Here is a 57,671-nt window from a genome sequence, read left to right on the forward strand (position 1 = left end):
CTCATCGTCACCATGCTTCTGACGATCGGCAGCGTGGCGGCCAGCACGGCGGGGCCATGGCAGCTCGGCAAGGCAACGGACCTTCTGGTCAGCGACGGCTTCAGCAACGCCGCGCTTGTCCGCCAGCTTCTGATCGTCGCGGTGATCTATCTGGTCGCCTCCTTGCTCAATCTGGTGCAGGCTTGGCTGATCAACGAGCTGGTGCAGAATCTGGGCCGCAACTTGCGTTACCGGGCGCAGGCGAAGCTTTCGCGTGTACCGTTGAGCTGGTTCGACGCGCAGTCCCGTGGCGAGGTATTGTCGCGGTTCACCAACGATATCGACAATGTGATCCAGAACCTGCAGCAGGTCGCCAGTCAAGCCCTTCAGATGCTGCTGACGATTCTTGGTGTTCTGATATTCATGGTCCTGCTCTCCATGCCGCTGGCTGTCGTTGCGGTCGCGGCGATTGGTGTCTCTCTGGCATTGACGCGGCTTCTTACACACGCGTCCGGCCCGCAATTTGCTGCCCAATGGCGCGAAACGGGGAATTTGAACTCGACGGTGGAAGAAAGCTTCACCGGCCAGACCCTGATCCGGGTGTTTGGCGCGCGCGACCGGATCGAGGCGCGCTTTAGCGATCAGAATACGGCGCTGACGAAGGCCAGCAAGAACGCGCAGGTCCTGGCCAGCCTGATTCAGCCCGTGACCATGTTCGTGACCAACCTCGCCTATGTCGCGGTGGTCGTTGCGGGCGCCTTCCGCGTGCTTACCGGCGGGCTATCTCTGGGCGAATTGCAGGCATTTGTCCAATATATCAGACAAATTGGGCAGCCAGTCTCCCAATTGGGGAGCATGGTGGCGCAGGTCCAATCGGCGCTGGCTTCGGCGGAGCGGGTCTTCGAGCTGCTCGACGCACCGGAAATGCAGTCGGACGAAACCGAAGGGCGGCTAAGACGCCCAGTCTCCGGCCATGTATCCTTCGATCACGTCCAGTTCCGCTATCAACCCGATCAGCCGCTGTTCGAGGACGTAAGCCTGGAAGCACAACCCGGCCAGATGATTGCCATCGTCGGGCCAACCGGGGCCGGAAAAACCACGCTGGTCAATCTGCTGATGCGGTTTTATGAAATCGATCAGGGCACGATCCGTCTCGACGGCACCGACATCCGGGATTTTTCCCGCGAGGAGCTGCGCGGCGTTATCGCCATGGTGCTGCAGGACACCTGGCTTTTCACCGGCACGATCCACGACAACATTGCCTATGGTCGCCCGAAAAGCAGCCGTCAAGATGTGGTGGCCGCGGCAAAACGCTGCCACGTGGATGATTTTGTACGGACCTTACCCGAGGGCTACGATACGGTGCTGGAGAATGCTGGCGCGTCGCTGTCACAGGGCCAGCGCCAGCTCATGACCATCGCCCGCGCTTTCCTGCTGGACACGCCCATTCTCATTCTCGACGAGGCGACGAGTTCGGTCGACACGCGCACCGAGATGCTGATTCAAAAAGCGATGTCCGAGTTGCGTCAGGGCCGGACGAGTTTTGTGATCGCACACAGGCTCTCAACCATCCGCGATGCGAACCTCATCGTCTATATGGAGGCGGGCAACGTGCGTGAGACAGGCACCCATGACCATTTAATGGCGATCAAGGGGGCGTATTGGGCCTTGCAGCACGGTGGAACGCTGGGAAAGTAGTCGGGAACGCCAGAAAATGCGGGCAGGCTGATGAGGGGGCATTGCTCATTGCCGCAATTGCCTCAAGGGTCATGTAACGGGATCGCCGGACGGCCCATTCGTCGTTCTGTTCTACTTGAGCAACAAAGCATCGACGATGGCGTTCGAGCGGCAATCGATTCACTGGATCGATTGCTTTTCGCTCTTACCATTTCGGAAGATGCCCACGGCCAGGCACTTCATGATCGGCGGCCAGTTCATCGCGGCGGGCTCATCCACCACTCCGACCGCGACGTCCAAGGCAGATTCAACCGATCGTCGCAACACCTCATAGCAGGAGGTGCTTATGGCCACAGGAAGACGGAAATCAGAACGCTCAACACGGCGCAAATTGTCCTCGCCAGGTCATCCATCGGCGAGGACCGTTGCGCAACTTCGAAGCCGTGGAGTTCGCCACGCTGGAATGGGTCGACTGGTTCAACAACCACCGCCTTCTGGAACCCATCGGAAATATTTCTCCAGCCGAGGCCGCAGAACGATATTACGCCATGCGCGACGCACCAGCATTGGCCGCGTAACTTAGACTAAACAGGTCTCCGGCAAAGCCGGGGCGGTTCACATCGCACAGGGATGCCTGCATGACGCATAGGCGGCATCGATCTGCTCTTCCGGCGTCGTCCGGGGAGACGTGACACCGGAAGGCTTGGCTGGGCTGTCGTTCTCTTCTGCTACCGCGCCTTCGTTCCGGTAGAACTCGCGGAACTCAGGCTCCTACATGAGCACAGCCACGTCGATGCGTTCCGGGGACGTCGTCAGCAGTGCCCTGCCCTTCTCCGTCGCCACAAAGCGACCGCGCGCCGGCGAAGCGATCAGCCCGGCTTTGCTCATGTGGAATTTCGCCCAGTGTATGCGATTGTGCAGCAAACGCTGGCGGCCGCTTGGCAGAAGCTCGTCCCGCTCTGCCTGGGTCAATCCAAGATCATTGGCGACGCGTTCCGAAACATCAGCCACGCGGGTCTCCCCTCCGCGGCAAGCCGAAGAACCGGAAGCATGAGGGTCTGGTAGTCAGGTATCATCAATTGCCCTCCCGAAACTATCGCCTTCCTTGTATCAAGCGGCCTTGATCAGGAAATTATGCATTCGATCTGCGCGTGCTGGATCATTAAGTTCAGCCTCGATGAGATCAAAGAAGCTCGTTTTCAGCCGGCCAATCGTGGGGAAGGTTTCAAACGCACAGGTGCTTTTGAATCTTCCCACGGCCTCGATCACACCATCGATGGTCGAAACGTCTATATTATTGGCTCTTGCATATGTGATGCAGTGTTCGAGCCACTTCTTGTATTGCTTCTCCAGCACGCTTGACTTCAACCGCGCCTCAAGCTGAAAAATCCGCCGCCAGTTTCGCGACTTGTTATCTGGATTGAAGGTGATCACCCAGGTGGGTCCTTCTCCACCACCAGAAAGTACTGTGGTACCCTCAAGCGATAGAGTGACCTGCTCGTTCCCATAAGGATCAAGACAGTCCACTCTCTCATCGTGCTCGTTCAGCAATATGTTTTGGGCGCCTTTATAGGAACGATTACAGTTCGCTCCCATAGCGGTGAGATTGCGCAAGTTGACTCCGGCGAACGGGTACACCGATACAGCAAGGTAATGATCCAAATCTGGATTGACTAGGTCGGGGTCTGCGGCCTCTATCGGCTCATAACCGCAAAAAGGACAAGTGCCATGCGACAGGTGCGCATCCACTACCTGGTGGCACGTTGCTCGTATTGTGAGTTCCGAACCAGGAGTTTTCCAAGCTGAAAGCTTTTCGAACGCATGCTTAAACAGTTCCTTGGCTGCCTCATGCACCTCAGGGAAATCGTCTTTGATGCTGCAGCATGGCGTGGTGGACGTGAACACTGCCGGCAGGTTGTTTTGCTGGATCAGGGCTGTAGACACCTGCGATTGCTGATCCGGCGTGAGAAAGCCGCATTTGGCAACGAACGCGTTATACAGTTCCTGGAACTTCGGACCTCGCATGAAGACTGCCCGATGCTCCTCAGAAATTGCGGCATCGAATTCAGGTGGAGCATTCCCTTGTTGCAGGGTTTCTAGCACCAGGCGAAGCGCGCTAAGAAGCGTTTCACTAATCCAGTTTTGTTCCGTAGCGGCGATAGGATAGGTAGCTAACACGTTACTTCTGTTTCTTTAGCTCAAAGAGTCGATCTGCAAGCAACGCCTTCTCTACCGACGACCCCAGCCGCGGCATTTCGCGCTCTATGTCCTCGATGGATCCAGTCTCTTTTAGTTCGTGGATCTTCTCCTGCGCCAGTTCCGAAATCGGAGGATCCACGTCGAAGCAGTGACTCAGAATGGTGTCGTAAGTCGCGCCGAAGGTCTCAATCTCTGGTTTACGAGCTGAAAGCGTGTCTTCCACCTTGGAGAATATTCGTACCTGATCGCGATGCATGTCCGAGGGAACGAACGGGGCGTGGGTGGTTAGAATAAATTCCTGACTTCCTAGACCTTGAACTGGAAGAGACATGATTCGTGTGACCAGCTTCGCGCGCCACTGGGGATTGAAGTGAGATTCAGGCTCATCCAGTAGAAACAACGTGTTCGGATCGCGGAACATGGCGACTATGCCGAAAAGCTGTGCCTGTTGGTGCTCACCATCAGAGAGCGATACGTAGTCAACGTCCGACGTCTGCCCGGAAGGCCCAGTCTTCGTAAACCGCACTTCCTCGATCTTAAAGACCTTCATTTCGTCCTGAGGCTCGGGAAGCTTCGAGGCAAACTTCCGGGTCTTGAGGTTCTTCTTCAAGCGCACCCGCGCCGGTTTCGGAATCATCAGATCATTGAGCATCGCAAGCTTGTGAAGCGATCGATAGAGCTCAATTGCGCTGGACCAAAATGTCGCGAACGCCTTGCGGCTTTCGCCGTCTACCAGATAATCGAGTGTGTAGAGTTCCCGTTTGATATCGTAGTCCCAGCAGGTCGCGGCGCCGCAAAGTTGGCGCACGTAACGCTCCAACTCATCCGTAAGCTGTATACCCTTTCGCGCAGGGTTCTTTCCCTTAACCTTAGGAGCCTGCGGATGGTTGAATTGGATCACAAGACGGAAAGAGCGCAAGGAGGAGAGATTTGCATGTCTGACCAGCTCAGTTTGCACAGTTGCTGGTGCGACCATCAAGTTGGCGACCAGGACCTCAAGGTGAGTTGAATAGTCGAGGAGCACCAAGCGGTTGTCTGGAACGACCGCATCAGCCTGATTCTTTGCGGCATTTGCGACCGACGCGGCATAGCCTGAACGACTGATGTAAAAGGGGAGGCTCAAAGTCTCATTATCGCCAGATGTATAGGCGACGACAAGAGTAGGAAGATGTCGACCGAACTCAGGATGATGATTGTCGGCCAAAGATTCGTACCCGTCCTCTCCCCTGATCTCCATTTGCATCTTGCCGATACGCCCAGACGGGTCTCTCGCTCTGCTGAGTTTTACACGTCTAGTCCCGGCAGCGTCGCCTTCAACCTTCACCTCATAAATGATTTCAAAAAGCAGGCTTGGATTGGCAACCGTGGCCTCCTCCTCAGGCCGATGCTCGTGCCATGCAGATTGGAAAATCTCTGAAATGATCTGAAGAAACTGAGATTTTCCGGTTCCATTTCTGCCAAGAAGGCACATAGGCAAGAAGTCAGCATTGTCACGCTCTGCGCGAGGGCGGAACAAGTCGATATCCAAGCTGTCGAGTAACCCCCCGCAACTGGCCGCCTCGAAGATTTTGACTCGAACGATCTTCATTGCTCTCGCCTTCTGAGCGACATCGTTGACTGCTGTTCGTCAAAGACCTGCCGCAACGGTGCGTTTTCATCAGAAAGCAAGGCGAACACCGCGTCCTTCAGGTCATCATAGCTTCCGCTAAACTCGCTCCTCAGGTCTTGGAAACTGATACCGTCGTGGGGCCAATCCGGAAGTTTCGCGTTCAGGAAATCTCTCGCTGTCAACATCGCGCTCGTCCGCTTCACTGCTCTCTTCTTTACTTTCGGTGCCGCCTCGTGCTCGGCGCGGATGCGGGCGAGCAGGAGTTCGGCGGGTTCGTCGTTTTCGTCCTGGGGGACCAGTTCGCCGCGGAAGGCTTTGGCCAGGATCGCCTCGTCCAGCCGGCCCACCAGCTCCAGCGCGCGCTTTGCCTCTTTCGCCAGCCGGTCGATCTTGGCGAAGGCGGATTCGATGCGGCGGACGATTTCGTGTTGTTCTTCGAGGGGAGCGAGACAAATCTGCATCGCGCGGACTTCGGGAAAATAGATGGTTGTGTGAGTGGTCCCCTTGCCGAACTCTCGGATGTCGTCGCCCTCTGCCATCAAGGCATACATGAGAAATTTCGGCACCAAGGCTTCTGTGCATGTCCAGGTGACGAAATCCTGACTGGTTGCCATGGGTTTGCCCATGATTGTCACATATCCAACGGAGGCAGTTCGGGACAGGCAAACAGTTCCGGCCGGCAAGAGTCGCGCCGCGGAGTTGGCAAGACCTTCTTCGTTCGTGGTCTGGATCGTCTCTTCGATAATCCTTCCATGATTTGCACCTGCGTCCTTGATGCCGATCCATGGGATTTCACCGTCCCACCACTCTGGATGCGACCGGCTTGGAGTGTGCCCCGTTTCCTGTCGAGAGATACGGCTCAGCGGTACCCATTGCCATTTTGGAGGTGCCCCGCGAGCCGGAGAATTAATAGCCAATGCCGCCTTCCCCTGAATCACTCTGTCAGTCGCCTCCCTGCCACCTTTCGGCTGAGGCGGCGTCGGGGTGCGATCGATCAAATCGGACGCGGTTTGAAGGTCAGCTCTTTTGGTACGCCAAGCGGATGTCATCGCTCCTTGAAAGGCAGACCTGAGCACGGCCTGCTTGTAGCGGGAGACGAGGGTTTCGATGCGGGCGAGTTCGGTACGGGCACGGGCGGATTTCAAGTTCAGCGCATCCAGCTTGGCCACGATACGCTTTTGCTCGACCAGGGGTGGAAGGGAAAGTGATATTGAGGCCAGAGCGGATTGAGGAAGGTGCTTTATTGTTGTCCCAGTGAAGTGGCGCTGAAGGTCGCCGTTCTGCGCCATCAACCGTAACGCCTTCGCCAGCAGGGTTGCATCGACGCCCCCGTATGGACGTAGACGCATTAGGGCTTTCTGGAACTTTATGTCCGTCGGCCCATACTGCCATACGGTACAGCGGCCTGGTTCTCCGCCTTCGCACACCAACAAGTCACCATCGCGAATTCCGAATGGCTCAAGCTCGTCGTCAGTAAAGCGCATCTCCAGAATATCGTCCAAGGCGACACGGTCCCATCGCACATTCACATTCCGGAGGTAGGGGCGATGCTGCCCCTTGTTTTTCTCTTTGTCGAGCATCTTGCCCAACTTGATTTCAGAGATGTCAGCGAACGTCGCCTCAACCCACCCCTTCGGCAACTCGCTCATTCCGCCGCCTCCGGCAGATCATCGCTGAGCTCCGCCATCAGCGCCTCGATCTCCAGCGTCGCGGCCTGCAAATGGCCGAGAATGGCGGCGGCGATGTCGTCGGGTTCGATGAGGCCTTCTTCCGCTTCTTCCTCCGCCTCGCGCAACCAGGCGATATCGAGATTGTCGCCGCGGGCGGCGATGGCCTCGCGGCTGAACTGGCGCCAACGGCCGGTCTCGCCTTCATCCGGGCCGCGTTCCCTGCCATAAGGGTCCTTGCCGAAAGCCTGTTCGAAGCCTTCGAAATGGCTTTCCGTCAGCGGCGTCGTCTTGCCGAATTTCGGCATCTGGGCGCGCAGGTCATAGATCCAGACGGCTTTGGTGTTGGCGCTCTCGGTCTTGGCCCTCGTCAGGAAGATGACATTGGTCTTGACGCCTTGCGCATAAAAAATGCCGGTCGGCAGGCGCAGGATGGTGTGCAGATCGCACCAATCCATCATCATCCGGCGCAGTTCGCGCCCACGGCCGTCTTCGAAGAGGACGTTATCGGGCACGACGATCGCCGCGCGGCCACCGGGTTGAAGCGCGCGGATGCAGTGTTCGACAAAGGGGAGCTGGTAGGAGGAGACGTTTGCGGTGACGGAGAGGTCATCGCGGGTCGGGGCGCCGCCTGCCGGGCCAAAGGGCGGGTTGGTGAGGATAAGATTGGCGCGGCCGAGGGTCTTGCCCTTGTCGGAGAGCGTGTCGCCGAGATCGACATGGTCGCCGTCGATGTCGTGCAAATAAAGGTTCATCAAAAGCAGGCGCAGCGTGCCCGGCACGTTTTCCATGCCGTGGATGGCGCGGCGCTTCTGGAACTCCTGTTCCTTTTCGCCGAGATCCAGATAGTCGTCGGTGCGCGCCTTCATGTACCGATCGGCGGCGATCAGGAAGCCGCCCGTGCCGGCGGCGGGATCCTGGATCACTTCGCCGGGCTGTGGCTGCATGAGGCGGACCAGAAGCTCGATCAGCACGCGGGGGGTAAAATACTGGCCTGCGCCACGCTTGGTTTCTTCCGCGTTCTTCTGCAGCAGGCCTTCATAGAGATCGCCGAACTGGTCGCGCTCTTCGGAGAACCAGTCGAGCTCATCGATGGCGGTGACCAGCGTCGTCAGGTTCTGCGGCTCACGCAGGAAGGTGGAGGCGTTGTCGAAGATCTTTTGCACCATGTCCGGCAGCGGACGGGCATCGGCATAACGCTTTCGCTCTTCCGGGCTGGCGTTTTCGCCGGGTGGCGAAAGGAGAACATCGTCTTCGCCAAGCCGTGTGCTGGCGGCGCCGAGGGTGACAAGGACCTTGCGGTAATGCTCGAGCTTCGCCAGACCGTTGGCCGCGACCAGATCCGTCCAGCGCATGCTCTTCGGCAGGCTGCCTGTCTCGCGGTTGCGCTCGGCCATCATCTTCAGAAACAGCAGATAGGTCAGCTCGGTGACATATTGCTGATAGGTGATGCCGTCCTTGCGCAGGACCGTGCAGAGGCGCCAGAGTTTCTGGACGATGGCATTGGCATTCATGGCGTGATTCTCATCTGATCCGGGATCGTGATTGCGGTTGTAGCGATCGGCCGTCGATGGTCAACGACGGCCTCAACGTTCAGGCGGCGGGCGGTGCCCAGATCGCCTCGTTGAAAGCGTGCAGCACCTCGTCGAGCTCGCCGTCGAACTCCTGCGCGATGCGCTTGAAGCCGCCCTTGTCGGCAAAGGCGCCCTGGTCGAGCAGGGTCGGATCCGCCACCGGCTTGTCCTTTAGGGCGCGACCGATGCGGCGCAGCCATTCCTTCTGCTTCTGCGTCCAGGGCCTCGAGGCCTCGATCTTGACGATCGCGTTGTCAACGCGGGTGGCATAGGGGATCAGCGGATCGCCAAGGGCCGCCTGGCGGACGAAGCCGATGATATGGGCGGCGATATCGGCATTGCGGGCGCGGCCGTAAGCGGCGCGCAGCATGGCTTCGGAATAGTTCTTCTCGTCGAGCAGGCCGGCGAGCTCGGAGAGTTCCTTGCGGGTTAGGTCGCGCGGGCGCTGGGTGACGGCGATCAGCGCCGGGACCTGGTTCATGTTCTCGCGCACGAAGCGTTCGAAGCCGGTGATGTAATCCTCCGGCGTCGTGTTCTTGCCAAAAATCTCCTCGATGCGCAGCAGCTCGTCCTCATGGGTGGAGATGACGACGCCATCGTTCTTACCCGTGGTGAGCGGGCGGCGTTCGAGCAGCTCAACGGAGCGAGGATGGGCGGCCAGCCAGTCCTGCAACTCGGCACCGGAGCGGGTGGAAAGCCGCTGCAGTGCCGTGTCGGGGCTTTCGCCCACGTGGCGCTCTAAGCTTTCGCGGGTCTCGGCATCCATGCGCTTGATCAGGCTGCGCATGCGCACGATGACCTGGGCTGCGACCCAGCTCTTGTCCTCTTGCGTTTCCGCATTTTGCAGATCCGTCACGAGCTGGCCGAGGGCTATATCCGGCTTGACCACGACCGGGCGCATGTCGCTCATCTCCTGCAGCTCGGCATAGAGATCGACGGCGTCGAAGATGCGGAAATGCTCCTTGCCGATGTCGGGGCAAAGGCGCGTGGCGCGGCCAATCATCTGGTCATAGAGGATTCGGCTCTTGACCCTGCGGACGAAGACGAGATTGCAGATCGAGGGCACGTCGACGCCGGTGGTGAGTAGGTCGACGGTGACGACATATTTGGGGTAGGGGTCGTTCTTGAACTTCAGGATCAGATCGTCGGTCTTGTCGACAGTCCCGGTGATCTTCATCACCATGCCGTGCGGCACGTTTTCCTTGCCGTATTCCTCCTGCAGCTCCTCGACCAGCAGGCGCACGATGTCGTCGGCATGGGTATCGCGGGCGGCGAAGATCAGCGTCTTGCCGGGCTTCGACGGCGGAATTTCGGTGGCGATGGCGCGGCAGACGATGCGGTTGAAGGCTTCGGAATAGACGCGCCTGTTGAAGTCGGCGAGGTCGTAATCGAGCGAGACTTCGTCCGGCAGTTCGAAGAGATCGATCTGGCCTGTCTTGCGGTCGATGATCTCGACCTCCTCGCCACCCTCGAAATGAATGCCGGCCTCCGACAGCGCCGTGGTGATGCGCTTCGGCGGCAGGTGATCATTGAGGTAACCTTCGACGACGGCCTGGCGATAGCCGTAGTGGAAGACCGGGTGGCCGAAGATCTCGCGGGTGTGGAGCGCGGGTGTGGCCGTCAGCGCCACCTTCACGGCGTCGAAGTAATCGAGGATCTGGCGATAGGCCGACTGGTAATCGTCGATGTTGCGAAAGCCGATATCGCTTTCGCGGAGCTCCGCATCCAGCGTGTAGCCGCGATGGGCTTCGTCCACGATGATGCAGTCGAAGGTACCGGGTGAGGGGCGCTTGGCCGGGTCCGGCTCGTTCAGGATGCGGGCGATCAGCGACTGGACGGTCGCGACCTGCACCTGGTCCTCATCCTGCGGCAGCTTCTGCTCGAGCCCGGCGACCTTGTAGATCTGGGCGAAGTTCAGCATGCCCTCGATCTCGGTGGTTTCCAGGGCGTCGCTTGTCTGCCGGCCCAGCGCCTTGCGGTCAACGAGGAAGAGGATGCGGCGGAAGCGCTTGTGCTTCAGTAGGCGATACATCAGCGCAATCGCCGTGCGCGTCTTGCCGGTGCCGGTCGCCATGGAGACGAGAATGTCGCGCCGGCCAGTCACCACGGCATTCTCGATCGCGGCAATCGCCTCTTCCTGGTAGGGGCGCATGCGGCCCTTGCCGAAGCTCTCTTCGGCGAGGCCCTGCGCGGCGGCGTCGAGATCCGTCTCAAGGATATCGACGAGGTCCTTGGGCGAGAACCAGGTTGTCAGCGGCCGCGGATGGTTCGTGTCGCGCCGCAGGTCGCGGAACCAGATGCCGGATTTGGTCTGCCATTGGCGCACGTATGGCCGGGCATTGGTGGCAAAAACGAAGGGCACACGGAAGGGCTCATTAAGCCCGTGTTTCCAGGGGCCATGCGGATGGCGATGTTCCGGCGGCAACTCGATGGTCCGAGCATAGCGCTCGGCCTGATGCAGGGTTGACGGCACGTCGACACTCTCGCGCTTCGCCTCGATCACAGCGACACAGGTGGTGCCAACGAAGAGGGCATAGTCTGCGCGGCCACCGTCCGATGGCCACTCGGCGATCGCGAGGTTGCGGCCATCCTCAGGCCGTGCGCCCGCCTGATAGGTTAGACGGTCGCTGTCCGCCTCCCAGCCAGCATCGGCAAGCTGGACGTCGATCAAGCGACGCGTCTGGCGCTCGTCGAGTTCCAGGCGGCTCGCGGCCTGAAGACCGGCCTGCTTGAACTCCATCTGCAATTGCTGCGGCTGGGCCTCGGCCGCCTTCTGCAGCTCGCCGAGCTTTCGGGAAAGTTCGGCCTGGTTGGCCTCCATCTCGATAGCCGTCTGTTCCCAGACAGCACTATCGGCCGAGGCCTGTCGGGCCAGCTCCTCGGCTGCGGCACGGGCCTTCGCGAGTTCTTCGGCAGAAGCATGGGCGGCGGCCAGATTCTCCTCAGCTTCCCGGACTTGCGCACGCAGGGCCACAAGCTCCAACTGCGTCGCCTGATCGACATTCGCGGAGGCTCTGGGCGGGACGAAGGGACCCGGCTTGAAATTGGGATCGCGTCCATAGGTTCGGCGATACCAGACGCCGAGCGCGCGGCAGAATTTGAGCGCCGCGAGCGCCTCGGCGGGTGAGCCAGCCAGATTGTGGGTCGCATCGTTGCCGCTCTTGCGGACCGCATGGAAGATGTCAGCCACCTCGCGCGGCAAGACCTGCTGCGTCGCGAGCCGCCGAAGGAGGTCGTTCGTTGTCTCGCGCGCGGTAGCGTCATAGACGCCGGAGAGGGCTGCGATCTCCTTGACCATGTGTTCGCCGAACTGGCGGCTCTTGATCAAGGAAGTATTGGCGTCATCGGCAAAGAAGCGCTCGGCCAGCGTGCCGAGGCGATGCAGCTCCGGGCTGATCTCCTGCAGATGGTCGAAATTCAATGACGTCATCAGTCTCGGTCAATGTGCAAACTCGGTTGGCGCGAGATTAGGATGCACAACCCAGACAAGCAATGCACCTGGACGTAAAATGTCCAAGGAGATGCGTGGCCACCAACGTCGGCTACGGTTGTTTCCCGCAGTTAGGTTTGCGTCTTTAGGCTGCGCCACCAATCCAGCTCTGCGGCCTGCCCCGGGGCGACTTATGTCATCCAGCTAGGGTACTGCTTTTGAGGGAAGGAATGAACAACCAGTGGCAGATATCAGGATCAGCCGTAGCTGAGGTTCTCCTGAGTTGGAAATCATAAGGCGAATAGTTTTGACGACTGCGCAGAATTGTCCCCATGTCAGTGTTCGCGCTCTCAACGATTAAGCGGGCGTTGATTTCTTCCGCGCGAGCTTCAAGGTTCTCCAGCGTGCGCCTGCAGTAGCCTTTTCCCCTGTAGCGTTTCACAATACACATTCTAGCTAAAACAAGATTGAGTTGGTGGTCCATAGAATCGCGGGGACGGTACAGCCGCAGCATCAGGTCCTCGAAAAGGCCATCCTCGTAGAACAGACGGTAACCATATTGCTCTGCGGAGGTGGATAAGCTGATTTCACCGCGCACCGATCCGATCCAATCGCCGATCACATGAAGCGCTTGAACGGGGTCGATACCGTATTTTCGTGCGAGGCGAGCGTGCGTGTCACGCCCGCGTGTGCTTGTCATCAAAGGGGTCAACTTGTCTCTCCGATAATTTCGAGATGCAGTCGATAATCAAGTAACAGCTAAGGCATTTCAGTGGCTTTGGCGTAGTCCCCTGTTCGGAGCACTGAGCTTCCAATGCGCCGCCTCGACACAGGCTACTCCGGAGCTCGAAGCCGGGACAATCTTTGCCGGTACGGACTTTTGGCGCCTGTATCCGTTTCGTTCGACAGATCCTGCACTAGCCTAGTAAACCAGTCCCCGGGATAAGGGAGCCCGAGGGTCCTCGGGTGGTGCACTGGGCCCGGTGCGCACCATCCGTTAAGTTGCTCGGTAACGGCTCACCAGGCTAACCCTACCGATCACCAAGAAGCAGTACCCGGATGGACTTCTTCTTGTACTCCTCGGCGTTTGCGTAGGCCAACACGATATCAAAGTCGATTTCAGTCTTGCCCCGCTGACATATATTCGCGATCAGTTCGTGCTGCTGCTTCTCGCTAACAGGGCCGTAGCGCTCGAAAGTCGTCCGCATATTGGCATGACCCATGTTCTGACTAAGCGCCTTTTGCTCGGCTAAAGTTACTGCCCACTTGTCGATCATACTGGCAATGGTGTCTCGCAAACGGTGCGGCGTAAAGCGACGTACGCCCACCGCGGCGGCAGCGGCTGCCATGATATCTACGACGGCATCATCGCTGGAGAGGAACTCCCAACCTGACTGATCCTGCGAACCGAATAAGCGTCGTTCACCACGCGGGAACAGTGGCGTTTCAGGATTAGTATCGAGCGAGGTCATTTCGGCAACCCAATCGATGACTATCTGTTCGAATTCCTTCCCGACAGGAAACCAGGCGGTCCGCATCGTTTTGCTGTTTTTGGTCGCGACCTGCTCTGCTGCCTGTTGATGGACTAACCGCCGCTCGCAATCGACGTGATTCAGACGCAAAGTGATCAACGCAGCGACTCGGACACCCGTCAGGTAAACGAATGCGACCAACGCGCGATTTCGGCGCTGAAGGAAGCTATCCGTTGGCATTCAACCCACGACAGTGACCACTTCCTCATGCGTAGGGTAGGCTTTTTCGACTGGCGCATTTGCTATTTGGATCAGGTGCCTCGGCGCCGAGAAATAGTCCACCAGATCTTCCGGAATTTTGTCGTAACCTACCTGCTTACGCAGCCATCTGAAGAAGCCGCAGACGCTGGAAAAGGCGTGCACAATGGTCGAAGCTGATAGGGTTTTGCCGGAGTTGTCGCTTGCCTGCAGGCTCGTCTTGTACTGCACGATCTGTTCAATATTGACGCACCTGAAATCAACGTCGCCAGTTAGCTCGCAGAACCTCCAGATATGATGAAGAGCTGCGTCGACCGTCTTTTCATCTCGGCCTTTTCCTTCGAGGAGGTAAACTTGATATCGATAGATAACGAATGCGTTCGCATCGTTCATACGTTACTCCAGTGAATTATGAGGAGGAGCGCTGTTGGCAAGCACAGCCGCATGGGCGAGCGCGCTGTCAGCGATCACTGCTTTTGTCGAATGACTCCAGCGCGAGATTTCGCGTTGGGAGCCGGCTCCGCGCCAACGGATCAAAACGGGGTGCAATCACCTTCCCAGCGAGAACACCTAAGACATATTAGTCTGGAGTCTCGGCTCTGGGATCGCATCCGCGAAGCTCACACAGGGCCTCGAAATTCCTCATCGACATGATTAGCGGCGCCGAAGACCCGCTGTGAGGGCATATTACTGCGACCATCATTGCCTTGTGGAACTGCCCATGAGTAATCGGATCATCAAGCAGCGAGTGATTGCACTTGCATGTGACACAGTACGCCTCAAACTTGCCGAGTTTTCGTTTCGCAGCCTGGCGACGCCCTCGGTGGAACTCATTAAGATCGCTGCCTCTGAAAAGTCTTTCGCCGTTGTGCTCGATAAATTTGAGCCCGGCTTTGATCCAACGTGAGAGGGTATTGGGCACAACGCGGTACATTTCCCGGACTTGCGGCGGCGTATATAGCCAATTGCATTTGGCCACATTAGTCGGGTACAGGTTGCGCCGTCTCGTCGGCTCGGATGGGGTCATCGGCGAGCCTGCTTTGCCTTACGGTCATAGTCATCGAGCTCGTGACTGGACCAACGGGTCGTGCCTTCAATCTTGAAGGGCTTAGGAAAGGAAGCCGAGGACTTAGCCCACCGCCAAACCGTTTGCTTTTGCACCCTGTAACGTTTCGCGACATCTCGATCCGTCAGAAGCTGATCCGATGAAATCGGATCATTGCTGCCGGCGAAATCCCGGCAAACCTTGGCCTTCTTCTCCGGCGGGGAAGTCCCAGCGTCCTCGGCTGAGCAAGGCGACCTATCATCGAAATCAACGAAAGTCGATTTGGCTTGGGCGTAGGGGTTGTTACGGAGGGAATTTGGGTTGGTCGCGCGGTGCGTTCGCTTTTGGCGAGACATAGCTACACTCTTTCTCCGCTTCGCGGATTCAAAGGAGGTAGCACGTCTTGCGCTTCGCTCGGCTATCGCCGAGCCCTATCGTTTAATTGACCGGCGCATTTAGCACGAACAAATCAGAAACGGCAACATACAAGCACCGAGAAATTATCGCCGCCTGTCAACAGAATGTTGTGATGGGCCAAATGATGGGCCGACAATCCAGCGAAGAAGAAAATTCAATAAAATCAGATGTTTAGAAATTGACATGGCGGAGAGGGTGGGATTCGAACCCACGATACGGTTGCCCGTATGCCGCATTTCGAGTGCGGTGCTTTCGACCTCTCAGCCACCTCTCCGGTCACAATGGTCGGCGCTTTGTCGGCGCGGGCTCTCACATAGCGGGAGATTCGGTGGGAGGCAAGGGCGAATATCGCGTCACCTCAAGCTTTTATCTTGACAGGTTTTTGCGCCTCACGTATGCGAACCGTGGATTAGACATGGGCTAACTGTGTCCTGATTTCTCCGCCATAGGCGGAGGCTCACCGGCGGGAGCCGCGATCGCAAGGATCTCAGAACCCGCCAGACTCCGACTGACAAGAAGACGGCCGTCTGGTTGCCAGACAGAGCCGGAACGAACATGAAAGGATAACCAATGTTCGCAGTCATCAAGACCGGCGGTAAGCAGTACCGCGTGAGCGCCAACGACGTGCTGACCATCGAGAAGCTGGAAGCCGAAGCTGGTGCGACTATCGAATTTACTGAAGTTCTCATGGTCGGCGTTGGTGCCGATGCCAAGATCGGCCTGCCCTTCGTGGCTGGCGCATTGGTCAAGGCCGAGGTTGTCGAGCAGAACCGTGGCAAGAAGGTGATCGCGTTCAAGAAGCGTCGTCGCCAGAATTCCAAGCGTTCGCGCGGCCACCGCCAGCACCACACCGTCGTTCGCATCACCGACATCGTCGCTGCGTAACGGTCAACGAGACAACAGGTTTTAAAGGAGAACTCCAATGGCACACAAAAAAGCTGGCGGTTCGTCGCGTAACGGTCGCGATTCGAATTCCAAGCGCCTTGGCGTGAAGAAGTTTGGTGGCGAAGCCGTCATTCCAGGCAACATCATCGTACGTCAGCGCGGCACCCAGTGGCATCCGGACGCCAATGTCGGCATGGGCAAGGATCATACCGTATTTTCGCTCATTGAAGGCAATGTCGCTTACCGTACCAAGGCCAATGGCAAGGTGTACGTGTCGGTGATGCCGAAAACGGCGGAAGCAGCGGAATAAAGCCGGTACGCTCTAAACAGCCGGCGTCTCATCGACCCGGCTGGCCGCATCAGGTTCAGTTTAGAAAAAAGGGGAGATGGGGTGCCATCTCCCCTTTTTTCTTGTCCTTTTTTCAACCAGAAGGAGACTGAACCATGCAGATCGAACTATCAAGGGTCGACCAGTCGCGGTCACCCCAGGACCGGTTGAGGCCGGATCGGTTACGGAGCGATTGCCCCGTCTTGTTGTCTCAGAGGCTCGTCTTGCGCGCGCCCCACGAGGAAGACGTCGACGCCCTTGCCCATCTCGCCAACAATGCCGCCGTCGCCACAATGGTATCGCGCATGCCGCACCCCTATACGGCACGCGATGCGGCTGATTTCGTGCGACGCACGAATGCGGGCGAGATTGGCAAATGCGTCTATGCGATTACCAAAGGTGAGAATGGCGAATTCCTCGGCTGCTGCGCTCTGGAACCGCATGCCAGCGACCCGGAGACACTGGAACTGGGTTACTGGCTCGGCGAACCCCACTGGAACAAGGGTTATGCCACCGAGGCGGCCCATGCGCTGATCGACATGGCGTTTCGCACCCGTGACATCGCCTCTATCGATGCCCGCTGCCGGGTCACCAACATCGCCTCGCGCCGGGTGATCCAGAAGTGCGGTTTCCAGTTCCAGGGCTCGGGCATGGTCGGCAGCCTCGCCATGCGCGGCATGGTGCCGGTCGAATGGTACCGGCTGGATCGCAAGACCTGGATGTCGCTGAAGAGCTGGGGGGAGATGCGGTGATGAACGCGCCCCTCATGACAACCGCCGCACCGATGCCCGGGCCCTGCCCGGTCATCGAGACGGCACGGTTGAGGCTTCGCCCGCACAGAATGGGTGACGCGGATGCCATCGTCGAATCGCTCACAGACTATCAGGTCGTACGCATGCTGGCGCGCGTGCCTGTGCCCTATGACCGGCAGGACGCCACCGACTGGCTGAGCCGCGCCACCTCCGGCATCACGCCGGACTGGTCGTTCGCCATCACCGATGGAGATGACGTCCATCTCGGCGTCGTTGCGATTGAGCTGCGCCATGGCCAATGGCATCTCGGCTACTGGCTCAACCGTTACTATTGGGGCAAGGGGCTGATGAGCGAGGCGGCGGGCGGCGCGATCGAGCGCTTCTTCCGCCGCATGCCCGATGCGGTGCTGCATTCCGGTGCCTTTGCCGACAATGCCGCCTCGCTGCGCATCCAGGAGAAGCTCGGCTTCGCCATCGTCCGATGCGGTGAGCTCTATTCGCGCTCGCGCAATGCGGTCGCCCCGCATATCGACACCCGGCTGACGCAAGCGGAACTGCGACAGCGCTGACAGATACGGCTGCGGGCGGCGAGCCGTCGCCAGCAGCCCCAGAGGCGAATGAAGACGGTGCGAACCGCTGGATCAACGGTTCCGCACCTGCCTTCGCGCCGAAGAATATGACGATACTCTTTGACCTCCGCCTCAACCGGCTATATCGATGGCCGACTGAAAATCCCAAATCCCGACACCCTGAACGATGGCAGAAGCATGAAATTTCTCGACGAGGCAAAGGTCTATATCCGCTCCGGTGACGGTGGCGCCGGCAGCGTCTCCTTCCGCCGCGAGAAATTCATCGAGTTCGGCGGTCCCGACGGCGGCGACGGCGGTCGCGGTGGCGATGTCTGGGTGGAGGCCGTGAACGGTCTCAATACGTTGATCGACTTCCGCTTCCAACAGCACTTCAAGGGCAAGACCGGAACGCACGGCATGGGCCGCAACCGCACCGGCGCAAACGGCGAGGAAGTGACGCTGAAAGTGCCGGTCGGCACGCAGATCTTCGAAGAGGACAATGAGACCCTGATCGTCGATATGACGGTCGAGGGCCAGCGCTTCCGTCTTGCCAAGGGTGGCAACGGCGGTTTCGGCAATGCCCATTTCAAGACGGCCACCAACCAGGCGCCGAACTGGGCCAATCCAGGCCTAGAGGGCGAAGAAAAGACCATCTGGCTGCGGCTGAAGCTGATCGCCGACGCCGGCCTCGTCGGACTGCCCAATGCCGGCAAGTCGACCTTCCTCGCCGCCGTCACCCGCGCCCGACCGAAGATCGCCAATTATCCCTTCACCACGCTGCACCCGAACCTCGGCGTCGCCACGGTGGATGAGCGCGAGTTCATCCTCGCCGACATTCCAGGCCTGATCGAAGGCGCGCACGAAGGCGTGGGCATCGGCGATCGCTTCCTCGGACACGTCGAGCGCACTCGCGTGCTTCTGCATCTCGTCTCGGCCCAGGAAGAAAACGTCGGCCGTGCCTACAAGACCGTCAAGCACGAGCTTGAAGCCTATGGCGGCGGACTGGAGGACAAGCCAGAGATCGTGGCATTGTCGCAGATCGACGTGCTTGATGAGGCAAGCCTCAAGAAGAAGGCGCAGGAGTTGAAGAAGGCGTCCGGCAAGACCCCGCTTCTTCTCTCCGCCATCACCGGCAAGGGCATGACCGACGCGCTCCGGGCGCTGCGCGACATCATTGTCGCGGAAAACGGCAATGTCGAACTCAAGGAAAAGAGCGACAAGAACCGCAAGCGCGACCACGATGATCTGGAAGGCGATGAATAAATGTCGGCCGGTCGCAAGTCGCTGACGCGTTACAAACGCATCGTCATTAAGATCGGCTCGGCGCTGCTGGTCGACCGGGGCAGCGGCCTGAAGAAGGCTTGGCTCGATGCGATCTGCGACGACATCGCCGCGCTGAAGGCACGTGGAATCGATGTGTTGGTCGTCTCATCGGGGGCGATCGCCCTTGGCCGCACCGTGCTCGACCTGCCGTCCGGCGCGCTGAAACTCGAGGAAAGTCAGGCAGCGGCGGCCGTCGGCCAGATCGCTCTCGCTCGGCATTGGTCGGAAAGCCTGTCTCGCGCCTCGATCGTCGCCGGCCAGGTCCTGCTGACGCTCGGCGATACCGAAGAGCGTCGCCGTTATCTTAACGCCCGCGCCACCCTACAGCAGCTTTTGAAGATTGGCGCCGTGCCGATCATCAATGAAAACGACACGGTTGCGACCACTGAAATCCGCTATGGCGACAATGATCGCCTCGCCGCCCGCGTCGCCACCATGGCGGGCGCCGACCTCTTGGTCCTGCTCTCCGACATCGATGGCCTGTATACCGCGCCGCCGCATCTCGATCCGGATGCCCGTTTCCTCGACACCATCGCCGAGATCACGCCGGAGATCGAAGCCATGGCCGGTGGAGCCGCATCCGAATTGTCGCGTGGCGGCATGCGCACCAAAATCGATGCGGGCAAGATCGCCACCGGCGCCGGCTGCGCGATGATCATCGCCTCGGGCAAAACCGACCATCCGTTGAAGGCTATCGAGGAGGGCGCGCGCCACTCGTGGTTCGCCGCCGCCAAGATGCCGGTGACCGCCCGCAAGACCTGGATCGCCGGCCAGTTGCAGGCCGCCGGCGAGTTGCATATCGACGTCGGCGCACAAACGGCGCTGAAGGCGGGCAAAAGCCTTTTGCCCGCCGGCGTCAAGAAGGTTGTCGGCCAGTTCGGTCGCGGCGACACGGTCTGCGTCATCGGCGCAGAGGGCCGTGAGATCGCCCGCGGTCTGGCCGGTTATGATGCCGACGAGGCACGCCGCATCACAGGACGCAAGTCCAGCGAGATCGAAGCGCTGCTGGGTTACGCCGGACGGGCGGCGATGATCCATCGAGACGATCTGGTCATGACCGATCCGGCGCACAAGCACGATCATGCACCTGCCGAAAACAAGGACGAAACCCATGCTTGACAAGGCCAAGGTCGACCAGACGGAAATCAATGCGCTAATGCTCGACATCGGCCAGCGCGCCCACGCCGCCGCCCGCCCCCTGGCAATCGCGTCAGCAGAGGCCAAGAACCTCGCGCTCACCGCCATGGCCGACGCCATCATCGCCGACGAACAGACCATTCTGTCAGCCAATGCGATCGACCTGAAAAATGCCGAAGACAGCGGTCTTGCTGCCTCCTTCATCGATCGGCTGACGCTTGATCCAGCCCGTATCGCGGCGATTGCCGCAGGGATACGCGCGATTGCCGAGTTGAAAGATCCGGTCGGCGAGGTGATCGCCGAATGGGATCGCCCAAACGGCCTGCATATCGAGCGGGTACGCACGCCGCTCGGCGTCATTGGTGTCATTTACGAAAGCCGCCCGAACGTCACCGCCGACGCCGGCGCGCTCTGCCTGAAGTCGGGCAATGCCGTGATCCTGCGCGGTGGCTCGGATTCGCTCAATTCCTCGCGCGCCATCCACGCCTGCCTGGTGAAAGGCCTGGAGAAGGCCGGCCTGCCGGCCGATGCCATCCAGCTCGTTCCGATCAGCGATCGCGCCGCGGTCGGCGCGCTGCTCTCCGGCCTGGGCGGCACGGTCGATGTCATCGTACCGCGCGGTGGCAAGAGCCTCGTCGCCCGCGTCCAGTCTGAGGCGCGCGTGCCCGTCTTCGCCCATCTCGAAGGCCTCTGCCACGTCTATGTCGACGCCTCCGCCAATGTCGAAATGGCCAAGCACATCGTGGTGAATTCGAAGATGCGTCGCACCGGCGTCTGCGGCGCGGCCGAGACGCTGCTGATCGACAGCGCCGCGATCGCCACACATCTAATGCCACTGCTCGAGGCCCTGACCGAAGCAGGTTGCGAAATCCACGCGTCGCCGACCGTTCTCAAGATTCATCCGGGTTTCAAGCCGGCGACAGAGGACGATTGGCGTACCGAATATCTCGACGCCATCATCGCGGTCGCCATCGTCGACGGCGTTTCCGGGGCGATCGACCATATAGCCCGCTATTCATCGCATCACACCGAAGCGGTGATTGCCGAGGATCCGGCCGTGGTCGAACGCTTCTTCAACGAAGTCGATTCAGCCATTCTCCTGCACAATGCCTCGACCCAGTTCGCCGATGGCGGCGAGTTCGGCATGGGTGCCGAGATCGGCATTGCGACGGGCAAGATGCATGCCCGCGGCCCCGTTGGCGTCGAGCAGCTCACCTCGTTCAAGTACCGCGTGCGTGGCACAGGACAGGTGCGGCCCTGACGTGGAAGGGGAGGCGATCGCACAGCGCTATCGTCAGATGCCGCATGTCGAGCCGGGCATGGTCGTCGGCCTGTTCGGTGGCTCGTTCAATCCGCCACACCAGGGCCACGCGCTGGTCGCCGAGATCGCCTTGCGGCGCCTTGGCCTCGATCAGCTCTGGTGGATCGTCACGCCGGGCAATCCGCTGAAAAGTCACGGAAATCTTGCTCCGCTTGGCGAGCGCCTGAAAAAGTGCGAGGCCCTCGCCGAGGATCCCCGCATCAAGGTCACGGCTTTCGAGCAGACGCTCGGAACAAGCTATACGGCGAAAACCCTTGACTACGTGAAGGCACGCAACCGCAACGCCCGTTTCATCTGGGTCATGGGTGCGGACAATCTGGCGAGCTTCCACCGCTGGCAGCGCTGGCAGCACATCGCCACCACCTTCCCGATTGCAGTGATCGATCGGCCGGGATCGACGCTCGCCTATCTGTCGTCAAAGATGGCCCGCACCTTCGACTATGCTCGCATCGACGAGGACGATGCCGGCGTCTTGTGGAAGAAGAAAGCCCCCGCTTGGACCTTCATCCACGGTCCCCGCTCGACGCTATCCTCCACCGCGCTGCGCGAGGCGGCAACGAAGTGACAACAAACGCCCGCGGGTCTCGCTATTTCAAGCGATCCCTTGAAAGATGAACAAATCGATGCCACCTTCTTAAGGCGTTTCTCAATCGCGGGAATCGCTTGGTGCTGTTATTCAAGGAAAGGCAGAACGCTGACAACAGTACACTCCAGGGGAAAGACGCACGCCGTCCTTCCGAAAAGCCCGGAACGTGGCGCTGATGCCGCAGACCGCGCGCTTGAGCTGGTCCTCGCAAGTCTCGAGGACTCCAAGGCCGAAGATATCGTCACCATCAACATCACCGGAAAATCTGCGCTGGGCGACTATATGGTCGTCGTCTCCGGGCGCTCGAACCGGCATGTGGCGGCGATCAGCGAGCACCTGATTTCCGACCTCAAGGACGAGGGCCTTGGCTCTCCCCGTGTCGAGGGCATGGAAACCGGCGATTGGGTGCTGATCGATACCGGTGACATCATTGTGCATGTTTTCCGTCCCGAAATCCGCGAGTTCTACAACATCGAAAAGATGTGGGCCGCTCCGGAAATCGAGGAAAGCACGCTGCACTGACACCGATGGCCCGTTGCCGCTGAACGCGACAGCAGCGAAGCCCTGACAAGCGGCAAGCGTCGTGCTTTTGCCGCTATGAGGGTTGCGCGGCCACGAATGAAGGATTGAGACATGCGCGTGGGCATCTATGCCGTGGGCCGGCTGAAAGCCGGACCGGAGAAGGAACTTGCGTCCCGCTATCTCGACCGCTTCGCCAAGGCAGGCCCCGCCTGCGGGCTTGAATTCCTCCGCTCGGTCGAAATCGCTGAAAGCCGCGCTTCCAACGCCGCCACCCGCAAGCGCGAGGAGGCCGCCGAACTGGTGAAGGCCATGCCGGATGGCGCTCTTGTCATCATCCTCGACGAACGCGGCAAGGCTCTCGACAGCCAAGAATTCGCCGACCTGATCGGTGATCACCGCGACCGTGGCCAGCGCGACCTGGCGATTGTCATCGGCGGCGCAGACGGCGTCGATCCCGAGCTGCGGGAAAAGACCAAGCTTGTCCTCAACCTCGGACGAATGACCTGGCCACATCAGCTGGTCCGCATCCTCGTCGCCGAGCAGCTCTACCGCGCCGTGACCATTCTCTCCGGTCACCCTTACCATCGCGTCTGATACCTCCGCACCCCGTTTCGCAGACGCCTTTGCGTGGCGGGGCAAATCAGCGTATTTTCCGCCGCGAACCGGAATAGCGCCTTGCGACACGACAACCGTCAATCCACCCCTGCCGCCCCAAGGATCCGTCGCCGCGCGCAACGGGTGGCGGCGCTTGCGTCAGCCGTTTTCGCCGGCGCGTCGCTTCTCGGTTTGTATGGTATCGCCGGCGCGCAGGCCCCCCCGCCGTCCGCGACCGCACCTCCGGCACCGGTGAAAGCGCCGGAGGGACAGGCGGAAAGCCCATCCGATGCTGAAGACGCTGCACTCGCCCTGCGCCAGAAACGCGACGAAGTCGGCAAAGAGCTGCAGGAGCTGGCCCGCTCGATGCGCGTCTCCGACGACAAGGCGGCGGAGCTCGAGCAAAGCATCTCCAAGCTTTCCAAGACGTCCGAGAGCATAAGGTCCGCGCTGATCGAATCGGCCGGGCGCCGCAAGGACCTGGAGCGCAAGATCGCTGCGGGGGAGAAGAAGCTCGCCGAGCTTGGGCTCAAGGAAGATGCCATCCGCGCCTCCTTCAGGGGTCGACGCGCCGTTCTGGCCGAAGTCCTGGCCGCCCTGGAACGCATGGGCCGCAATCCCCCGCCCGCTTTGCTCGTCAGCCCGGAGGACGCTCTCGCCTCGGTCAGAACCGCGATCTTGCTCGGGGCGGTCGTCCCGGGCATCCGCCACGAGACCGAAAAGCTCGCTGCCGATCTTGCTGAACTCGTCCGCCTGCGCCTCGAAGGCCAGAAGGAAACGGAGGCGCTCGTCGCCACCATCGCCAGCCGCCAGGAAGAGGAGCGGCACATGGACCTGCTGCTGGGCGAAAATGACCGGCTGTCGCAGCAGAACGCGCTGGAGCTGGCGACCGAGAAGCGCCGCGCCGAGGCGCTTGCCGCCCGCGCCTCCAGCATGGAAGGCCTGATCGCAAGCCTCGAGACCGAGATCCGCTCAGTGCGGGAAGCGGCTGAAAAGGCCCGTGCAGAGGAGGAGAAACTACGCAAGCTGAGCGAGGAGCAAAGGCAGAAGGCAAGGGAACTGGCGGCCTCTTCACTGCCCGATAAAAACCGCATTGCCCCCGCATACGCTTTCTCCGATCTGAAGCACAAGCTGGAGCTTCCGACGGCAGGAGAGACCTTGCGCCAGTTCGGCGATCCGGACGGGACAGGACACGAAGCCAAGGGTATGGTCATCGCTTCGGCGCCGGGATCGCTGGTGACCGCCCCCGCTGACGCCTGGGTCGTCTACGCCGGCGAGTTCCGCAGCTATGGGCAGATGATCATCTTGAATACCGGCGACGGCTATCATGTGGTATTGTCCGGTATGGACCGGATCAGCACGGCCCAGGGCAAGTTCGTTCTTTCCGGCGAGCCCTTGGCGGTGATGGGGGAAAAAAGAGTGGCGAGCGCTACGGCATTGGCGCTGGAAACGGATCGCCCGACCCTTTACATAGAATTTCGGAAAGATGGAAAGCCGGTTGATTCCCGTGAGTGGTGGACCGGTAGCGGCTCTGGAAAGGCACAGAATGATTCGTAGGGCTTCTCTTGTTCTCGTCGGTGCGCTCATGGGCGCGACGGCCATGAGCGTTCTCTATTCGGCCGGGATACCTGCGCAGGCCGCGGGCACTTCCACCTACAAGGAACTGTCGATCTTCGGCGACGTGTTCGAGCGCATCCGTGCGCAATATGTCACGCCACCGGATGAGGAGAAGCTGGTCGAGAATGCCATCAACGGCATGCTGACTTCGCTCGATCCGCATTCGGTCTACATGAACGCCAAAGATGCGGCTGACATGCAGACGCAGACGCGGGGCGAGTTCGGCGGTATCGGCATCGAGGTGACCATGGAAGATGACCTGGTCAAGGTCATCACCCCGATCGACGATACGCCCGGCGCCAAGGCCGGCATTCTTGCCGGAGACTTCATCTCCGAGATCAACGGCGAATCGGTGCGTGGCCTCAAGCTCGAGGAAGCTGTCGACAAGATGCGCGGCGCAGTCAACACGCCAATCAAGCTGGTGATCCTGCGCAAGGGCGCGGACAAGCCGATCGAAATGTCGATCGTGCGCGAAATCATCCCGATCCGCGCCGTCAAGTCGCGTGTCGAAGGCGATGTCGGCTATCTGCGTGTCATCTCGTTCACCGAGAAGACCTATGATGATCTCGAAGCCGCGATCGAAAAGATCAAGAAGGAAGTGCCGGCCGACAAGCTCAAGGGCTTCGTTCTCGACCTGCGCCTCAATCCGGGCGGCTTGCTTGACCAGGCGATCTACGTCTCGGACGCCTTCCTCGAACGAGGCGAAGTGGTATCGACCCGGTCGCGCAATCCGGAAGATACCCGTCGCTTCAACGCCACTGCAGGCGATCTGACCGACGGCAAGCCGCTCATCGTTCTGGTCAACGGCGGTTCGGCATCGGCATCGGAAATCGTCGCCGGCGCACTGCAGGACCTGAAGCGCGCCACGGTCGTCGGCACCCGGTCCTTCGGCAAGGGCTCCGTCCAGACCATCATCCCGATGGGTGAAAAGGGCGCACTTCGCCTCACCACGGCGCTCTATTACACGCCGTCGGGCCGGTCGATTCAAGGCACCGGCATCGAGCCGGACATCAAGGTCGAGCAGCCGCTGCCGGAAGAGCTTCAGGGCAAGGTTCGCTCTGAGGGTGAATCGGCGCTGAAGGGCCACATCAAGGGACAGAACGAGAGCGAGGAAGGCTCCGGCTCGATCGCCTATGTGCCACCGGAGGCCAAGGACGACATCCAGCTCAACTACGCGCTTGATCTCTTGCGCGGGGTCAAGACCGATCCGTCCTTCCCGGCCGATCCGACCAAGGCCGTCGTGACAAAGTAAGAAACGGGGCGCCGGAGCAATCCGGCGCCGCTTGCATTTGCGACCGACGGGAGCGGATAGAACCTTGAGCGCCGATCTCCACGCACCGCTCGGCCAAGGCCGAAAGCCGGCGAAAAAGCCGCGTCGCCGACCTTCCCTTTCGGGCGCGCTCGGCAGTCTGGCGCTTGTTTCCATCCTCGGCCTCTCCACCTATTCTGCCCTGACTCCCCTGCCGCTGCGTTATCTCTCCGAAGCCACACCTCCGTCAGACACCGCGCCCGGCCCCGCCGCGGTCGCGCCGGTCGGCACGGTCCCTGCAAAATCCGGGCAGAATCTCGCCACCAGTCGCCCGCTCGGCGGTGCCACGGTCGAGCGAACGGTGACCAATGATGGCTCCGTTGTTACCAAATTCTCCCCCAAACCCCGTGACGGCAAAGGCCCGGTGCTGATCGACAGCCGCAGCATCGGGCAGGACAGGCGCGTTGCGGCTCTTCCCAACGACGATCTGCTCGAGGACACGCCGGAAGGCCGCCTGCCAGTCATCGGCCCAGACGGCCTGAGGCCGTTCGAGCAGTATGCGCGCCCTTGGTCGGGCGCCCGGGCCACACGCATCGCCATCGTCGTCGGAGGCATTGGGCTGAGCCAGACCGGCAGCCAGCGCGCCATCCGCGACCTGCCGGAAGAGGTGACGCTCGCTTTCGCCTCGTCCGGCAACAGCCTCATGCGCTGGATGCAGGAGGCCCGCCGAAAGGGCCACGAGGTTCTGCTTCAACTGCCCATGGAACCCTTCGACTATCCGGCCAACAATCCCGGACGCGGCACCCTCTTGACCACAGACCCGCCGGCCGAGGCGCTCAAGAAACTGCATCAGGCCATGGGCAGCATCACCAATTACACCGGAATCATGAACTATATGGGCGCGCGCTACATGTCGGACGCGGCCGCCTTCGAGCCGGTCATGCGCGACATCGGTTCGCGGGGGCTGCTGTTCCTCGATGACGGATCGACCGCCCGCTCGCTGGCCGACGGCTTTGCCAAGGCGATCGGCATGCCGTATGCCAACGGCGATCTGCTGCTCGACGGTCAGCCGGAGAAGGCAGCCGTGCTCGCCAAGCTTGATGAATTGGAACGGATCGCCCGGCGCAACGGCCAGGCCATAGGCACAGCCTCCGCCTTCGACGAAACAGTCGCCGCGATCCGCCAGTGGAGCGATGAGGCCGCCGGACGCGGAATCGAAATCGTTGGCGTCTCCGCGCTCGCGGCCGATGAGCAACCGTAAGAGGACAGAATGGACAAGACCACAAGCCCGAAGCCAAGAGCCGAGGATCTGCCCTACCGCCCCTGCGTCGGCATCATGGTGCTGAACAGACAAGGCTTGGTCTGGGCCGGGCGCCGCATTCCCGAGGGCAACTCCGAGTTCGATGGTTCGCCCCAGCTTTGGCAGATGCCACAGGGCGGCATAGACAAAGGCGAAAGCCCGCTGCCGGCGGCCATGCGCGAGCTTTACGAGGAAACCGGGATGAAGAGCGTCTCGCTGCTTGCCGAAGCGGGCCGGTGGATCAACTACGATCTGCCTGCCGAATTGATCGGCATCGGCCTGAGGGGCAAATATCGCGGCCAGACCCAGCGCTGGTTCGCCTTCCGCTTTGATGGCGACGAAAGTGAGATCGCCATAAACCCGCCGCCGGGCGGCCACACCGCCGAGTTCGACGCCTGGGCCTGGAAACCTATGCGGGAGCTCCCTGAGCTGATCGTCCCCTTCAAGCGCGCTGTCTACGAGCAGGTCGTCGCGGAATTCGGTCACTTGGCGATGTGAGTGCTTGGTGGATTGGGTGACAGCCGCCGCAGAGGGTGACAGAAAGAGCGTTATGACAGTTGCACGATATGCGGATTATATGGGGGACCTGCGGGTCCTGCTTGGCGAGTTGGACAAGGAGCCGGACCGGTTTCAGACCTTCGACGTGCACATTGAATTGGCCGCCGCAGGCAAACTGATCGTCTATGAAACGCGGAAGCGCAAGGGCCAGACTGACAGCCTCTACTACGGCCGTTCAGGCCCCGGTGATGACAGCCGGCAGATCGCGCAGGGCGTGGCCTTCGCCGCAATCGATCATTTCATGACGCTTGGCCAGTTCGTCGCTCTGGATGGAAACCTGGGGAACCTCAAGGGCGAGAGAACCGGCGAGATCCTGTCGATCGGAGCGCAATACCCGTCGTGCGCCGTCAGCTTCGCATACCGTAAGAAGGGCCAACCCATGGCGAAGGCGATGTTCATGGTTTTTGTCGGCTTCAACGACGACGAGGATGCAGAACACTATGTCGCCGCGCTACCGGACCCTTCGGTGCTGGTGAGCAACCGTCCGCTCCGGTCCGACAAGGTGTATGAATGGAAGTGAGCCGGACCCGCCTTTTCGGATAGCCTCGGGACGTCCTGAACGAAGGGAGTTTGAGGCGTGGGCCGCACTTCTACCCCGGCTTTACGCCAAGGCCACCAACACTGGCCCTGGCAAGGCTGTTCAATCGTCGCCAAGCAAAAGCCCCGGCATCCGAAGACGACCGGAACGGAAGACCAACCGCCCGCCTGCGCGGGCAGGCGGACTATTGGGCGGAATCCGCCGGCTCGGCGTTCAGCTGGCCGTACTTCGCCTCGCCGATCTTCGACAACAGTTCCAGCTGGGTTTCGAGGAAGTCGATATGGCCTTCTTCGTCGCTGAGGAGTTCCTCGAACAACTTCATGCTGACATAGTCGCCGGCCTGGTAGCAGATGTCACGCGAGGCCTTATAGGCCATGCGGGCGTCATATTCTCCGGCAAGATCGGCTTCCAGCACTTCCTTGACGTTCTGGCCGATACGCAAGGGGGCAACGGTTTGCAGGTTCGGATGACCTTCGAGGAAGATGATGCGATCGATCAGCTTGTCGGCATGCTGCATCTCTTCGATCGATTCCGCCCGCTCCTTCTTGGCGAGCTTGGCAAAACCCCAGTCGCTGAGCAGGCGGTAGTGCAGCCAATACTGATTGACGGCGCCAAGCTCCAGGAAAAGCGCCTCGTTCAACCGTTCGATGACTTTCTGATCACCCTTCATAGCATATCCTCCCTCTGTAGTTGCGTTCGGATGAACCTAGATATGATCCATCCGGCTTATCGATGAACTCAAAACGGCTCCGACAGCCTTAAGTTCCTTTTCTAGCTTGGCGCATGTGGCGCTCGACGGAAATCGACCTGGACAAAATTTGGAGGAAACGACACACGACTTGCCGCGCGATACCCGCCACGGTCGACACCGTTCCCTGGCCTTCGACCGGTTGCTCCCGCCCGGACCGACGGCGACATTGAAAACGAGCCGGAAAGCCCGGCGCTCCGTAAACCCTGAGCGGGCGATGCGGATTTGCAGGTCACGGGCCAACTCATACAATCCGTCACTTCAACGATAGCCGATCCGGTCCATGAACAAATACAGGTCATGCGACGATAAGCAAGAAAAGGGCAACTCGGCGAACGAAAGTATCGGCGCCTCCCCTGGCAGCAGGCACCACAAGAGCGCGACAAAGGTCAGGCGATACGGGCGGCGCTCTGGCGACGCTCAATGCCTGCGGCCCTCTGCTCCTCGTGGAAACGCTTCAGACGTTCCATGAAATCGACCACGTCCGCGCCATCGGTCTGGCGAGAAGCATGATATTCCTCGGTAGTGCGGATGATGAGGTCGACGACATTGGGAAAACAGCCGCAGCAACGGCCACGCTTGCCCATGGCGTGGTAGATCTTGGCTGGCACAATCAACTGCCAACAGTCCTCGTCAAGGAGTTCGTTGATGACGTCCTTGATGTCCTTGTCGGTGATATAATTGCAGCTGCAGACCAGCATGGCGACCACGCACTTCCAAACATGACTTTCAGCCACTCCTTTCTGCTAAACAGGATGCGTCTTGTCAAGAAAATTTCACGCAGTCCCCTGCCGTGCCTTTACAGCGCGGATTTCCCTCTCTTCCGCTGTCCCCTCTGCCCACGCCTGCTCAGTGAAAGTTGCGCCCTTTCGGCATGACCTGGCCCACTTCCCCGGCCAGATCGGGAGCATCCCGGATCAACTGCGCCAATGATCCGCTCGACTTTCCATCATCCCGGCGCTCGTTGAGCGGGCAATGCGCCTCGCCGGCATTGGCAAGCCCACTGAAATCCTTGAGTGCCTCGCGAAGCAGGCTAAGCTTTCCGCTGGCATCGACCACTCGTTCGGCGACCACGTGAATGACCCCGTCGGCCTTCTGCAGCCGCCCGCGGACCCGCACCAACCGAGCCCCCATGACGATCGAACGGTACCGCTCGAAGATTTTCGGCCAGATGATGACATTGGCGACGCCGGTCTCGTCCTCGAGCGTCATGAAGATCACCCCCCTGGCCGAGCCCGGCCGCTGACGCACCAACACGAGGCCGGCGACATCGACGCGACGCCCATTGGCTTCATCCTCCAGCGCCGATGAGGTGAGGATGCCGGCACTGGCAAACTCATCGCGCAGGAAGGAGAGCGGATGAGCCTTCAGCGACAGCGACAGCACGCGATAATCGTGAATGACCTGTTCACCCAGCGGCATCATGGGCAGGTCAACCTTCGCCTCGGCCTGCACCTCGCCCCCCCTCACCTCGGAAAACAGCGGCAGATGCTCGACCGCCGCCTGATGGTCGAGCGCCTGCGCCGCCCAGAGCGCCTCGCGCCGGCTCAACCCCAGCGAAGCGAAGGCATCCGCGTCCGCAAGCCGCTCGATCACCGCCCGCGACAGACCGGTCCGCATCCAGAGGTCACGGACCGAGACATAACCACGGCCGCGGCGCGCGACGAGAAGGCCCATGTCCGCCTCCGACAGGCCCTTCACCTGGCGGAAACCGAGCCGCAGCGCCCGGGCGCTCAAGATCACCTTGCGCATCGATGCGTGTCGCGCTGAAAGACGGCGTGCGTCAAACCCGCTCTTCTCCAGGTCGCTGTTCCATGCCGAGGCGTTGACGTCGACCGGGCGGACCTCGACCCCGTGCTCACGGGCATCACGCACCAGTTGGGCTGGCGCATAGAAACCCATCGGCTGGGAATTGAGCAGCGCCGCGCAGAAGACATCCGGATAGAAGGCCTTGATCCAGGCGGAGGCATAGACCAGGAGCGCGAAGGAGGCGGCATGGCTTTCCGGAAAACCGTATTCGCCAAAGCCCTCGATCTGGCTGAAACAGCGCTCGGCGAATTCGCGCGTATAGTCGCGCTGCAACATGCCGTCGAGAAAACGCTGCCGGAAATCGGCGACCTGCCCAGTCCTGCGGAAAGTCGCCATGGCTCGGCGCAACTGATCGGCTTCAGCCGGTGTAAAGCCGGCGGCGGTAATGGCGATCTGCATCGCCTGTTCCTGGAAGAGCGGCACGCCCAGCGTCCTCTTCAGCACCGCCTCGAGCTCCGGCTTCGGATAATCGATCACCCGCCCCTCCTCCTTTTCCTTGCGGTTTTTCAGATAGGGATGGACCATATTGCCCTGGATCGGCCCCGGCCGGACGATCGCCACCTCGATCACCAGATCATAAAATTCCCGAGGCTTCAGGCGCGGCAGCATACTCATCTGCGCTCGGCTCTCGATCTGGAAAACGCCGAGCGTATCGGCCCGGCAGATCATGTCATAGACCTCCGGCCGGTGATCCTCGAAAAACGAGGCGAGTGTCATCCGCTTCCCGTAATGATCAGCCAGAAGCTTGATCGCCTTGGCGAGACAGGTGAGCATGCCGAGCGCCAGGACATCGATCTTCAGGATCTTCAGCGTGTCGAGATCGTCCTTGTTCCACTCGACCATATAGCGCCCGTCGGCCGTATTCATGATCGGCACGACCTCGTCGAGCCGATCGCGGGTGATGACGAAACCGCCGACATGCTGGGAGAGGTGACGCGGAAAGCCCATCAGGGTCGAGGCGTAGTCGAGCACGCGGCGGGTCGTCGGATCGGCAAGATCAAGCCCTGCGGCCTTCGCCTCGCGTTCGGACAGATCTGCCGTCGACCATCCCCAGATCGATCCGGAAAGCGCCGTCTGTACATCTTCGGAAAGGCCGAAAACCTTGGCCGCCTCGCGCCCCGCCGAACGCGCCCGGTAGTTGATGACCGCCGCCGTCAGCGCCGCATGCTCGCGCCCATAAGTGCGATAGATGAACCGGATCACTTCATCTCGCCGCGCGTGCTCGAAATCGACGTCGATATCCGGCGGTTCGTCGCGCTCGGTCGAGATGAAGCGGTCAAACAGAAGCGTGGTTTTCTCCGGGTTCACCTCGGTAATCCCGAGGCAATAGCAAACGGCGGAATTGGCAGCCGACCCGCGCCCCTGACAGAGAATACCCTCGGAGCGGGCGAAACCGATAATGCGGTGAACGGTAAGGAAATAGGGTTCGTAGCGCTTCTCTCCGATCAGGTTCAGCTCGTATTCGAGGAGGTCGGCGATCTTCTGGGGGATCCCGTTCGGAAACCGCTGGGCCGCCCCTTCGTAGGTCAGCCGGCGCAAGGCCCGCTCCGACGTCTCGCCGTCGATCACCTCGTCGGGATATTGATGACTGAGTTCGTCGAGGGAAAAATTAAGCCGACTAAAGAACTCGACTGTGGCGGTGATCGCCTGCGGGTGGGAACGGAAAAGCCGCGCCATTTCCCCAGGCTCCTTCAGATGCCGCTCGGCATGGGCATGAAGCCGGAAACCGGCATCGGCCACCGTCACATGGGCGCGGATCGCTGTGACGACATCGGCCAGCGGCTTGCGCGCGGGCTCATGGTAGAAAGGATCATTGCTGGCGATCAGCGGAAGCGCGAACCGGCGCGCCATTTCCTCGATCCGACGGAAAGCCAGCCGATCGAGCCCATCATAGCGGGGAATGAGCGCGAGATAGAGGCGGTCGTCCAAAGGCGGCACCAGCCGTGCAAGACGTGCACAATAATCCTCGATCTGCGCCTCTGTCGCAAAGGAGGGCACCATCGCCGCGACCATCAGATCCGCCGCCCATTCGACGAGATCGCTTTCGTAAAGCGTGCACACACCCTTGTCGGAACGCAGGTTGCCGGCGCTCAGCATTCGGCACAGATTGCCCCAGCCGCGCCGGTTGACCGGATAGGCGGCGAGCTCCGGCGTACCGTCGGCAAAGACGAGCCGCGCCCCGGGCCGGAAGGCATAACCCTTGACCCTGGCCACTGCATGCATGCGCACCACCCCGGCAACCGTATTGCGGTCGGCAAGGCCCAGGCCGGCAATGCCGATCCGGGCCGCGGTCGCAACCATCTCCTCCGGATGCGACGCGCCCTCCAGAAAGGAGAAATTGCTCCGGCAGCCGATTTCGAAGAAGGCCGGCGCGCTCATGCGAAAATGCCCTGCATGAACCAGCTCGGCCGGTCGGATCCACGCTCGTAAAGCCCCTGGCGAAAGAGCCAGAAACGATGGCCGGCGCTCACCTCGATACGGAAATAGTCGCGCGGCAATGCCTCCTCCCCGTCGATCCACCATTCCGGCGCCAGCCGCTCCGGCCCCTCGGCGCGAACGACCCGGTGCTGGGCCCGGCGCCAGCGAAAACTGGCGGGCGGACCATCCGGCACCTCAGCGGTAACGTCGACCGGTTCCGGATGGGCAAGGAGCCGGATCGGCCGCTCGCTACGGACCGGCGGACCGGCGACATCGGCAGGCGCCGCCGCAGCATCGGCAAACGGCGCAAGGCTCGATGCCCGCTCCGGCCAATGGCTTTGATGGGAGACAGGCAGCGTAAGACAACCTTCGCCGAAGCGCGCCGTCACCCGATCGACGAAATCGAGCGCAGCATCCGCCTCTTTCGTGCGGACGCCGAAAGCGCCTTGCGTCCCAGCCAGGATTTCCGTGCGCAATACGTTGAGCCGAACGATCTCGAAGCCGAAGCCGGCATCGAGATCGTCGTGCAGGACGGACAGACGTTCGGTAAACAGAGCCTTGATGCGGGCGGCATCACGAAGCGGGGAGGCCGCGCCGATGCCGATCCGAAAGACCCGGCCGTCCACGCGGAAAAGCAGCAGCTCGAACAGGCGTCCCCCCTCACCCCGTGCCTCCAGCCCAGATTTCAAACCGGCCGCCAGCCGCCCTGTCAGATCGAGGATCACCTCCTCGTCGCGGATCGGATCGGCCAGCCGCCGTTCGACCGACAGAAGGGCGATCGGCCGGCGGGGCACGATCGCCTCCCCCTCCCGTCCCAGCGCCTGGTCGAGCCGAACGAGGAGTCCTGGCCCGAAGCGCCGCGTCAGGGGACCGCGCGGCGCCGCCAGAAGGTCGCCCACCTGCTTGAGGCCGACGCGCGCCAATGCGGCGGCCACGTTAGCCTCGATCCGCAGCGCGCTGAGCGGCAAGGGCGAAAGAACGCCGATCGTTTCGCTGTCGGCGACGACACGATCGCGGAAAAAACGGGCAACCGCCCAGGAAAGCCCTGGCGCAGAGGAGATCGCGCCCCGCGCATCGAGCCCCAGTTGCGCGAGCCGATCGAGCAGATCGCCGATCAAGGCCGCCTCGCCGCCGAACAGATGGGCGCAACCGGTGATGTCGAGCAAAAGGCCGTCCGCACCATCGAGCGCCACCAGCGGCGTATAGCGGTCGCACCAGTCGGCGATCGCCTCAAGAAAGCGGCGGTCGGCCGGTGGGTCATTCTCGGCGACGTCCAGCGTCGGGCAGATGGCACGCGCCTCCGCCAGTGCCTGGCCGACCTGCAAGCCAATCGTCTCGGCTTTTTCGTCGAGCGCCGTCAATCGCATGGCATTGGCGACCCGCCCGGCGCAAACGACCGGCGGATGGTCAGGACGCTCGGTCGAACGCCACGATAGTCCCCAGCGCCGGCGCGCCAGCCGATCGGTCGAAAGGCGGGGCAACCAGAGCGCCAGGATGCGCCGACCGGAAAGCGCGCCCTGCCCCGGCGTGAAGGGGAGTTGCGGGATAAAATTGGCGGTCATGTCTATTCCACTCCAAGATGAGTTCGTGGGAAACCCCGAGCCGGCTCTTTTCCGGAATGAGGCGAAAAACGGAATTGCCGATGCTGCCGCCAAACATCGATCCATCGGGGAGACGCCGCGTTGCCGCCGGCGCGGGTTCGACAAGCAGGCGAAGAGAAGCGCTGCTCGCCTCCTCCTCTCCACCCTGCCGCAAGAGAAGAAGAAAGCCGCCGGAACCCCGCGCCTTGAGGCTGAGGCGCCGGCTTTCGGTCAAACCGAAACCGCGCGGATTGCCGGCAACCTCCAGCATCACTGCCGAGAATCCACCGCATGAAAGCGCCGCATCGGCCAGCCACAACGCGTCCTCCAAACGTTGCGGCATGGCGTAGACGAGTTCACCGGGCCGCAAGCCATAATCGGCCAGCCCTGCCGCATGGGGCAGGCCAACTTCACGCGCGACGAAGCGGTCGCCGATCCACAGCACCCTCTGCCCCGGTCGAGTGGGGCAGCAGGAAAGGCAGAGCCCCAACCCGAAACCGCTGACCGCCCCCGCATCCCTGAACTGCCCGCCGCGGGCCTCGATCATCGCGCCCGTCGGAAAGCCTTCGGGCAGGAGATTTTCGAGGTGCCCCGCCTCCAATCCAATCGCGGAGCCGGTCGCAAAGGAAGCGGGCTCCGGCCGATCGCCGACATCCCCCGTGACCGGCTCCAGCCCGCCGGAAAACGACTTCCCCTCGATCTTGGCTATGGCTTCGCGCAAGGCAACAAGCCTCTCCTGCGCCAGAGCAGTCACGCCCATGACGTCTCTCCTGCTGGAATGTTCTCTATATGTTCCTATGGATTCCAGAGCTTGGCAAAAGAGTCAACCGGATTCAGTGTGAATTTATTCCTCGACAGAATTCCCACTCGAAAAGCCGGGCCAAAGGTCCTATATGAGAGCGAAGTAAGGAGTACCGATGGCCCGTATCGACCAGACCGAAGATTGGCGCGAACGCCATGCCCCGACGATCAGCACTTTCGAGTCGCTGGCAATTGAGGCCTATGGTCATTTGCCGGAGGAATTCCGCGCGCTGACCGGCAATCTGATCATCGAGATCGCCGATTTCCCCACCGACGAAGTGTTCGAGGACATGGCGCTCGAAACGCCCTTCGACCTGCTCGGCCTGTTCGAGGGGCGCGGCATTTCCGAGCGTTTCACCATGGAAACCGGCGAGATGACGAACCGCATCACGCTCTACCGCCGTCCGATTCTCGACTACTGGGCTGAGAACGAGGAAACCTTGGGCGACATTGTCACCCATGTGCTGATCCATGAGATCGGCCATCATTTCGGCCTGTCCGACGACGACATGGAACGGATCGAGGAAAGTGCCGAAGATGCCGCCGCTGAATCCGACGACATCTCCGCTTCGCTGAAAGACTAGAGCAATTCCAGCAAAAGTGCGTAGCGGTTTTGCGTCCGGAATTGCGTAAAAACAAACAGACAGAGCATCGCAGGCGACTCAGTTTTCGCCTGTGATACGCCAGCCGATCAGGTTCAACGCATCGCGAGAAAGTGGGCGATGCCCGCTTCCGCGCATTGCAGATCCTGCGTCGGCGTGCCGGAGCTGATGCCGATGCCGCCGACCACCTCGCCGTCGACAGCAACCGGCAGACCACCACCCACCACCATCAGCCGGCCACCGATCGCCGAGTGAATGCCGAAGGTCGGGTTGCCCGGCTGGCTGGCCGCACCGTATTCATGCGTCGCCTTCTTCGCCGCCGCGGCCGTGAAAGCCTTGTCTATGGCGATCGTCGTGCTTGTCACCTTGCCGCCGTCCATCCGCTCGAAGGCAATGAGCTGCCCGCTCTCGTCGGTCACGGCAATGCACATCGGCACGCCGATCTCGCGCGCCTTGTCGCGTGCGCCGGCAATCAGAAGATAGGCATCGGAAATATCGAGGCGTCGAATGGTGATCACGGAATTCTCCTGCAAACGTGGGGGGCTGGGCGCCGCGGCCGCATTCGACCGGACCGTCCGGCGAGGACCATGGCCGCAATCGACATCTCAGGACAAGGTTGCCTGGGGGAAAAACACCTGTGCCAGCGAGCAGGACACCGGCGAGCCGGAAACCACCTCTGGCGTCTGACCGCCCAGGCCTTTTACTGCTCCGTGAGCTTCTTGCCGGGATCGTAATCCCGACCCTCGATGGTCTTGGTGACCGCCTGACCACAGGTCACCACGCCCGTCTGGGCATTGAAGGTGAGCGCCGGCGAGCCGGCAAGCTCCCAGCCGTCATTGAGCGCTGCCGTCACGCGATGGCAGAAGGCCGAATCGTCCGGGCCGGTGATGAAACGATAGAGCTTCATGCTGTCTTGCCTTCTCTTTCCTGAATAACCTGCGCTTTGGCGAGCAGCCGCTCGGCCTGGTCGAGATGCAGCCGCTCAACCATATGACCGTCGAGGTTGATGACATTGAGGCCCGCGGTCGCCGGATCAGCAAAAGCGGCAACAATCGCCTTCGCCTCGGCCTTCGCCTCGGCCGAAAAACCGAAATGCCGGTTGGCGCCGTCGATCTGCGCGGGATGGATCAGCATCTTGCCGTCAAAGCCCATCGCGCGGCCCTGCGCGCACTCGGTCTCATAGGCATCGAGCACCCTGAATTCGTTCGACACGCTGTCGATCGCGTCAAGTCCGTAAGCGCGGGCGGCCAGGATCACCTGCATGAGGAAAGGCACGAGATAGGTCCGCCCCGGTTCTGGCAGAACCCCGGTCTCTTTTCTCAGATCGTTCAGCCCGACGACGAAACAGTCGAGCAGCCCGCCGGCGGTACGCCCCGATCCGGCGATCGCCGCCGCGTTCAATACACCGCGCGGCGTTTCGATCATCGCCCAGATCCTGAGACTTTCCGTCGCATCCGATTCAGCCAGGAGATCGGCGACATGCTGGATATCGTCCGGCCCGTCGACCTTGGGCAAGAGCACAGCATCCGGCCGGCAGGCGATAACCGCCGCCATGTCCTCAGCGAAGAATTCGGTATCGAGCCCGTTCACCCGGATGATCGCCTCGCGACCAGAAAGCGGCGTCTCGGCGAAGAAACGCCTTAGATTCTCGCGGGCCTCGGCCTTTTTCTCCGGTGCGACGGAATCCTCCAGGTCGAAGATGACGGCGTCACAAGCCAGTCCATGGGCCTTCTCGAGCGCCCGGGCATTGATCGCCGGAACGCTGAGAACAGAGCGGCGCAGCCGCGCGGGGTGATGGGAATTGATCGATTTCATGACGAAACTTCTGCCAAGCTTTCGTCCGCCACGCAAGGCGACATTTCCCGCGAAGCCCTTGCATTCGACGGGCAGAAGGACCACCTTGGTGTGCAAGAAAGGATTGCCATCATGCACAATCTCCGTTCCGTCGCCATCGCCGCAGTCGGCATCGTCGTTCTCGCCATCGCGGCCGCCTTCACCGTCTCGCTGACGCTGATCGCCGGCGCCGTGTTGACGCTCACGCTCGCCGCCCGCATGTTGACCCTGCGGCCGAAAAAGACGCCGGTCTATGCCAAGGCGAAATCGCAGGCCCGCGAGATGCGCGTCTGGAATGACGGCCGCGGCACAATCATCGATCTATGAGGCCACCTTCGCGGGTTGCTCGATAAACTGGCATTTCGATGCCCGGGCGTACCCGTTCGGCCAATAAAGGCCTTCAAATCTGCGCGATTTTGCTCTAAGGGCAGCTGAATTCCTGAATAGCATTCCGAAGGCAGGGTCTGATGGAAAAGTTCGTAAAGCTCACCGGCGTCGCAGCACCTCTTCCGGTCGTCAATGTCGATACCGACATGATCATTCCGAAGGACTATCTGAAGACCATCAAGCGCACCGGTCTCGGCACGGGTCTGTTCGCCGAGGCGCGCTACAAGGAAGATGGCTCGGAAAACCCCGACTTCGTCCTCAACAAGCCGGCCTATCGCAATGCCCAGATCCTTGTCGCCGGTGACAATTTCGGCTGCGGATCGTCGCGCGAGCACGCGCCATGGGCGTTGCTCGACTTCGGCATTCGTTGCGTCATCTCCACCTCGTTCGCAGACATTTTCTACAACAACTGTTTCAAGAACGGTATCCTGCCGATCGTCGTCAGCCAGGAAGATCTGGACAAGCTGATGGATGACGCTGGCCGCGGCTCCAACGCCGTACTGACGGTCGATCTGGAATCCCAGGAAATCACCGGCCCGGACGGTGGCACGATCAAGTTCGACATCGATGAGTTCAAGCGCCACTGCCTGCTGAACGGTCTCGACGACATCGGCCTGACGCTGGAAAAGGCCGCGAGCATCGCCGCCTTCGAAAAGACCAACGCCCAGACCCATCCCTGGGCCTGAGCCGCAACCCGCCCGGCGTGGGATCGGCGTGCCGATCATGCCGGGCCGATCGCGCCGACTTGTCCGCTACGGCCGCCTCCCACCGTACCGTTCTGCCGCTGACTGTCCTTGAACGGCAGGCTTTTGCCCGATAGAAGGCGGCAACTCTTTTCCGCAAGCCAGGGAGGCTTCCATGACACAGCGTAATATCTTCCTTCTGCCCGGCGACGGCATCGGTCCGGAAGCCATGGGCGAGGTCCGCAAGATCATCGCCTATATGAATGCCGAGCAAGATGCAGGCTTCATTACCGACGAGGGCCTGGTCGGCGGCTCGGCCTATGACGCCCACGGCGTTGCGATCTCTGAAGATGACATGGCCAAGGCGATGAGCGCCGATGCCGTGTTGTTCGGCGCCGTCGGCGGCCCGAAGTGGGATGACGTGCCTTATGAGGTTCGCCCGGAAGCCGGACTGCTGCGCCTGCGCAAGGATCTCGAACTGTTCGCCAACCTGCGCCCGGCAATCTGCTACCCGGCGCTCGCCTCCGCTTCCTCGCTGAAGCCGGAACTGGTCGAAGGCCTCGACATCCTGATCGTCCGCGAACTGACCGGCGGCGTTTATTTCGGCGAACCGAAGACCATCACCGATCTCGGCAACGGCCAGAAGCGCGCCATCGACACCCAGGTCTATGACACCTATGAGATCGAGCGCATCGCCTCGGTCGCCTTCGAGCTGGCGCGCACCCGCAAGAACCGTGTCTGCTCGATGGAAAAGCGCAACGTCATGAAATCGGGCGTGCTGTGGAACCAGGTGGTCACTGAAACCCACAAGGCCAAGTATCCCGACGTCCAGCTCGAGCACATGCTGGCCGATGCCGGCGGCATGCAACTGGTTCGCGCGCCCAAGCAGTTCGACGTCATCGTCACCGACAACCTGTTCGGCGACATGCTGTCTGATGTCGCCTCGATGCTGACCGGTTCGCTCGGCATGCTGCCATCGGCTTCGCTCGGAAGCCCCGATCCGAAGACCGGCAAGCGCAAGGCCATGTATGAGCCGGTCCACGGCTCGGCACCCGACATCGCCGGCCAAGGCATCGCCAATCCGATCGCCATGATCGCCTCGTTCGCCATGTGCCTGCGTTATTCCTTCAACATGGTGAAGGAAGCCGATAACCTCGAGAAGGCGATCGCCACCGTGCTCGACAAGGGTATTCGCACCGGCGACATCATGGGCGAGGGTTGCACGAAGGTCGGCACCGCCGAAATGGGCGACGCCATCCTCGCCGAGTTCAAGGCACTGTCCGCCTGAGACTTGACACTACGCCTCTTGCAATTCGCAGCCGCGGCAACCATCTTGCCGCGGCTGCATGTCATTCGGACAGCCTTTTCTGGGCCCTCAAAATGGCAAAATGAAACGGACGGAAGACGCACGTGAAGGGCATCGAACGGATCAAGATCTGGCTGAAGAGGCGCCGCGACCTCAATCAGCACCCGCCGGCACCGCATTACTGGCAGATCTTCGCCATCGTCGCCGCCAATCTGGTTATCCTCTCCTTCCTGATCTTCGACGAGCCGGTCGGCGCCTCCCGCCACAGGGATATTTTCACACGCTCGCTCGGCAAGATGATCACCGATTTCGGCAGTTCCGGTTGGATCCTGACGGCCTCGGTCATGCTGCTGCTGACCGGATTTGCCTCTTACCGGCTGTCACGCGGTGGAAAGCAGCGCTTCCGCGCGCTCTATATCGCCCAAATCGGCGCCTATTCCTTCCTCGCCGTCGCGCTGTCGGGACTTTCGGCCAACCTCATCAAGCGGGTCATCGGTCGCGCCCGGCCCGGCCAGTTCGATGACTGGGGTTCGTTCGGCTTCTCTCCGTTCGCCGGTTCACGTTTCGAGAGCTTCCCCTCCGGCCACGCGACCACGGTCGGCGCCATCTTCATGATGCTGATTCTGCTTCTGCCGCGTTTTCGGCTCGCCTTCATCCTGCTAGCCTTATGGATGGGATTCAGCCGCGTCATGGTCGGCGCCCATTATCCAAGTGATGTGATCGCCGGGCTTGCCTACGGCGCCTGGTTTTCGCTTCTGCTTGCCAATATCTTCGCCCGCTATCGTCTGGTCTTCATGCCGGACGCCAAGGGCTGGCCAACGCCGCGTCTCACGCTGCTGCCGACGAAAGCCGTGGCCTGAACTTCCCCCCTACCGCCTCCGCACGGACCGCACCCGTCATCACAACTGCGTGAGAATATGCGCAGGAACGGACATTCGACATGCACCTGTCGAACCGAATACCCATCTTCGTCGTAGGCTCTTTTGAACGTGTCCGACTCGCCTCTTGCCTTCGCCCGGAATTGCCCTACGCGCGATGGAACTTGGGTGGCTCTGGCCCGTTCATAGTGGAGTGCCGCTACAAGACTCCCCGTCGTGATCGAACCGCTCATGGAGAAACCGATGAAAGCCATGTCCGCCGACAGACACATTATCCGATTTGCAATGGCTCAGCCCTATCTCGAGCGTCAGGAAGAGCTGGACCTCGCCATCCGCTGGAAGGACAACCACGATCAGGAGGCGCGCAACCGTATCGCCCATGCACATATGCGTCTGGTGGTTGCCATGGCCGCCAGGTTTCGTGGCTTCGGCCTGCCGCTCAACGACCTGATACAGGAAGGCTATATCGGCTTGCTGGAGGCCGCCGCGCGTTTCGAACCCGCCCGCGAGGTGCGTTTTTCCACCTATGCCGGCTGGTGGATCCGCGCCTCGATGCAGGACTATATCCTGCGCAACTGGTCGATCGTGCGTGGCGGTACGAGTTCTTCGCAGAAGGCGCTGTTCTTCAACCTGCGTCGGTTGCGAGCCAAACTCGCGCAGGGCGACCAGCGCCTGAGCGACCAGGCCATCCACCAGGAGATCGCCTCCGCGCTCGGCGTCAGTCTGGCCGACGTTCAATCGATGGACGCCCGGCTCTCCGGAGCCGATGCCTCGCTGCAGGCCCCGATCAGGGGTCGCGACGGCGATAGCGGCGAACAGATGGAAATGCTGGAAAGCGGCGACCTGCCGCCGGACGAACAGGTGAGTGGTATCATCGACGGTGAACGCTGGCACGGCTGGCTGAAAGACGCCATGACCGAACTCAACGAGCGGGAAAACCGCATCATCAAGGCCCGCCGCCTATCCGAGGCGGGCGCGACCTTGGAGGAACTCGGCGTCGAACTTGGCATTTCCAAGGAACGCGTTCGCCAGATCGAAACCCGGGCACTGGAGAAGCTGAAGGCCGCGTTGACACACTACGGCCAGAGCGCCGGGCGGACCCCGGAATTGGCCTTTTAACCAACACATCCATCAAGATGAGAGAGAAGGCCGGTTCAGACCGGCCTTTTCCGTCACTCCGAGATGATCTTGACCTTGGCGCCCGGTAGAACCGTCGAGGTCGGACCCAGCGCGTTGATCAGGCGGAACAGTTCAAGCTTGCGGTCTGTTCCCATCATCCGCGCCGAAAGGGTTCCGATCGTATCGCCCGGAGCCACCGTCACCACGCGGACGCGCAAAGGCTTCAGCGTTGCCGCCTCCTCGGGAGTGATCCGGCGGAAGCTTGCTCTCAGCTTTTCCGCGGTGGGCGCCAGCGCTGCGCTGCCCTTCGGCACAGCCGTCAGGAAGCGGAAGATCTGTGGACCGATGCGGATAACCGTGATGTCGAAGTCCCAACGCTCGGCCGAGGCACGCGCGGTCGCCGCCTCCAGACCGTTTACCTGGGTCTCGTGGATAGTTTCCGGCAGCAGGCCGGTCACCCAGCCGCTGGAGATATAGTTAGACAGGCTGCGGTGCTGGTTGTCGGAAACGCCATCGAAACGGATCGCCACATCACCGGGACCGGTGGCAAGCACCGCTTCGACCTTGTTGTCGATCTGAAATCCTTCCGGCACCTCGAAACGAATGCCAAGACTGCCGTGCAGAAAGGTCTGGCCACGCACATAGCCTTCCTGCGGACTGTCGCCATAGAGCAGGCCGTCGATGCCCTTCAGATAATAGTCGCGTCCGGTTTCGCCATGGGTGCCCTCCGGCCCGAAGGCGCGCGCATGACGCCGCGCCAGTTCGACGCGCTGCGGCGCGTTCGGATGGCTCGACAGGAAGTCGAGGCTCTGATCGGCGTCCGGATCGACCGAAGTGTAATGACTGTAGCGCGCCATGGAATCGAGGAAGCGAGCCGCCGCATAGGGATCATAGCCGGCTTCGCCGAGCGTTCGCACACCGATCACATCGGCCTGCAATTCCTGCTGGCGCGAGAAAGCCGCGAGCCTCAGCTTGCCACGGGCGAGCGCCTGCTTGCCGGCAAGATCGCTCGACAGCACTTCGGCGACAACACGGCTGGCGATCACTTCCGCCTCCTCGCGGCGCTGCCGCTCGATGCCGTGATTGGCCGTCACATGCGCCATTTCATGGCTAAGCACGGCGGCGACCTCCGAGGCGTCGTTGGCGAGCGCCAGCAGACCACGCGTGACGTAGAGATAGCCGCCCGGCAGCGCGAAGGCATTGATCGCCGGGGAGTTCAGGATCGTAATGCGATAGGATTGATTCGGGTTCTCCGAAACCGCGGTCAGCGCGCCGGCGATCCGGGCGACCAGCTTTTCGGTTTTCTCGTCATGGTATTCGCCGCCATAGCTTGCGACGATGCGCGGATGCTCGCGCGCACCCATCTGCGCGCGCGGGTCGTCCTTTTGCACCTCATCGACGATCTGCGGATTATCGGAAGGTCCGACCGTCGGCACATAGGCCTGCTCGAACAGCGACTGGCAGGAGGTGAGCATCAGCGCGGCCCCGAAGAGCGCGACAGCGCCCCGCGCAGCGCTTGAGCGGCTGTGCCGTCGCATGCGATCCATCAGCGATCGGCCCTTACCGTCCATGACTTTCATCCTGCGCCGCCACCAATACGTTCCTGAACCTCTCTGTGAAGCGCTCGAGGCATTCGCGCAACGGACAATCATTCCCGACAGCGCCTTGCCTCTCTGCGGCCCTTTTAGCATCATTTGTTAGATATGGATAAAATTGCATGAGGGAAAAGAGGCGACGCCGGATAAGTCGGAACAAAATGATCAAATGGGACTGGCTGCCCCGGTCTTCCAGCGATTGCCATCAGCGCACGTCCAAAATAAGGCGAACGCCTTACGTGCAGACTTGGCCGGAACCGGGCGTCCCCAAAAACTCAACCACGGAGGCGATGTCACGCCGCCTGGAGAAATCCGCGCACGACGCGGCAAGCAGGATGCGCCCCTTTTCGAGGAACAGGACGTCACTCGCCAGCCGCTCCACCTCCTGCGGGTCATGGCTAACGATGACGATCGTCTGACCCGACTCGCGGTGCAGGTCCAGCAGCAGATCGGCCATGGCGGATCTCAGGCCCGGATCGAGCGCGGCAAAGGGCTCGTCCAGCAGCATGACCGGTTTCCGCCGCACCAGCGCCCGGGCAAAGGCCGCACGCTGTCGCTCGCCACCCGACAACGTCGCCGGCAGCCGCTTCTCATAGCCGCCGAGCCCGACCCGCGTCAGCGCTTGCGACACCGCCTGCCGATCCGCCGGCGTGAGTCTGAACGCCGGGTCGATCCCGAGCCCGACGTTGGTGAAAAGGTCGAGATGGGCAAAGAGATTATTGTCCTGAAACACCAGCGAGACGGGTCGATTGGCCGGCGCAAGCCCGCTGACGTCCTCGCCTCCAATCAGCACCCGCCCCTCATCCGGCTGCTCGAAACCGGCGATCAGCGCAAGCAGGGTCGACTTGCCCGACCCGGAAGGCCCGGCAATCGCGGTGATCGCCCCTTCGGCGATCCGGCCGTCGAAATGGAAATCCGCCGATCCTAGCCGCAACGCGACCTGATCCAGAATGACGGAGCTTTTTCTCTCAACCGGCATCGCGGCTCTCCTTTCGCTTGGTCTCCGGCGTTCCGGCCAATGCCAGCAACAGGCAGACCAGGCCGAGCACCAGCGCCAGCCCGTCGGCATCCTGGTTGCGATAGGCGCCCATGCGGTTATAGATCAGCCATGGCAAGGTCGTGAGGTTCTCCGAGCCGAACAGCGCCACAGCACCGAGATCGCCGAGCGACAACGCCATGGCGAAGGAAAGCGCGGTCAGAACCGGCCGGCGCAGAACCGGCCAGTCGATCAGGCGCAGACGTGCAAGCCCGGCCATGCCAAGACTGTCACAGAGCCTGTCCGTGCGCCGGCGATGTTCCTCGAAAGCCGGCGCAAGCACCCGCATGGCAAAGGGCAGCGCCATCAGAGCATTGATGCAGACGACGACTATCGGCGCGAAGCGCGCGACATCCCCCTCGGCCCGCAGCACCAGGAACCAGCCGGTGCCAAGCACAGCCGTGGGCACCAGAAGGACAAGCGAGGAGATGGCCGAAAGAGCCATGGAAACGAGCCCGGCAAGCGGACGCCGGCGCCGGCCCGCCGCAAGCGCCGTCCGGGCCCGGATCACCGCAATCCCGACCAGGACAGAAACAAGCGCCGCCGAAAGGCCGACGGCAAGACTGCTCGCCGCAGCGTGCAACACCGCCGCATCGGAAAACAGCTTCACCAGATCGGACCGCAGACCGGCGACAAGCACCTGTCCAAGCGGAAGAACGAGAAAAAACGCGGCGGCAAGAATCACGATCCCGTCACCGAGACGGGAAAGCAGCGTTCTCCCGTCGAACCGCCTTGCGACGCCACCCAACGTCGCGCCCGGATCGGTGGGGGCGGGAAACAACGCCATCGCCCCGAGGATCGCCGCCGTCACCACGACCTGCAGGAAAGCGAGCGACACCGCACGCACCGGGTCGAAATCGAGTCGCAGCGCCTGGTAGATCGCCACTTCGATCGTCGCCGCCGCCGGCCCGCCGCCAAGCACCAGCACCAGTGTGAAACTGGTGGCGCAGAGCATGAAGATCAGCCCGGCAATCCCTGGGATCACACGCCACAGAACCGGCCACTCGATGAAACGGAAAATGGCAAGGCCGCCCATGCCGAGACTGGCGCTGGTGCGCCAATATTCCGTGGGGATGCGCTCAAGCCCGGCAAGTAGGAGACGCGTGGCGAGCGGCATGTTGAAGAAGACATGGGCGATCAGGATGCCGGAAAGTCCGTAAATGCTGAACCGCTCACCAGCCCCGAGCCAGACAAGCAGGTCATTGACGATACCCTGCCGGCCCCAGATGCCGACGATCCCGAGCGCGCCGATCAGCACCGGCAGCCCCATAGGCACCGCCATCAGCCGGATCAGCCACCTGCGGCCAGGGAACCGCGACTGGCGCGTCAGCGCGCGCGCCACGGGCACCGCCGCCGCCACCGAGATCAGGGTCGAGAGCGCCGCCTGCAACAGGGTAAACCACAATACCCGACGCACGACCGCATCGCCGGCAATCGCCAGCCCGGACGTCTCCTCACCGACCGACAGCAGCGAGACGACGGCCGTCCCGATAAAGGCGGAAATCAGGGCGAGTACGAAAAGGCCGCCGGCAATCGCCGGCAGCCTGTCATTCGTCACCGGTCGCCGGGACTGCGCCATGCTCAGTTGAGCGTCATGGCGGCGAGCCACTCGTCGATCCACGCCTTGCGGTTCTTCGCCACCTCATCCGGCGTCATCAGGAAAGTCTTCTCCGGCGAAACCAGCTTGCCGAAGGCCGCCGGCAGCGGTTCGGAGGTCGTGCCCGCCGGCATCATCCAGTTATTGGTCGGGATCGTGTCCTGGAAGCCAGGGCTGATCATGAATGCCATGAACTGCCGCGCCAGTTCCTTATCCGGCGCCGTCTTCAGGATGCCGGCGACCTCGATCTGGACATAGTGGCCCTCCTCGAAGGCGGCCGCCTGATAGCGGTCGGTTCCTTCCGCCACCATGTGATAAGCCGGCGAGGTCGTGTAGGACAGCACCATCGGCGCCTCGCCCTTGGTGAACAGGCCATAGGCCTCCGACCAGCCAGGGGTGACCGTCAGCACGCGGTTCTTGAGCTTTGACCAAGCCTCACCAGCCTTGTCGCCATAGACCGATTTCACCCACAGGAGCAGGCCGAGCCCCGGCGTCGAGGTGCGCGGATCCTCGATGACGATCTTCTCCTTCGGATCGCCCTCGACCAGCTCCTTCAGGCTCTTCGGCGGCGCCTTCATCGCCTCGGTGTCGTAGATCACGGCGAAATGGCCGTAGTCATAGGGCACGAAGACATCGTCGGAAAAGCCGCCTGGCACCTTGACCGCCGAGACGTCGATACCATGCGGCTCGAACTGTCCGGTCGCCTTGGCCTCGGCCACCAGATTGGTATCGAGGCCGAGCACGAGATCGGCCTTGGTGCTCTCGCCCTCCAGCTTCACCCGGGTCAGGAGCGCCACCCCATCGGCGACGCCGACGAAGTCGACGGTGCAGTCGCAGGTCTTTTCGAAGGCTTCCTTGACCTTGGGGCCGGGACCCCACTCGGAGATAAAGCTCTCGTAGGTGTAGATGGTCAGCCTCTTGTCGGCCGCAAAGGACGCGGAAGCGGTAAGAGCAAGCGTAAAGAGCGCGGCAAGGCCGCCGCGAATAGGATGATGTCGATGGGTCGGCATAAACAGCCCCTCCTTTGCATGTTTAAATTCCGGGATAGGGCGTCATCTAGGTTACGCGTCTAATCCCTCCGCCGGTGTTAGCCGGATCAGGTTCCGCGGGTTGGCTTCACGCCTCTCAGCCATCGGTCCGTTTCCGGACAGAAGGCACCCCGTTAGAGCAGCAGAAGACATAGCGCCAAGGCAGGTCGCTGGCAAGCCGTCGGCCGGCGCGCGACCTGTCATCGAATGGCCAACACTTTGCCAACATATGCGCGCTAGACTGGAGCAAGGATCACCCGATTTTGCCGGCGTCACATGGACAAGCGCGGCAGGCGTGGTATCTGGTTGCTCCGATACGGCGAGACAGAGACCGCATGTTCAACACTGTACCCGATACCCCTGCGCCAGCCTCCGCACCCGCGCATCAGGCCACCCCGGCCGAGTTGAGCCTGCGGCGTCAACTCGTCATCTCCGGCTCGTCCTTCTGGGCCTCGCCGCTACGCAACCGCATCCTGCTGCTCGCCACCGCGCTTTTGGCGATCATTCTTCTCACCGCCTATGGTCAGATCCTGCTGAACAGCTGGAACGCGCCCTTCTACAATTCGCTCGAACGGCGCGACCTCAACGCTTTCATCGCCGAACTGTGGAATTTCGGCAAGATCGCCGGCTTTCTGCTGGTCCTCAACGTCACCCAGACCTGGCTTAACCAGATGACGGCGCTCTATATGCGCGAAGGCCTGGCGCGCCAGGTCGTCGACGAATGGCTGGCGGACCGCCGTGCCTATCGCCTGTCGCTATCCAGCCCGCTCGGCGTCAATCCCGACCAACGCCTGCACGAGGATACCCGCAAGCTCGCCGAGATGACGACCTCGCTGAGCATTGGTCTGGTGCAGGCGACCATCCTTCTGGTCAGCTTCATCGGTGTGCTCTGGAAATTGTCGAGCGATTTCGTCTTCCATTATCGCGATATGAGCTTTTCCATCCCCGGCTACATGGTCTGGGGCGCGATTCTCTATGCCGGATTGGCCTCGCTGTTCAGCCAGATCATCGGCTGGAACCTCACCCGCCTCAACGCGACACGCTATGCCAACGAGGCGGAGCTGCGCTTCTCGCTGATGCGGGCCAGCGAAAATCTCGAAGCCATCGCACTCGCCCGTGGCGAGGATACCGAGCGCCGACATATCCATGAGAAACTCGACGCGGTCGTGACCTCCATCCGCCGCCTCGCCATGGCTCTGACCAATCTCACCTGGGTCACCGCCGGTTTCGGCTGGTTGGCGACCATCGTGCCCATCCTGATCGCCTCGCCGGCCTATTTCGCTGGAACAATGAGCTTCGGCGGTCTCATGATGGCGGCGGCGGCCTTCAACCAGGTCCATTCGGCGCTGCGCTGGTATGTCAGCAACTACGATTCCATCGCCGACTGGAAGGCCAACCTGATGCGCGTCTCGGCGCTCCGCGCCGCCCTCATCGACATGGGTGAGCAACCAGTCGATGGCGGCATCACCGTTGTTTCCGGCGAACCCGACCGCCTCACGCTCGAAGGTCTCGCTATCGCCTCGCGTGTCGAGGGCAACTGTGAACAGGACGGGTTCCGGCTCAAGGAGAAGGACCCGACGATCCTCGCTGGCAATCATGTGATGATCAACGGTGACCAGGGCGTCAATCGCAAGCTGCTGTTCAATGCGATCGCCGGCCTCTGGCCCTATGGCACCGGACGCATCCTGTTACCCAAGGAAGACGACATCCTTTTCGTACCCCAGCTGGAATACCTGCCGGGGGGCAAACTGCGCAGTGTGCTCGCCTATCCGCTGGCCTCGGCAGGTTTCACCGACGACGCGATGATCGCGGCCCTTGAGCGCGTGGGCCTCGCGCGAATAGCCGGCAGGCTCGACGAGTCCGCCCGCTGGGACCGCCTGCTCGACAAGGACGAGCAAATGGCTCTCTCTTTCGCCGGCCTCATCCTGCGCAAGCCGCGCTGGATCGTCTTCAACGATGTGCTGGAAGGCCTCGAATCGGATACCGTCACCAGACTGTCTGGCGTTCTGACCGAACTCTCCGGCTCGACACTGATCTACATAGGCCGCTCCGGCGCCTTCTACGACACGCTCTCGCCAAGCCTGCTGCATCTGGAGCGGACAAGATGCGAGCCGCAAGAAGAGACGGAGAAGGTCACGAACTGACGTCCGTCTGCCGGCTGAAGGAGATTTTACCCCTCCAGCTCCTCGCGCAGCATTTCCAGCTCCAGCCACTCCTCCTCCATGCGGACGAGGTCAGCGCGCAGCTTCTCCGTCTCGGCGGCCAGCTTGTTGAAGGTCGCGGGATCCTTTGTGAAGAGGTTCGGATCGGCCATCTTCGCCTCGCGAGCGGCGATCTCCTTTTCCGTCTTCTCCATCTCCTTCGGCAGGTTCTCCAGCGCGAACTTCTGCTTGAAGGAGAGCTTTCCCTTGGCCTTGCCACCGCCATCCGCCGGCTTGGTGTTGTCGGAGGACTTCGCCTTTTCCGCCTTCTCCACCCGCTTGCGTTCGTCCTCGACGCCCTTCTTCTGCGCCAACATGTCGGAATAACCGCCGGCATATTCGATCCAGCGGCCGTCCGGATGCTCCGGATCGGCCGGCGCGATCGTCGATGTCACCGTGCGGTCGAGGAAGTCACGATCGTGGCTGACGAGGATGACCGTGCCGGAATAGCCGGCGACGATCTCCTGCAACAGGTCGAGCGTCTCGATGTCGAGGTCGTTGGTCGGCTCATCAAGGATCAGAAGATTCGACGGTTTGGCCATGATCCGCGCCAGCATCAGGCGTGCGCGCTCGCCACCAGAGAGATTCTTGATCGGCGTACGGGCCTGCTCCGGCTGGAACAGGAAGTCCTTCATATAGCCGGTCACATGCTTCTGCTCGCCATTGACCAGGAGATTGTCGCCACGGCCATCGGTCAGGTAATGCGCCAGCGAGTCCTCGGGATCGAGGTCCTCGCGCTTCTGGTCGAGCACGGCGATCTCGAGATTGGTGCCGAGCTTTACCTTGCCGCTGTCGGGTTTCAGCTGGCCTGTCAGCATCTTGAGTAGCGTTGTCTTGCCGGCGCCGTTCGGGCCGATCAGACCGATGCAGTCGCCTCGATGCACGCGGATCGAGAACGGCGCGACGATCGTCCGCTCACCATAGACCTTGGTGATCTTGTCCGCCTCGATAACGAGTTTGCCGCTCTCCTTGCCTTCCGTGGCGTTTGCCTGGATCGTGCCCTGCGGCCCCTTGTGGCCGCGATATTCGGCCCTGAGGCTCTGCAGGTTGCCGAGACGGCGCATATTGCGCTTGCGCCTTGCCGTCACGCCATAGCGCAACCAGTGCTCCTCGCGCTGAATCTCCTTGCCGAGCTTGTGCCGCTCGATTTCTTCCTCTTCCAGCACCTTGTCGCGCCATTCCTCGAAATGCCCGAAACCGCGATTGAGGCGGCGCGACAGCCCCCGATCAAGCCAGACCGTGGCGGTCGACACCTTCTCCAGGAAGCGTCTGTCGTGCGAGATCAGCACGAGCGCGCTGCGGCTCTTCTGCAACTCGCCTTCCAGCCACTCGATAGTCGGCAGGTCGAGATGGTTGGTCGGCTCGTCGAGCATGAGGATATCGGGTTCCGGCGCCAGGACGCGGGCAAGCGCCGCGCGGCGGGCCTCGCCGCCCGACAGACTGGCCGGGTCTTCCTGACCGGAAAGCCCGAGATGTTCCAGTAGATAGGTGACTCGATAGGGATCGTCGCCCGGCCCAAGCCCGGCTTCGCAGTAAGCCTGCACGGTCTTGAAGGCGCCGAAATCAGGCGCCTGCTCGAGATAGCGGATCGTCGCGGCCGGATGGCGAAACACCTCGCCCGACTGCGCCTCGACCATGCCGGCGGCAATCTTCATCAGCGTCGACTTGCCCGAGCCGTTGCGGCCCACCAGACAGATGCGGTCGCCCGGCTCCACCTGCAGGCTGGCGCCGTTCAAAAGCGGGGCGCCGCCGAAGGACAGGAAAATGTCGTCGAGTTTGAGAATGGGAGGCGCCAAGGTCAAGCTCCGGAAAGGTCATAGGGGCGCGCGAGGATCACGGCGTCGCCGCTTTTCAGCGAAAAGGACACCGGCCCTTCGGCCACGTTGGAAATGGTGCGCGATGACCCGAAGGCCAGCGCGAAATCGGTGAGCGGATAGCGGGCATTGCCGATCGTCAGCCCGGCAAGCGGCGAAAATCCGAGGATCGAGAACAGCGAGCCCTTGGGCAGGTCGAGCGTCAACTCGGCGCGAAGCAGCGGAAAGGCCTCTTCCGTCCCCGAGCTCATCATCACGTCGATGCCGGCCTTGGCCAGGGCAACGCCGGAGAGCAAATGCATGACCGCGTGGTCCGAACGTTCCCCGCCAAGCGCGCCGGCCAGAACCAGCCTCGTCGCCCCGCGCGACAGGGCCTGTTCCACAGCGATCTCGCCATCGGTCGACGCCTTCTGCGCCGGATAGGGCATGCGCGGCACGCCGGGAAAATCCTCGACCGGCAGATCGGCCGAACTGTCGAAATCACCGACCCACAGCTCCGGCGAAAGGCCGAGCGCGGCCGCATGGCGCATGCCGCCATCGGCCGCGATGGCGCGGCTTCCCGCGACCGCGGCTCTCAGCCGTTCGGTCGGGGTCAATGCCCCGCCGAGCAGGATGGTGAAGGTCGTGTCCGTCATGGATGAGCCCATAGCGCATATGGGCCGTGAAGGGAAAGGCCGTTTCCTCTAGCCCTTGCCACCTGACTGGACGCCAGGGCGCCGATCGGGCCGGACACGACGCTTGGTCGTGTTGTTGCTGGACGCCGGCGGCGCCTCAGCGCTTGGCGGTGCCGTCCTTGGCGGTTTCGGCATTCTTCAGCTGGTTGGTGAAGCCGGACGTCTTCGGCGCATCGACCTTGGTTTTATCCTTCTTGGGTTTTCGCACTTCGCGGTTCGAACGTACCTGACCTTTGGCCATGGGTATCTTCCTTTGGTGAAGGATCGCGGGCCACCCTTGATGGCAGCGCTCGATCGGGAACAGGTGATCTTCAATCGTCTATCGGTAGAATTCTTCATACTTGAAGCGAATGCGGCCGGCGGTGCCATGAGTCTGGCAGAACCGGCCGGAGAATGCGCTCGCCGTCATCCAGGACATGACCTTTCTTGCCTGGAAACAAGCGTTGAAACACGAACATACGACGCGTATCGCTGGATTCAGCCTGTCAGATTCCAGCCTTTTTACAAGCATTATCTGGCGCGTCGGCGCGGCCCGAAACCGCCTCTCCATCTTGCACTGCCCCCTTTGCGCCACTAGGTTCACCGTCGAGGATCAGCCAGGAAGATCAAGCATGCAATTTCACGGTACCGCCGACTATATCGCCGACAAGGACCTGATGGTCGCCGTCAACGCGGCAATCGCGCTCGAGCGGCCACTGCTTGTCAAGGGCGAGCCCGGCACCGGCAAGACCGAACTCGCCCGGCAGGTAGCGGCAGCCCTTGGTCTCGAGATGATCGAATGGAGCATCAAATCGACCACCAAGGCGCAGCAGGGCCTTTACGAATATGATGCGGTTTCGCGTCTGCGCGACAGCCAGCTCGGTGACGCGCGCGTCAATGACGTTTCGAACTACATCCGAAAGGGCAAGCTCTGGCAGGCCTTCGCCGCCGGCAAGAAGACTGTTCTGCTGATCGACGAGATCGACAAGGCCGACATCGAGTTCCCCAACGACCTTCTGCAGGAACTCGACCGCATGGAATTCCATGTCTACGAGACCGGCGAAACCGTGAAAGCGGCCGTACGGCCAATCGTCATCATCACCTCGAACAACGAGAAGGAGCTGCCGGACGCCTTCCTGCGCCGCTGCTTCTTCCACTACATCCGCTTCCCCGATGCTGACACGCTGTCGCGCATCGTCGAGGTCCATTACCCCGGCATCAAACAGACATTGATCGCCAGTGCGCTGACCCGCTTCTACGAGATCCGCGAGACGCCGGGCCTGAGGAAGAAACCGTCGACCTCCGAAGCGCTCGACTGGATCCGCCTGCTGGTCGCCGAGGACGTCGAACCGGCCGATCTGCGTGCCGATCCCAAGCAAGCGCTACCCAAGCTGCATGGCGCCCTCCTGAAGAACGAACAGGACGTCCACTTGTTCGAACGGCTGGCCTTCATGGCGCGGCGGGAAGGTCGCTGACAGGCCGCATCGCCCGCAAGCTGCGGCGCAGCATGGTTTTTCATTGATCTTCCGCAGGAAGACGACTATCTAAAGCCGGTCCCGTGGTGATTTGGCCGGCCGGCTTGCAGCCACGTTAAAGAAGTCGCTAAAGGGGCCGAGGAAAGTCGTCATTTTCCCGAGCACCGGTCGCGATTTCTCGCCGCCGGTTTTATTTTGCGGTTTTTCCGCCAATGCTGGGAATGAGAAACGATGCCGATCAGGATACCCGACACGCTGCCCGCCTTCGAGACCCTCGTAAACGAGGGCGTGCGGGTGATGACCGAGACGATGGCTGTCCGCCAGGATATCCGTCCGTTGCAGATCGGCCTGCTCAATCTCATGCCGAACAAGATCAAGACCGAGGTTCAGTTCGCCCGCCTGATCGGCGCCTCGCCGCTCCAGGTCGAGTTCACGCTCGTCCGGATCGGCGGCCACAAGGCCAAGAACACATCTGAAGAACACCTGCTGTCCTTCTACCAGACTTGGGAAGAGGTGAAGGACCGCAAGTTCGACGGCTTCATCATCACTGGCGCGCCGGTCGAGACGCTGCCTTACGAAGAGGTGACCTACTGGGACGAGATGCAGCGGATCTTCGACTGGACTGAAACCAACGTCCATTCGACGATGAATGTCTGTTGGGGCGCGATGGCCGCCATCTACCATTTCCACAAGGTGCCCAAGCACGCCCTCAAGGAAAAGGCCTTCGGCGTCTACCGCCATCGCAACCTGTCGCCGGCCTCCGTCTATCTCAACGGCTTTTCTGACGACTTCCAGGTCCCGGTGTCGCGCTGGACCGAGGTGCGCCGCGCCGATATCGAGAAAGTGCCGGGCCTCGAGATCCTGATGGAATCCAACGAGATGGGCGTCTGCCTTGTGCATGAGAAGAAGGGCAACCGGCTCTACATGTTCAACCACGTCGAATATGATTCGACGTCGCTCGCCGACGAGTATTTCCGCGACGTGAATGCCGGCATACCCATCAAGATGCCGTACGACTATTTCCCGCATAACGACCCGACGCTGACACCGCTCAACCGCTGGCGCAGCCACGCGCATCTGCTGTTCGGCAATTGGATCAACGAAATCTACCAGACGACGCCTTACGATCTGCGAGAGATCGGGGTCGGGCGCTGATGGTGCAGCACGGCGGCAAGGAGTGATAGAGGCCGATGTTCATCCCCTTCTTCCTCAAGCTCAAGGAAGCGCGGATCCCGGTGACGCTGCGGGAATTCCTCGCCTTGCTCGAAGGCATGGAGAAGGGGCTCGTCGACTTCGACACGGAGGCCTTCTACTTCCTCGCCCGCACAGCGCTGGTCAAGGATGAGCGCCATATCGACCGCTTCGACCGGGTGTTCTCGGAAATGTTCGGCGGGCTGGAAGCCGTTTCCGGCGCCGATGGCGTCGAGACTGTGCCGATCCCTGAGGAATGGCTGAGGAAGCTCGCCGAGAAGCACCTGTCGGACGAGGACAAGAAGTTGATCGAAGCGCTCGGCGGCTTCGACAAGCTGATGGAGACGCTGCGCGAGCGACTGGCCGAGCAGAAGGGCCGCCACCAGGGCGGCTCGAAATGGATCGGCACCGCCGGCACCTCACCCTTCGGTGCCTATGGCTACAATCCGGAAGGCGTGCGCATCGGCCAGAACGAATCGCGCCACCGCCGCGCCGTGAAGGTCTGGGATAAGCGCGAGTTCAAGAACCTCGACGACACGGTCGAGCTCGGCACCCGCAACATCAAGGTGGCGCTGAGGCGCCTGCGCCGTTTCATCCGCGAGGGTGCGGCAGAGGAATTCGATCTTTCCGGCACCATCCGCGCGACCGCCGAGCACGGCTATCTCGACGTGAAGACCCAGCCGGAGCGGCGCAATGCCGTGAAGCTGCTGATGTTCTTCGACATCGGCGGATCGATGGACGACCATGTGCGCATCGTCGAGGAGCTGTTCTCCGCGGCACGCTCCGAATTCCGCCACATGGACTATTTCTACTTTCACAACTGCCCCTACGAGCGGGTGTGGAAGGACAATCGCCGCCGCATGGCCGAGGTCATTGCGACCGAGGACATCATCCGCACCTTCGGTCCGGACTACCGGCTGATCTTCGTCGGCGACGCGTCGATGAGCCCCTACGAGATCAGCCATGCCGGCGGCTCGGTCGAACACTGGAACACCGAGGCGGGCGCCGTCTGGATCGACCGGCTGACCGCCCACTTCCGCCGCAGCCTGTGGATCAACCCGCTAAGACAGGACGCGTGGGGCTACACCCAGTCGGTTGGCATGATACGCCAGTTGTTGGGAAACCGGATGTATCCGCTGACGCTCGGCGGCCTGGAAGAGGCGGCGCGCGAACTGGCGAAATAGACGGCGATGGCCGCGAATCGGGGGAATGGCATGACGGACAGGGAAATCTTCGGCACGACCTCAAAGGGCGAAACGGTCGAGCGGGTCACGCTGCGCGCCGGCGGCCTGATGGCGAAGATCATCACCTTCGGCGCCGCGATCCAGGATTTGCGCCTTGCCGGACATGACGCGCCGCTGGTGCTCGGCTTCGAGCGTTTCGAGGACTACGAGCAGCACTCGCCTTTTTTCGGCGCCACGCCCGGCCGGTGCGCCAACCGCATCGCCCATGGCCGTTTCAGCATCGACGGCACCGACTACCAGCTGGAGCTGAACGAGCGCGGCCTGACACATCTGCACGGCGGCTCGGACGGCACGGCCCGGATGAACTGGACGATTACCGATCTCGGCGCCGATCGCGTGACAATGGAAGTCACCGATCCAGACGGTCGCGCCGGCTATCCCGGCAATTGCGGGATCCGCGCGACCTATACCCTGAAGGATGACGGCGTGCTCTCGGTGATCTACGAGAGCCGCACGGACCGGCCGACACCGGTCAATGTCTGCCAGCATGCCTATTTCAACCTCGACGGTCTCGACGACATCCTCGGCCACGACCTGATGATCGCCGCCGACCATTATCTGCCGGTCGACCGCGACCTGATCCCGACCGGCGAACGCGCGTCTGTCGCCGGAACACCCTTCGATTTCCGCGAAATGGCGCCGATCGCGCGCAAGGAACATCACAAGCAGGTCGCCTTCGACCACAACTTCTGTCTGGCGCAGGCGCGCATGACCAAGCAGCCCGTGGTACTGGCCCGCAGCATCAACTCAGGCGTGACCATGGAAGTACGGACCACGGAACCCGGTGTGCAGTTCTACGCCGGCGTCTATCTCGACGTCCCCGTTCCCGGCCTCGAGGGCCGCACCTACGGCCCTTATGCCGGCTTCTGCCTGGAAACCCAGATCTGGCCAGACGCGGTCAACCACACGGACTTCCCCAACGCCATCCTGCGGCCCGGCGAAGTGCTCCGCCAGGAAACCGACTATGTCTTTTCGAAGAGCTGAGGAAAGCGGCCTTCGGGCCGCGGCCACACCGCGCGACAATGCAAGGTTTCCGCCGGGGTGGCGAACACAGTCGTCATCGTAAT

51 protein-coding genes, 1 tRNA gene, 2 pseudogenes and 2 riboswitches are annotated in these 57,671 nt (G+C 61.4%); of the genes and pseudogenes, 28 read left to right on the top strand and 26 right to left on the bottom strand.

The window, feature by feature from the left end; genetic code table 11:
• Window positions 1-1,677, top strand: a 1,677-nt coding sequence (locus RNA01_RS13560; protein ID WP_147180758.1) for an ABC transporter ATP-binding protein, incomplete at its 5' end; no start/stop codon positions are given.
• 380 nt (window positions 1,678-2,057) lie between these two features.
• Window positions 2,058-2,234 (top strand): annotated as a pseudogene (locus RNA01_RS24435) (IS3 family transposase); the annotation flags it as partial.
• A 193-nt stretch (window positions 2,235-2,427) separates the two neighbouring features.
• On the opposite strand, the gene RNA01_RS13575 reads toward RNA01_RS24435, so the two are convergent.
• The 11 genes from RNA01_RS13575 to RNA01_RS13625 form a co-directional block, all read right to left on the bottom strand.
• A complete protein-coding gene (locus tag RNA01_RS13575; protein ID WP_210245756.1) occupies window positions 2,428-2,667 on the bottom strand; it encodes a winged helix-turn-helix domain-containing protein in 240 nt (79 codons plus the stop codon).
• A gap of 99 nt (window positions 2,668-2,766) precedes the next feature.
• Window positions 2,767-3,834, bottom strand: coding sequence for a hypothetical protein (locus RNA01_RS13580; protein WP_147180760.1), 1,068 nt, complete (start codon window positions 3,832-3,834; stop codon window positions 2,767-2,769).
• A 1-nt stretch (window position 3,835) separates the two neighbouring features.
• A complete protein-coding gene (locus tag RNA01_RS13585) occupies window positions 3,836-5,443 on the bottom strand; it encodes a restriction system-associated AAA family ATPase (RefSeq protein WP_147180761.1) in 1,608 nt (535 codons plus the stop codon).
• Window positions 5,440-7,113 carry a restriction endonuclease subunit S gene (locus RNA01_RS13590; RefSeq protein ID WP_147180762.1) on the bottom strand — a complete coding sequence of 558 codons (1,674 nt, stop codon included), beginning with the start codon at window positions 7,111-7,113 and terminating at the stop codon, window positions 5,440-5,442. Before RNA01_RS13590 ends, RNA01_RS13585 begins: the two co-directional genes overlap by 4 nt.
• Window positions 7,110-8,645, bottom strand: coding sequence for a class I SAM-dependent DNA methyltransferase (locus tag RNA01_RS13595; protein WP_147180763.1), 1,536 nt, complete (start codon window positions 8,643-8,645; stop codon window positions 7,110-7,112). The genes RNA01_RS13590 and RNA01_RS13595 overlap by 4 nt, the downstream gene beginning before the upstream one ends.
• A gap of 79 nt (window positions 8,646-8,724) precedes the next feature.
• On the bottom strand, window positions 8,725-12,135 hold the full coding sequence (hsdR, locus tag RNA01_RS13600) for a type I restriction-modification system endonuclease (protein WP_147180764.1): 3,411 nt from the start codon (window positions 12,133-12,135) through the stop codon (window positions 8,725-8,727).
• A 196-nt stretch (window positions 12,136-12,331) separates the two neighbouring features.
• The gene (locus tag RNA01_RS13605) at window positions 12,332-12,847 is read right to left on the bottom strand and encodes a GNAT family N-acetyltransferase (RefSeq protein WP_147180765.1); all 516 of its coding nucleotides are present in this window, start codon (window positions 12,845-12,847) and stop codon (window positions 12,332-12,334) included.
• Window positions 12,848-13,166: 319 nt separating this feature from the next.
• Entirely contained in the window at window positions 13,167-13,847 is a 681-nt protein-coding gene (locus tag RNA01_RS13610; RefSeq protein WP_147180766.1) for a site-specific integrase, read from the bottom strand.
• A complete protein-coding gene (locus RNA01_RS13615) occupies window positions 13,848-14,258 on the bottom strand; it encodes a site-specific integrase (protein ID WP_147180767.1) in 411 nt (136 codons plus the stop codon).
• A 187-nt stretch (window positions 14,259-14,445) separates the two neighbouring features.
• Window positions 14,446-14,892, bottom strand: a complete 447-nt coding sequence (locus tag RNA01_RS24440; RefSeq protein ID WP_349816292.1) for a helix-turn-helix domain-containing protein — start codon at window positions 14,890-14,892, stop codon at window positions 14,446-14,448.
• 619 nt (window positions 14,893-15,511) lie between these two features.
• Window positions 15,512-15,601, bottom strand: a tRNA-Ser gene (locus RNA01_RS13625).
• A gap of 296 nt (window positions 15,602-15,897) precedes the next feature.
• On the opposite strand from RNA01_RS13625, the gene rplU reads away from it, so the two are divergent.
• From rplU to RNA01_RS13700, 15 genes are all read left to right on the top strand, one after another.
• Entirely contained in the window at window positions 15,898-16,212 is a 315-nt protein-coding gene (gene rplU, locus RNA01_RS13630; protein ID WP_147180769.1) for a 50S ribosomal protein L21, read from the top strand.
• Between the two features lie 37 nt (window positions 16,213-16,249).
• Window positions 16,250-16,522 (top strand): 50S ribosomal protein L27, encoded by a 273-nt coding sequence (rpmA, locus tag RNA01_RS13635; RefSeq protein ID WP_147180770.1) that lies wholly within the window; start codon window positions 16,250-16,252, stop codon window positions 16,520-16,522.
• A 134-nt stretch (window positions 16,523-16,656) separates the two neighbouring features.
• Window positions 16,657-17,292, top strand: coding sequence for a GNAT family N-acetyltransferase (locus tag RNA01_RS13640; protein ID WP_147180771.1), 636 nt, complete (start codon window positions 16,657-16,659; stop codon window positions 17,290-17,292).
• Window positions 17,292-17,861, top strand: a complete 570-nt coding sequence (locus tag RNA01_RS13645) for a GNAT family N-acetyltransferase (RefSeq protein WP_170253448.1) — start codon at window positions 17,292-17,294, stop codon at window positions 17,859-17,861. Before RNA01_RS13640 ends, RNA01_RS13645 begins: the two co-directional genes overlap by 1 nt.
• Before the next feature lie 198 nt (window positions 17,862-18,059).
• On the top strand, window positions 18,060-19,124 hold the full coding sequence (gene obgE / locus RNA01_RS13650; RefSeq protein ID WP_147180773.1) for a GTPase ObgE: 1,065 nt from the start codon (window positions 18,060-18,062) through the stop codon (window positions 19,122-19,124).
• Window positions 19,125-20,303 carry a glutamate 5-kinase gene (proB, locus tag RNA01_RS13655; protein WP_147180774.1) on the top strand — a complete coding sequence of 393 codons (1,179 nt, stop codon included), beginning with the start codon at window positions 19,125-19,127 and terminating at the stop codon, window positions 20,301-20,303.
• Window positions 20,296-21,582 (top strand): glutamate-5-semialdehyde dehydrogenase, encoded by a 1,287-nt coding sequence (locus tag RNA01_RS13660; protein ID WP_147180775.1) that lies wholly within the window; start codon window positions 20,296-20,298, stop codon window positions 21,580-21,582. The genes proB and RNA01_RS13660 overlap by 8 nt, the downstream gene beginning before the upstream one ends.
• Window positions 21,557-22,207: a nicotinate-nucleotide adenylyltransferase gene (locus tag RNA01_RS13665; protein ID WP_174824558.1), complete on the top strand. Its 651-nt coding sequence runs from the start codon at window positions 21,557-21,559 to the stop codon at window positions 22,205-22,207. Before RNA01_RS13660 ends, RNA01_RS13665 begins: the two co-directional genes overlap by 26 nt.
• 93 nt (window positions 22,208-22,300) lie before the next feature.
• Complete coding sequence (gene rsfS, locus RNA01_RS13670; RefSeq protein WP_147180867.1) at window positions 22,301-22,750, top strand: ribosome silencing factor; 450 nt, start codon at window positions 22,301-22,303, stop codon at window positions 22,748-22,750.
• Window positions 22,751-22,861: 111 nt separating this feature from the next.
• The gene (rlmH, locus tag RNA01_RS13675; protein WP_147180777.1) at window positions 22,862-23,344 is read left to right on the top strand and encodes a 23S rRNA (pseudouridine(1915)-N(3))-methyltransferase RlmH; all 483 of its coding nucleotides are present in this window, start codon (window positions 22,862-22,864) and stop codon (window positions 23,342-23,344) included.
• A gap of 144 nt (window positions 23,345-23,488) precedes the next feature.
• Window positions 23,489-24,901, top strand: coding sequence for a murein hydrolase activator EnvC family protein (locus RNA01_RS13680; RefSeq protein ID WP_371864069.1), 1,413 nt, complete (start codon window positions 23,489-23,491; stop codon window positions 24,899-24,901).
• Window positions 24,891-26,213, top strand: a complete 1,323-nt coding sequence (locus RNA01_RS13685; protein ID WP_147180778.1) for a S41 family peptidase — start codon at window positions 24,891-24,893, stop codon at window positions 26,211-26,213. The genes RNA01_RS13680 and RNA01_RS13685 overlap by 11 nt, the downstream gene beginning before the upstream one ends.
• Window positions 26,214-26,277: 64 nt before the next feature.
• The gene (locus RNA01_RS13690; protein WP_147180779.1) at window positions 26,278-27,471 is read left to right on the top strand and encodes a divergent polysaccharide deacetylase family protein; all 1,194 of its coding nucleotides are present in this window, start codon (window positions 26,278-26,280) and stop codon (window positions 27,469-27,471) included.
• 9 nt (window positions 27,472-27,480) lie between these two features.
• Window positions 27,481-28,008: an RNA pyrophosphohydrolase gene (locus RNA01_RS13695; protein ID WP_147180780.1), complete on the top strand. Its 528-nt coding sequence runs from the start codon at window positions 27,481-27,483 to the stop codon at window positions 28,006-28,008.
• Window positions 28,009-28,060: 52 nt separating this feature from the next.
• Window positions 28,061-28,588: a hypothetical protein gene (locus tag RNA01_RS13700; RefSeq protein ID WP_147180781.1), complete on the top strand. Its 528-nt coding sequence runs from the start codon at window positions 28,061-28,063 to the stop codon at window positions 28,586-28,588.
• A gap of 202 nt (window positions 28,589-28,790) precedes the next feature.
• Here the strand turns inward: RNA01_RS13700 and bfr are convergent, their stop codons facing one another.
• The 5 genes and pseudogenes from bfr to RNA01_RS24065 all read right to left on the bottom strand — a co-directional run bounded on the left by bfr (window position 28,791) and on the right by RNA01_RS24065 (window position 35,921).
• Window positions 28,791-29,276: a bacterioferritin gene (gene bfr / locus RNA01_RS13705; RefSeq protein ID WP_147180782.1), complete on the bottom strand. Its 486-nt coding sequence runs from the start codon at window positions 29,274-29,276 to the stop codon at window positions 28,791-28,793.
• 467 nt (window positions 29,277-29,743) lie between these two features.
• Window positions 29,744-30,138 (bottom strand): annotated as a pseudogene (locus RNA01_RS13710) ((2Fe-2S)-binding protein).
• Window positions 30,139-30,203: 65 nt separating this feature from the next.
• On the bottom strand, window positions 30,204-33,542 hold the full coding sequence (locus RNA01_RS13715; RefSeq protein WP_147180783.1) for an error-prone DNA polymerase: 3,339 nt from the start codon (window positions 33,540-33,542) through the stop codon (window positions 30,204-30,206).
• The gene (locus RNA01_RS13720; RefSeq protein WP_235916635.1) at window positions 33,539-35,062 is read right to left on the bottom strand and encodes a Y-family DNA polymerase; all 1,524 of its coding nucleotides are present in this window, start codon (window positions 35,060-35,062) and stop codon (window positions 33,539-33,541) included. Before RNA01_RS13720 ends, RNA01_RS13715 begins: the two co-directional genes overlap by 4 nt.
• The gene (locus RNA01_RS24065; RefSeq protein WP_235916626.1) at window positions 34,989-35,921 is read right to left on the bottom strand and encodes an ImuA family protein; all 933 of its coding nucleotides are present in this window, start codon (window positions 35,919-35,921) and stop codon (window positions 34,989-34,991) included. Before RNA01_RS24065 ends, RNA01_RS13720 begins: the two co-directional genes overlap by 74 nt.
• Before the next feature lie 157 nt (window positions 35,922-36,078).
• On the opposite strand from RNA01_RS24065, the gene RNA01_RS13725 reads away from it, so the two are divergent.
• Window positions 36,079-36,546, top strand: a complete 468-nt coding sequence (locus tag RNA01_RS13725; protein WP_147180785.1) for a metallopeptidase family protein — start codon at window positions 36,079-36,081, stop codon at window positions 36,544-36,546.
• A 113-nt stretch (window positions 36,547-36,659) separates the two neighbouring features.
• On the opposite strand, the gene RNA01_RS13730 is transcribed toward RNA01_RS13725, so the two are convergent.
• The 3 genes from RNA01_RS13730 to RNA01_RS13740 form a co-directional block, all read right to left on the bottom strand.
• On the bottom strand, window positions 36,660-37,082 hold the full coding sequence (locus RNA01_RS13730; RefSeq protein WP_147180786.1) for a GlcG/HbpS family heme-binding protein: 423 nt from the start codon (window positions 37,080-37,082) through the stop codon (window positions 36,660-36,662).
• A gap of 182 nt (window positions 37,083-37,264) precedes the next feature.
• Window positions 37,265-37,471, bottom strand: a complete 207-nt coding sequence (locus RNA01_RS13735; protein WP_147180787.1) for a DUF1737 domain-containing protein — start codon at window positions 37,469-37,471, stop codon at window positions 37,265-37,267.
• Complete coding sequence (locus RNA01_RS13740; RefSeq protein ID WP_147180788.1) at window positions 37,468-38,379, bottom strand: HpcH/HpaI aldolase/citrate lyase family protein; 912 nt, start codon at window positions 38,377-38,379, stop codon at window positions 37,468-37,470. Before RNA01_RS13740 ends, RNA01_RS13735 begins: the two co-directional genes overlap by 4 nt.
• Window positions 38,380-38,490: 111 nt before the next feature.
• Between RNA01_RS13740 and RNA01_RS13745 the strand changes: the two genes are divergently transcribed.
• The 5 genes from RNA01_RS13745 to RNA01_RS13765 all read left to right on the top strand — a co-directional run bounded on the left by RNA01_RS13745 (window position 38,491) and on the right by RNA01_RS13765 (window position 42,770).
• Window positions 38,491-38,724, top strand: a complete 234-nt coding sequence (locus tag RNA01_RS13745; RefSeq protein ID WP_147180789.1) for a hypothetical protein — start codon at window positions 38,491-38,493, stop codon at window positions 38,722-38,724.
• Between the two features lie 140 nt (window positions 38,725-38,864).
• Window positions 38,865-39,470 carry a 3-isopropylmalate dehydratase small subunit gene (gene leuD / locus RNA01_RS13750; RefSeq protein ID WP_147180790.1) on the top strand — a complete coding sequence of 202 codons (606 nt, stop codon included), beginning with the start codon at window positions 38,865-38,867 and terminating at the stop codon, window positions 39,468-39,470.
• Between the two features lie 172 nt (window positions 39,471-39,642).
• Window positions 39,643-40,755, top strand: a complete 1,113-nt coding sequence (leuB, locus tag RNA01_RS13755; protein WP_147180791.1) for a 3-isopropylmalate dehydrogenase — start codon at window positions 39,643-39,645, stop codon at window positions 40,753-40,755.
• Between the two features lie 122 nt (window positions 40,756-40,877).
• Window positions 40,878-41,633: a lipid A 1-phosphatase LpxE gene (gene lpxE, locus RNA01_RS13760; protein WP_235916628.1), complete on the top strand. Its 756-nt coding sequence runs from the start codon at window positions 40,878-40,880 to the stop codon at window positions 41,631-41,633.
• Window positions 41,634-41,894: 261 nt separating this feature from the next.
• The gene (locus RNA01_RS13765) at window positions 41,895-42,770 is read left to right on the top strand and encodes an RNA polymerase factor sigma-32 (protein WP_147180792.1); all 876 of its coding nucleotides are present in this window, start codon (window positions 41,895-41,897) and stop codon (window positions 42,768-42,770) included.
• 53 nt (window positions 42,771-42,823) lie between these two features.
• On the opposite strand, the gene RNA01_RS13770 is transcribed toward RNA01_RS13765, so the two are convergent.
• The 4 genes from RNA01_RS13770 to thiB form a co-directional block, all read right to left on the bottom strand.
• Complete coding sequence (locus tag RNA01_RS13770; protein WP_268906693.1) at window positions 42,824-44,308, bottom strand: M48 family metalloprotease; 1,485 nt, start codon at window positions 44,306-44,308, stop codon at window positions 42,824-42,826.
• Between the two features lie 292 nt (window positions 44,309-44,600).
• Window positions 44,601-45,344, bottom strand: a complete 744-nt coding sequence (locus RNA01_RS13775) for a thiamine ABC transporter ATP-binding protein (protein WP_147180793.1) — start codon at window positions 45,342-45,344, stop codon at window positions 44,601-44,603.
• On the bottom strand, window positions 45,334-46,980 hold the full coding sequence (gene thiP, locus RNA01_RS13780) for a thiamine/thiamine pyrophosphate ABC transporter permease (RefSeq protein ID WP_147180872.1): 1,647 nt from the start codon (window positions 46,978-46,980) through the stop codon (window positions 45,334-45,336). The genes RNA01_RS13775 and thiP overlap by 11 nt, the downstream gene beginning before the upstream one ends.
• A 2-nt stretch (window positions 46,981-46,982) precedes the next feature.
• Window positions 46,983-48,008, bottom strand: coding sequence for a thiamine ABC transporter substrate binding subunit (gene thiB / locus RNA01_RS13785; protein ID WP_147180794.1), 1,026 nt, complete (start codon window positions 48,006-48,008; stop codon window positions 46,983-46,985).
• A 46-nt stretch (window positions 48,009-48,054) separates the two neighbouring features.
• Window positions 48,055-48,170, bottom strand: a riboswitch (TPP riboswitch).
• A 191-nt stretch (window positions 48,171-48,361) separates the two neighbouring features.
• On the opposite strand from thiB, the gene RNA01_RS13790 reads away from it, so the two are divergent.
• Window positions 48,362-50,170 (top strand): ABC transporter ATP-binding protein/permease, encoded by a 1,809-nt coding sequence (locus tag RNA01_RS13790; RefSeq protein ID WP_147180795.1) that lies wholly within the window; start codon window positions 48,362-48,364, stop codon window positions 50,168-50,170.
• Between the two features lie 26 nt (window positions 50,171-50,196).
• On the opposite strand, the gene RNA01_RS13795 is transcribed toward RNA01_RS13790, so the two are convergent.
• The 3 genes from RNA01_RS13795 to RNA01_RS23685 form a co-directional block, all read right to left on the bottom strand.
• Entirely contained in the window at window positions 50,197-52,023 is a 1,827-nt protein-coding gene (locus tag RNA01_RS13795) for an ABC-F family ATP-binding cassette domain-containing protein (RefSeq protein WP_147180796.1), read from the bottom strand.
• A 2-nt stretch (window positions 52,024-52,025) separates the two neighbouring features.
• Window positions 52,026-52,676 (bottom strand): thiamine diphosphokinase, encoded by a 651-nt coding sequence (locus RNA01_RS13800; protein ID WP_147180797.1) that lies wholly within the window; start codon window positions 52,674-52,676, stop codon window positions 52,026-52,028.
• Window positions 52,677-52,812: 136 nt separating this feature from the next.
• Entirely contained in the window at window positions 52,813-52,956 is a 144-nt protein-coding gene (locus tag RNA01_RS23685) for a hypothetical protein (RefSeq protein WP_170253449.1), read from the bottom strand.
• 370 nt (window positions 52,957-53,326) lie between these two features.
• Between RNA01_RS23685 and RNA01_RS13805 the strand changes: the two genes are divergently transcribed.
• From RNA01_RS13805 to RNA01_RS13820, 4 genes are all read left to right on the top strand, one after another.
• Window positions 53,327-54,169, top strand: coding sequence for an AAA family ATPase (locus RNA01_RS13805; RefSeq protein ID WP_147180798.1), 843 nt, complete (start codon window positions 53,327-53,329; stop codon window positions 54,167-54,169).
• A 73-nt stretch (window positions 54,170-54,242) separates the two neighbouring features.
• Window positions 54,243-54,321, top strand: a riboswitch (SAM riboswitch).
• A 79-nt stretch (window positions 54,322-54,400) separates the two neighbouring features.
• On the top strand, window positions 54,401-55,324 hold the full coding sequence (gene metA / locus RNA01_RS13810; RefSeq protein WP_147180799.1) for a homoserine O-acetyltransferase MetA: 924 nt from the start codon (window positions 54,401-54,403) through the stop codon (window positions 55,322-55,324).
• Between the two features lie 35 nt (window positions 55,325-55,359).
• Window positions 55,360-56,544 (top strand): vWA domain-containing protein, encoded by a 1,185-nt coding sequence (locus RNA01_RS13815; protein WP_147180800.1) that lies wholly within the window; start codon window positions 55,360-55,362, stop codon window positions 56,542-56,544.
• A 30-nt stretch (window positions 56,545-56,574) separates the two neighbouring features.
• A complete protein-coding gene (locus tag RNA01_RS13820) occupies window positions 56,575-57,588 on the top strand; it encodes an aldose epimerase family protein (protein ID WP_147180801.1) in 1,014 nt (337 codons plus the stop codon).
• The last annotated feature ends 83 nt before the right edge of the window (window positions 57,589-57,671 follow it).

This window comes from Paenirhizobium naphthalenivorans (genome assembly GCF_007992095.1).
GTDB classification, from domain to species: Bacteria; Pseudomonadota; Alphaproteobacteria; order Rhizobiales; family Rhizobiaceae; genus Allorhizobium; species Allorhizobium naphthalenivorans.

What these genes read in the sequence shown, in the direction of transcription:
- RNA01_RS13585 (WP_147180761.1), bottom strand. Translation starts at nt 5,443, where the DNA reads ATGAAGATCGTTCGAGTCAAAATCTTCGAGGCGGCCAGTTGCGGGGGG.
- RNA01_RS13590 (WP_147180762.1), bottom strand. Translation starts at nt 7,113, where the DNA reads ATGAGCGAGTTGCCGAAGGGGTGGGTTGAGGCGACGTTCGCTGACATC.
- RNA01_RS13595 (WP_147180763.1), bottom strand. Translation starts at nt 8,645, where the DNA reads ATGAATGCCAATGCCATCGTCCAGAAACTCTGGCGCCTCTGCACGGTC.
- hsdR (WP_147180764.1), bottom strand. Translation starts at nt 12,135, where the DNA reads ATGACGTCATTGAATTTCGACCATCTGCAGGAGATCAGCCCGGAGCTG.
- RNA01_RS13610 (WP_147180766.1), bottom strand. Translation starts at nt 13,847, where the DNA reads ATGCCAACGGATAGCTTCCTTCAGCGCCGAAATCGCGCGTTGGTCGCA.
- RNA01_RS13615 (WP_147180767.1), bottom strand. Translation starts at nt 14,258, where the DNA reads ATGAACGATGCGAACGCATTCGTTATCTATCGATATCAAGTTTACCTC.
- RNA01_RS24440 (WP_349816292.1), bottom strand. Translation starts at nt 14,892, where the DNA reads ATGACCCCATCCGAGCCGACGAGACGGCGCAACCTGTACCCGACTAAT.
- rplU (WP_147180769.1), top strand. Translation starts at nt 15,898, where the DNA reads ATGTTCGCAGTCATCAAGACCGGCGGTAAGCAGTACCGCGTGAGCGCC.
- rpmA (WP_147180770.1), top strand. Translation starts at nt 16,250, where the DNA reads ATGGCACACAAAAAAGCTGGCGGTTCGTCGCGTAACGGTCGCGATTCG.
- RNA01_RS13640 (WP_147180771.1), top strand. Translation starts at nt 16,657, where the DNA reads ATGCAGATCGAACTATCAAGGGTCGACCAGTCGCGGTCACCCCAGGAC.
- RNA01_RS13645 (WP_170253448.1), top strand. Translation starts at nt 17,292, where the DNA reads ATGAACGCGCCCCTCATGACAACCGCCGCACCGATGCCCGGGCCCTGC.
- obgE (WP_147180773.1), top strand. Translation starts at nt 18,060, where the DNA reads ATGAAATTTCTCGACGAGGCAAAGGTCTATATCCGCTCCGGTGACGGT.
- proB (WP_147180774.1), top strand. Translation starts at nt 19,125, where the DNA reads ATGTCGGCCGGTCGCAAGTCGCTGACGCGTTACAAACGCATCGTCATT.
- RNA01_RS13660 (WP_147180775.1), top strand. Translation starts at nt 20,296, where the DNA reads ATGCTTGACAAGGCCAAGGTCGACCAGACGGAAATCAATGCGCTAATG.
- rlmH (WP_147180777.1), top strand. Translation starts at nt 22,862, where the DNA reads ATGCGCGTGGGCATCTATGCCGTGGGCCGGCTGAAAGCCGGACCGGAG.
- RNA01_RS13685 (WP_147180778.1), top strand. Translation starts at nt 24,891, where the DNA reads ATGATTCGTAGGGCTTCTCTTGTTCTCGTCGGTGCGCTCATGGGCGCG.
- RNA01_RS13695 (WP_147180780.1), top strand. Translation starts at nt 27,481, where the DNA reads ATGGACAAGACCACAAGCCCGAAGCCAAGAGCCGAGGATCTGCCCTAC.
- RNA01_RS13700 (WP_147180781.1), top strand. Translation starts at nt 28,061, where the DNA reads ATGACAGTTGCACGATATGCGGATTATATGGGGGACCTGCGGGTCCTG.
- bfr (WP_147180782.1), bottom strand. Translation starts at nt 29,276, where the DNA reads ATGAAGGGTGATCAGAAAGTCATCGAACGGTTGAACGAGGCGCTTTTC.
- RNA01_RS13715 (WP_147180783.1), bottom strand. Translation starts at nt 33,542, where the DNA reads ATGAGCGCGCCGGCCTTCTTCGAAATCGGCTGCCGGAGCAATTTCTCC.
- RNA01_RS24065 (WP_235916626.1), bottom strand. Translation starts at nt 35,921, where the DNA reads ATGGGCGTGACTGCTCTGGCGCAGGAGAGGCTTGTTGCCTTGCGCGAA.
- RNA01_RS13725 (WP_147180785.1), top strand. Translation starts at nt 36,079, where the DNA reads ATGGCCCGTATCGACCAGACCGAAGATTGGCGCGAACGCCATGCCCCG.
- RNA01_RS13735 (WP_147180787.1), bottom strand. Translation starts at nt 37,471, where the DNA reads ATGAAGCTCTATCGTTTCATCACCGGCCCGGACGATTCGGCCTTCTGC.
- RNA01_RS13740 (WP_147180788.1), bottom strand. Translation starts at nt 38,379, where the DNA reads ATGAAATCGATCAATTCCCATCACCCCGCGCGGCTGCGCCGCTCTGTT.
- RNA01_RS13745 (WP_147180789.1), top strand. Translation starts at nt 38,491, where the DNA reads ATGCACAATCTCCGTTCCGTCGCCATCGCCGCAGTCGGCATCGTCGTT.
- leuD (WP_147180790.1), top strand. Translation starts at nt 38,865, where the DNA reads ATGGAAAAGTTCGTAAAGCTCACCGGCGTCGCAGCACCTCTTCCGGTC.
- leuB (WP_147180791.1), top strand. Translation starts at nt 39,643, where the DNA reads ATGACACAGCGTAATATCTTCCTTCTGCCCGGCGACGGCATCGGTCCG.
- RNA01_RS13765 (WP_147180792.1), top strand. Translation starts at nt 41,895, where the DNA reads ATGAAAGCCATGTCCGCCGACAGACACATTATCCGATTTGCAATGGCT.
- RNA01_RS13770 (WP_268906693.1), bottom strand. Translation starts at nt 44,308, where the DNA reads ATGCGACGGCACAGCCGCTCAAGCGCTGCGCGGGGCGCTGTCGCGCTC.
- RNA01_RS13775 (WP_147180793.1), bottom strand. Translation starts at nt 45,344, where the DNA reads ATGCCGGTTGAGAGAAAAAGCTCCGTCATTCTGGATCAGGTCGCGTTG.
- thiP (WP_147180872.1), bottom strand. Translation starts at nt 46,980, where the DNA reads ATGGCGCAGTCCCGGCGACCGGTGACGAATGACAGGCTGCCGGCGATT.
- thiB (WP_147180794.1), bottom strand. Translation starts at nt 48,008, where the DNA reads ATGCCGACCCATCGACATCATCCTATTCGCGGCGGCCTTGCCGCGCTC.
- RNA01_RS13790 (WP_147180795.1), top strand. Translation starts at nt 48,362, where the DNA reads ATGTTCAACACTGTACCCGATACCCCTGCGCCAGCCTCCGCACCCGCG.
- RNA01_RS13800 (WP_147180797.1), bottom strand. Translation starts at nt 52,676, where the DNA reads ATGACGGACACGACCTTCACCATCCTGCTCGGCGGGGCATTGACCCCG.
- RNA01_RS23685 (WP_170253449.1), bottom strand. Translation starts at nt 52,956, where the DNA reads ATGGCCAAAGGTCAGGTACGTTCGAACCGCGAAGTGCGAAAACCCAAG.
- RNA01_RS13805 (WP_147180798.1), top strand. Translation starts at nt 53,327, where the DNA reads ATGCAATTTCACGGTACCGCCGACTATATCGCCGACAAGGACCTGATG.
- metA (WP_147180799.1), top strand. Translation starts at nt 54,401, where the DNA reads ATGCCGATCAGGATACCCGACACGCTGCCCGCCTTCGAGACCCTCGTA.
- RNA01_RS13815 (WP_147180800.1), top strand. Translation starts at nt 55,360, where the DNA reads ATGTTCATCCCCTTCTTCCTCAAGCTCAAGGAAGCGCGGATCCCGGTG.
- RNA01_RS13820 (WP_147180801.1), top strand. Translation starts at nt 56,575, where the DNA reads ATGACGGACAGGGAAATCTTCGGCACGACCTCAAAGGGCGAAACGGTC.